This window comes from Streptomyces muensis, assembly GCF_021474425.1.
GTDB classification, from domain to species: Bacteria; Actinomycetota; Actinomycetes; order Streptomycetales; family Streptomycetaceae; genus Streptomyces; species Streptomyces muensis.
In genome coordinates, this window is sequence record NZ_JAKEIP010000030.1 from 1 (window position 1) to 57457 (window position 57457).

The following is a 57457-nucleotide window of genomic DNA, read 5'->3' on the forward strand; positions in this document are numbered from 1 at the left end:
CACTTCGGCGTGACCCTCGCCTTCCAGAACTGCCACCGCGTGGCGGCGTTCCGGCCGGAGGCACGGGGCGGGGAGACCCTCGACGTCTCCCCGAAGCTCCTCGCCGAAGCCGAACACGGTGACATCCGCGAGGAGGACTTCGTCGACACCGTCCGCACCTCGCTGCCGTACGCCTACGACCTGATCGCCTCCCTCGCCACCGAACTCCGCGAAGGCACAGCCGACTTCACGGACAACCAGCCCCCTCCCCCGTCCGAGCAGGAACGCGGCCAACTCCTGCGCGCCCTCGCCAGCGACGCGATCCGCGGCAGCCTGGAACGACACTTCGGCGTGACCCTCGCCTTCCAGAACTGCCACCGCGTGGCGGCGTTCCGGCCGGAGGCACGGGGCGGGGAGACGTATAGGCGGTTCACGTCCGTGCGGTCGCAGGTCTTGAATCAGTCGCCGGAGTTCCGGGACTGCTGAACGTCAGGCCGCGCGCTCGGCCCCTGCCCCATGCGCGCGGATGACCTCCGCATACCGGTACCCGGACCCCTTGATGGTGCGGGCCTGTGTCCCGTAGTCGACGTGGACGAGGCCGAACCGCTTCTCATAGCCGTACGCCCACTCGAAGTTGTCCAGCAACGACCAAGCGAAGTACCCCGCCAGCGGAGCCCCCTTGCGGGCAGCGGAAGCGCAGGCCGCGAGGTGCTGGATCAGGTACTCCTGGCGCTCGGGGTCGTCGACCGTCCCGTCGGGGCGTACGACGTCCGGGTAGGCGGAGCCGTTCTCGGTGACGTGGAGGCGGCGGGCGCCGTAGTCGTGGGTGAGGCGGAGCAGGAGGGTTTCCAGGCCGCTCGCGTCGATCTCCCAGTCCATGCCGGTGCGCGGGACGCCGGCGCGGTGGATCTGGCGGGCGTGGGGGGCCGGTCCGGTGGGGTCGTCGGTGACGGTCGCCGGGAAGTAGTAGTTGAGGCCGAGCCAGTCCAGGGGGGTGGCGATGGTGGCCAGGTCGGTTGCGCGTTCGGGGAGTTCGACGCCGTACACCTCCCGCATGTCCGACGGGAAACCGCGGCCGTGGATCGGGTCGAGCCACCAGCGGTTGGTGTGGCCGTCCATGCGGCGGGCCGCTGCCTCGTCCTCGGGGCGGTCGGTGGCGGCATGGACGGTGGAGAGGTTGTTGACGATGCCGACCTCGGCCGCGGGCGCGGCGGCGCGGATCGCCTGGGTGGCCAGGCCGTGGCCGAGGAGGAGGTGGTAGGAGGCGCGGACGGCGGCCGTCAGATCGGTCAGGCCGGGGGCCATGGTGCCTTCCAGGTGGCCGATCCACGCCGAGCACAGGGGCTCGTTGAGGGTGGCCCAGTGGGTGACGCGGTCGCCGAGGCGTTCGGCGACGACGGCCGCGTAGGCCGCGAAGTGCTCGGCGGTCTCCCGCTCGGGCCAGCCGCCGCGGTCCTGGAGCGCCTGTGGCAGATCCCAGTGGTAGAGGGTGACGGACGGGGTGATGCCCGCCGCCAGCAGGCCGTCGACCAGTTCGTCGTAGAACGCCAGACCCTTCTCGTTGACCTGGCCGTCCCCGCCGCCCGGCACGACCCGCGGCCATGCCACCGACAACCGGTAGGCGTTCGTGCCCAGTTGACGCATCAGTGCGATGTCCTCGCGCCAGCGGTGGTAGTGGTCGCAGGCCATGTCACCGTGGTCGTCGCCCGCGATCCTGCCCGGTGTGTGGGAGAAGGTGTCCCAGATCGACGGGGAACGGCCGTCCTCCGCCACGGCTCCCTCGATCTGGTACGCCGATGTGGCCGTGCCCCACAGGAAGTCGTGCGGGAGTGCGGCGAGGTCGATGATCACTGAAGTCCCTTCACGGACAGGAGAGTCGGTCACTTGACGGCGCCCGCCGTCAGGCCCGCGACCAGATAGCGCTGGAGCAGCAGGAACCCGGCCACCACCGGCACGCTGACGACCAGCGAGGCGGCCATGATCTGGTTCCAGTACACGTCGTTGAGCGTGGAGTAGCCCTGGAGGCCGACGGCGAGGGTGCGGGTGGTGTCGTTGGTCATGACGGAGGCGAACAGCACTTCTCCCCAGGCCGTCATGAAGGCGTAGACGGCGACCGCGACGATGCCGGGCACCGCCGCCGGTACGACCACCCGGAACAGCGCGCCGAGCGGTCCGCAGCCGTCGACCAGCGCCGCCTCGTCCAGATCGCGCGGCACCGAGTCGAAGTACCCGATCAGCATCCAGATCGAGAACGGCAGCGAGAACGTCAGATACGTCAGGATCAGGCCGCCGCGCGAGCCGAACAGGGCGATGCCGGTGGCGTTGCCGATGTTGACGTAGAGGAGGAAGAGCGGGAGGAGGAAGAGGATGCCGGGGAACATCTGCGTGGACAGGACGGTGACCGTGAAGACCCGTTTGCCACGGAAGGTGTAGCGGCTGACCGCGTACGCCGCGAAGACCGCGATCACCACCGAGCAGACCGTCGACGCACCCGCCACGATGAGCGAGTTCACGAAGTACTTCGCCAGCGGCACCGTCGACCAGATGTCGATGTACGGACGGATGGTCAGCTCGCTGGGCAGCCAGCGGAACTCGCCCGTGACGTCCGCGAGCGGTTTCAGCGAGCTGGAGACCATCACATAGACGGGTACCAGGACGAAGCCCGTGAGCAGGGTGAGGAAGATCCGCCGGGACCAGAGGAAGGAACCCGGGGGCGACATGGGCGAGTTACGCATCGGCGGTCCTCCGTCCGCGGCGTGAGGTGAGCCAGAGGTATCCGCCGGTCACCAGCAGCAGGAACAGCAGCAGGAGTACGGACATCGCCGAACCCGTGCCGAAGTTCCAGGTGACGAACGACGCCTGGTAGATGTGCACCGAGATGAGGTCCGCGGCTCCGGGCGCGGTCTTGCCGAACAGGACGTAGGGCGTGTTGAAGTCGTTGAACGTCCACAGGAACAGCACCAGGACCAGCACCTGGTTGACGGGGCGCAGGGACGGCAGGGTGATGCGGCGGAGCTGCTGCCACAGGCCCGCGCCGTCCAGGGCCGCCGCCTCGTACAGCTCCTTCGGGATGTTCTGCAGGCCGGCCATGACGATGAGGAAGGCGAACGGCCAGCCCTTCCAGACCGACACCGTCAGCAGGGCGATGAAGCTGTTGTCGCCGATCAGCCAGAAGGAGGGCTTGTCGGTGAGGCCGAGCTGGTCGTGCAGGACGTGGTTCACCAGGCCGTTGTCGTGCTGGAACATGAAGACCCAGGTGATGACGGCCGTGTAGACGGGCAGTGCGTACGGCACGAGGAACAGTGCCCGCAGCAGTCCGCGGCCGCGGAAGGTGTCCTGCATGCAGACCGCGGCGGCCGTGCCGACCAGCCAGCACAGGCCGACCGAGAGCAGCGTGAAGGTGACGGTGACCAGGAAGGAGTGGAGCAGCGCCGCGCCGACGGGGGCGTTGAAGTCCACCGACATCCGGTAGTTGTCGAGGCCGTTCCAGGGGGCCGTGGTCCAGTCGCGGATGTAGAACTGCGTGAGTTCCCTGAAGCTCATGACGATGCCGATGACCATCGGCACCAGGTGGACCAGGAGTTCGAGCAGCAGGGCGGGCAGGAGAAGCAGATACGGCAGGCCGATGCGGCGGATCCGCCCGGGACGGCGGCGGGGGCCGTCCGCCGTCCCGGGGGAGCTCCGAGGCACAGCGGCCTTTTCGGGGACCGTGGTCGTCATCGTGCTCACTTCGTCGGCATCTGCTGCTGGGCCTTCTCCAGGGCCGCCTTCACCGACGCCTCGGTCACCGGGCGTCCGGCGGCGGCGTCGGCCCACAGCTCCTTGATGGCCGTACCGACCGCCGTCTCGAACTGCGACTCGTCGGCGACCTGCGGTGCCGCTACGGCGCTCTTGGCGAGAGTGTCCTTGAGGACGGCGTTGGCCGGGGTGTTGAAGGCGGCGTCCGACTGGGCGCCCTTGACCGGCGGGATGGAGCTGTAGGCGGTGTTGAGGATCTTCTGTTCCTCGTCGCTCGTCATGAACTTCACGAACTTCGTGGCGCCGTCGATGTTGTCGGTGTTCTTGAAAACGGCCAGGTTGATGCCCATGACCATGGAGTTGACGCCGGTGCCCGAGCCGGGGGTGCCGGACTGGACGGGGACGGGGGCGACTCCGTAGGCGTCCTCGCTCATGCCCTGCGACTTGAGGTTGGCGGACGCGGACTGCCACAGGAGCATCGCGGTCCTGCCCTTGGCGAAGTCGCTGACGGACTGGTTCTGGGCGTACTCGGCGTTGCCCGGCGCGATGATCTTGTCCTTGGCCATCAGGTCGACGAACTGCTTGACGCCCGCGACGGCCTTGTCGGAGGTGAAGTCGGGCTTGCCGGCGGCCGTGAAGAAGTCGGCGCCGTGCTGCTTGGCGAAGACGACGGCGTGGTGGATGTTCTCCGAGGGGTTCGAGCCCTCGACGCCGATGCCCCACTTGCCGCCCTTGGCGAGCTTCTTGCCGTCGGCCGTGAACTCCTCCCAGGTGGCCGGCGGCTCCGAGATGCCCGTGTCGGCGAACATCTTCTTGTTGTAGTAGAGCGCGTACGCCATCGAGTACAGCGGCACCGCGGCCGGGTCCTGGCCGTCGGCGCCGGTCGAGCCGAGCGCGGAGTCGACGAACCGGTCCTTGCCGCCGATCGCGGCGAACTTCTTCGCGTCCCAGGGCAGCAGCGCCCCGGTGGCCTGGAGGCTGGCGCTCCAGGTGTTGCCGATGTTGAGGACGTCGGGGCCCTGGCCGGAGGTGGTCGCGGTCAGGATCCGGTTGAGCAGATCCGACCAGGGGACGACCTCCAGCTTCACCTCGATGCCGGTCTGCTTCTCGAACTTGTCGAGCTCGGGCTGGAGGACCTTCTTGTCGACCTCGATGCTCGCGCCCTGGTTGGAGGCCCAGTACGTGAGGGTCTTCGGCGAGTCGTTGGACCCGCCGCCGCCGGTCGACGAACCGCCTCCGCAGGCCGAGGCGGTCACGACGAGAGACATGGTGACGGCGGCTATGGCCGCGGCTCGCGTTGTGCGCATGGCTCCAGGTGTCCCTTCCGGGAGTACTGCTGCTTAATTTAGAGCGTGAGTTAAGCCTTGAGGGGAGTCCGCGTCAAGGCTTTTGACGCACTCACCGGAGTCCGGTCGAACCTCTTGACTCTTTCGTTTCGCGGTTGAACCATTCAGCGGCGAGAGAGCGCTCCCAGACCCCACGATGTTCATTTCCTGAACCAGGAGCCGCCCCATGTCTGACGCCTCCCCTGCCTTCCCCCTCTCCCCGCACTCCCGTACCTCCTCGCCCTCCCGGCCGCCCTCGATCGCCCGCCGCACGCTGCTCGGCGCCGCGGCGGCGGCCACGCCCGTCGTGCTCGGCGGGGCCACAGAGGCCTCCGCCGCACCGTCGGCCGCACGGTCGGCCGTACCATCCGCCCGCAAAAAGCCGCGTGCCCTCCCCGGCGGCGGCGACCTAGGCCCGAACGTCCTCGTCTTCGACCCGTCCACCCCCGGCATCCAGGCCCGCCTCGACGAGGTGTTCCGGCAGCAGGAGTCGGCGCAGTTCGGCACCGGCCGCTACGCGCTGCTGTTCAAGCCCGGCACCTACCACGGCCTCAACGCCCAGCTCGGCTTCTACACCTCGATCGCGGGCCTCGGCCTGTCCCCCGACGACACCACCATCAACGGCGACGTCACGGTCGACGCCGGCTGGTTCAACGGCAACGCCACGCAGAACTTCTGGCGTTCTGCGGAGAACCTGGCCCTGGTCCCGGTCAACGGCACCAACCGCTGGGCGGTCGCACAGGCGGCCCCGTTCCGCCGGATGCACGTCCGCGGCGGCCTCAACCTCTCCCCCACCGGCTACGGCTGGGCCAGCGGCGGCTACATCGCCGACAGCCGCATCGACGGCCAGGTCGGACCGTACTCGCAGCAGCAGTGGTACACCCGCGACAGCGCGATCGGCAGCTGGCTCAACGGCGTGTGGAACATGGTGTTCTCCGGCGTCGAGGGCGCGCCGGCGCAGAGCTTCCCGAACCCGCCGTACACCACGCTCGACACGACGCCGGTCTCCCGTGAGAAGCCGTTCCTGTACGTCGAGGGAGGCGGCTTCCGGGTCTTCCTGCCCGCGAAGCTGACGAACGCCCGCGGTGTGACGTGGGGCAACGGCACCCCGAGGGGCACCTCGCTGCCGCTGACGCGGTTCTACGTCGCCCGGCCCGGCGACTCGGCGGCCACGCTCAACCAGGCGCTGGCGCAGGGACTGCATCTCCTGCTCACCCCGGGGATCTACCACCTCGACCGGCCGATGCGGATCGACCGCCCGAACACCGTGATCCTGGGTCTGGGCTACGCCACCCTGATCCCGGACGGCGGCGCTACGGCCGTCCAGGTCGCCGACGTCGACGGGGTCCGGCTCGCCGGATTCCTGGTCGACGCCGGGCCGGTCAACTCCCCGACCCTGCTGGAGATCGGACCCCGCGGCGCGTCCAGGGACCACTCGGCGAACCCGATCACGGTCCAGGACGTGTTCGTCCGCATCGGCGGCGCGGGCCCCGGCAAGGCCACCACCAGCATGGTGATCAACAGCAGACACACGATCGTCGACCACACCTGGGTGTGGCGGGCCGACCACGGCGAGGGCGTCGGCTGGGAGACCAACCGTGCCGACCACGGTGTCGTCGTCAACGGCGACGACGTCCTGGCGACCGGCCTGTTCGTGGAGCACTTCAACAAGTACGACGTGCAGTGGTTCGGCCAGCGGGGCCGCACGATCTTCTTCCAGAACGAGAAGGCGTACGACGCCCCGGACCAGGCCGCCATCCAGAACGGGTCGATCAAGGGTTACGCCGCCTACAAGGTCGCGGACACCGTGACCTCGCACGAGGGCTGGGGACTGGGCAGTTACTGCTACTACAACGTCAACCCCTCGATCGTGCAGCACCACGGCTTCGCCGCCCCCGTCCGGCCCGGGGTGCGCTTCCACAACCTGCTCGTCGTCTCGCTCGGCGGGAACGGGCAGTACGAGTGCGTCATCAACGACGCCGGGGCGCCGACTTCGGGGACGTCCACGGTGCCGTCGACCGTGGTGGCGTATCCCTGAGCGCCGCGGCACGGGCAACACCGCGAGGGCGGCCCCACCCGCGCAGGAGTGAGGCCGCCCCGTCGGTCACCGGACCGGCGTCGTGACCGGACTCGTGACCGGACTCGTGACCGGACTCGTGACCGGAGTGACCGGAGTCTTGACCGGCGCCGGCGCGTAGCCGGTGGGCCGGGCCGTGAACGTGCCGCGGCCCTGCGTCCGGCTGCGCAACCGCGTCGCGTAGCCGAAGAGTTCGGCCAGCGGCACGGTCGCCGTGACGACCGCCGCGCCCGCCCGGGTGACCGAGCCCGAGACCCGGCCGCGCCGGGCCGCGAGGTCCCCGAGGACCGCGCCGACGGCGTCCTCCGGCACGGTGACCGTGACCTCGACGACCGGCTCCAGCAGGAGCATCGCGCAGGCGCGCAGGGCGTCGCGCAGACCGAGCCGGCCGGCGGTGCGGAACGCCGTGTCGGAGGAGTCCTTCACATGCGTCGCCCCGTCGGTGAGCGTGACGCGCAGCCCGGTCACCGGGTGGCCGTCGAGCGGGCCCTCGGCGAGGGCGTCGCGGCAGCCGGCCTCCACGGCACGGACGTACTCCTGCGGCACGCTTCCGCCGACGACGGCCGAGCGGAACTCGAAGCCGGACTCCGTGTCCAGCGCCTCGACATCGAGGACGACATGCGCGAACTGTCCGGCTCCGCCGTCCTGTTTGACGTGCCGGAACACGAAACCGGACACGCCTCGGCCGACTGTCTCGCGGTAGGACACCCGGGGGCGTCCGACGTTGACCTCCAGCCCGGTGTCGCGCCGGATCTTCTCCACCGCGACCTCCAGATGCAGTTCACCCATGCCGGACAGCACGGTCTGCCCGGTCTCGGCGTCGGTCCGTACGACGAGGGAGGGGTCCTCCTCCGCCAGCCGTGCCAGCGCCGAGGCCAGCCGGTCGGTCTCGGTGGACCTGCGGGCCTCCACCGCCACGGACACCACCGGGTCGGCGACACCGGGCGGTTCGAGGACGAGCGGGGCGGCCGGTGCGCACAGGGTGGAGCCCGCGCGGGCCGACTTCAGGCCGACCACGGCCACGATGTCCCCGGCGACGGCCCGGTCCACCTGCGCGTGCCGGTCGGCCTGGATCCGCAGGATGCGCCCGATCCGCTCGGTGCGCCCGGCGCCCGCGTCCAACACGGTGTCTCCCTTCTCGATCGTTCCCGAGTACACCCGCAGATAGGTGAACCGGCCCGTCGGCGTGGCGCTCACCTTGAACGCCAGCGCCGCGAGCGGAGCCTGCGGATCGGCGGGCCGCTCCTCGTCGGCGCCGTCGTGCAGACCGCGTACGGCCGGCACGTCCAGCGGCGACGGCAGATACGCCACCACCGCGTCCAGCAGCGGCTCGATCCCCCGGTTGCGGTAGGCCGAGCCGCACAGCACGACCACGCCGTCGCCACTGCGGGTCAGCTCGCGCAGGGCGAGCCGAAGGGTCGTCGGCAAGAGGGTCGACCGCGCGCAGAACTCCTCCAGCGCACCGGCGTGCAGCTCGGCCACGGCCTCCTCCAGCAGCCGCCGACGCCGGGCGGCCTCCTCCCGCAGCTCCTCCGGCACGGCCTGCTCCACAGCGGTGTCGGCGCCGTCGGCCCACACCAGCGCCCGCATCCGTACGAGGTCCACGACGCCGCGGAACCCGTCCTCCGCGCCGATGGGCAACTGCACGACGAGGGGCGCCGGATGCAGCCGTTCCCGGATCGACTCGACGGCCGTGTCGAGGTCGGCCCCGGCACGGTCCAGCTTGTTGACGAAGGCGATCCTCGGCACACCGTGCCGGTCGGCCTGCCGCCACACCGACTCGCTCTGTGGCTCCACGCCCGCTACGGCGTCGAACACCGCGACCGCGCCGTCGAGGACGCGCAGCGCGCGCTCCACCTCGTCGGCGAAGTCGACGTGACCGGGGGTGTCGATGAGGTTGATCCGGTGACCGTCCCAGGCGCAGCTCACCGCCGCGGCGAAGATGGTGATCCCCCGGTCGCGCTCCTGCGGGTCGAAGTCGGTGACGGTGGTGCCGTCGTGGACCTCACCGCGCTTGTACGTGGTCCCGGTGGTGTACAGGATCCGCTCGGTGACGGTGGTCTTTCCGGCGTCGACATGGGCGAGGATGCCGAGGTTGCGGACGACGGCGAGGGGGTTGGGTGTGGGGTTGAGGTTCTGGTTGGGGTTCGGGTTGGTGCGCACGGCCCGTGGCCTTTCGGGTGATCCGGGTGGTCCGGATGCGAAAAGGGGTCAGCGCAATTCCGGGACGGTACGTGGGCGCGGGACGCGAGCATGACCTGCCGCCCGGTCAGAGCCGGGTCAGGGCAGGGGTGTTGACGTACTCGGGCGCTCTCAGGCGTTCGTCACGGGCATCCGGTGCCGGCCGCGCAGCGGGCACCGGGCGGACGAGGACACGAGGATCACGTCGTAGCGGTCGTACCGGGACGGGGAGACGACGACAGCGGTGCGGTCACGCACGGCCCGGCTCCCCTCGACTGGTCACGACGACGCGCCGCCGGGTGGTGAGGCGGCGCGTACTGGTGTGGTGAGTCTAGGGAGCCGGGCGGTGGCGAAGCAGCTGATTTTTCAGTGGCCGTCGTCGGTGGTGTCGTCTGTGTCCGTGTCGGTGTCGATGTCGTCGGTGTCGTCGTCGATCGTGATGGCGGAGGCGGGGCAGACCGCGGCCGCCTCGCGTACCGCCGGGTGCAGGTCCGCTGCCGGGTTCGGTTCGAGGAGCGTGACGATTCCGTCCTCGTCGCCCTGGTCGAACACCTCAGGTGCGATCAGCGCGCACTGACCGGCACCGCAACAACGGCTCTGGTCCACATTGACTTTCATGCTTGTCGCAGCCTTTCCGGAACCGTCACCACCGCACGGGTACGGTGCTCAACCCACCCACCAGGAGCCCCTCCACGCGCTGCAACTCGTCGATGGACACGGCGAGTCGAAGAGTCGGCAGCTTGCGGAGCAGGACGTCGAGGGTGACGTGGAGTTCGGTGCGCGCGAGGCTCTGCCCCAGGCACGAGTGCGGTCCGGCGCCGAAGGTGAGATGGGGGTTCGGGGACCGGGACAGCACCATGTCGTCCGCGTCGGTGAAGACCCGCTCGTCCCGGTTGGCTGCGGGCATGCTGCATACGACGGTCGTGCCGCGCGGGAGCAGTTCGCCGTCGACCTCCACGTCCTCGGTGAGGTAGCGCCGGATGCCGAAGCCGAGGTTGGCGTCGAAGCGCAGCGCCTCGTCGACCGCGGTGCGCACGAGGGTGGGGTCGGCGAGGAGCCGCTCCCAGCGGGTGCGGTCGGCGAGCAGCATGGCGACCATCTTGCCGATCATGTTCGCGGTGGTCTCGTGCCCGGCGACCAGCAGGCCCATGGCGGTACCGAGCAGTTCGTCGTCGGTCAGCCCCTGTCCCTGCCCCTCTGCCTCGCTCTCCCTGATCACCATGCTGATCAGGTCCTCGCCGGGCTCGCCGCGCGTCGCGTCGATGTGCGCCGACATGTACTCGGCGAACTCGTCGTAGGCCGCCCGGACCTGCTCACCGGTGTAGCGGCTGACGTTGAGGAAGGCGTCGGACCAGTGCGAGAAGCGGTCCCGGTCGGTGGCCGGGACGCCCAGGATGTCGCAGATGACGTAGACGGGCAGTGGGAAGCCGAGGCCGGCCTTGAGGTCGGCGGGCTGTCCGTTGCGGACCATGTCGTCGACGAGGTCCTCGGCGGTCCGCACCATGCCGGGGCGCAGCGCGGTCATGCGCTTGGCGGTGAAGTACTTGCCCACCCGCCGTCGCCAACGCAGGTGCGGCTCACCACGGTCGGGCAGGGTCAGGGTCGAACTTCCGTCGGCTGCGGGGCCACCGGCTCCCTCGGGGGCGATCCGGGCGGCGCCCTCGTCCTCGGCGGTCGGGCGGACGAAACGGGGGTCGGCCAGCAGGGCTTTGACGTGGTCATAGCGGGTCAGATAGGTCGCCTTGTCGCCGCTGGGCAGTTCGACGGTGCTCACCGGGCACTGACGGCGCAACTGCTCCCATTCGGCCGGTGGCTCCAAGGGGTTGTCGCTGGGCAGTGGCAGCCGAAGAAGGTCGTTCTCGCGCATCGGGCATCACCTTGGGTGGGGGGAGGTGGGTGAGCGCGCGGAAGCGTTCACGGCACCGCACGTTACGCACGTTGTGCATCATGCATCAAGAGTGCATGATGCACTTTCCATGTATGGCGCAATCTCACCGTAGGGTGGGCACTCGGCCGGATCCGGGGGCTCGGCACCCAGAACCCGGGATCCAGGGACTTGGCTGGCCATACGGCCGGGAAGGAGATCGGCGTGGGCGCCCGAGAGGCCGCGGAACGCATCGAGCGAGAGCTGCTGATCCTCACCCGTCACAAGGAGATGAGGGCACCCAGGGGCCCGCGCGGCGGGGACCCGCTGGACCAGAGCGCCTACGTACTGCTCACCAGGCTCGAAACCCAGGGCCCCATGTCCATCCCGGACTTCGTCGAGGCCTTCGGACTGGCGGCGTCGACCTTCACCCGCCAGACCTCGGCCCTGCTGCGCAACGGCCTGGTGGAGCGCACCCTCGACCCGGCCGGAGGGGTTGCCCGCAAGTTCCGCATCACCGAGGAGGGCCTACGGCTCCTCACCGAACAGCGGGAGGGAATCGTCACCGGCCTGTCCACGGTCGTGGCCGACTGGACGCCGGAGCGGCTGGAACGGTTCATCGCCGATCTACGGCAGTTCAACACCGACATCGAACGCATCACGGGCCGCCCCTGGCCGAGGACCCCGGACGCCACGGACCCAGCCGGCCGCGGGACCTCCTCCGCGCTCAGCCCGGTGCCGACCGACCACGACTGACCCGCGACGGCCCGCCGTCCGCCGCCCGCCGCCCGCCGCCCGGTCAGGGTGTCAGCAGATCGAGCCGGGGCCGGCCGCGGTGGCTCGCAGCAGATCCCGCACCAGCTCGAAATCGATCTTCTCGGGCCGACGGAAGCGCAGGCAGCCCTTGCCCATGTCGTGTCCGGCCAGCCGCTCCTGGAACGCGTCCCGGACATCGGTACGCATCAGATAGAACGAGATGTACTGCCGCTGACTCGCGAACGCGATCTCGGCCTCACCGTCACGCCGGTACGTGGGCATGCCGTACGCCATGGCCTCACTGAAACCCCGGAGCTCCGCACGGCACAGTTCCCTGAGTCTCGTCAGGGCCTGCGCGCGCTCGGCCGGCACCTCCGCCAGGTAGGCGTCGACATCCTCCGCCGTGCTCTGCACCATGCGGCGAGGTTAAGCCCGGCAGCGACAGGGGGCAATCGGCCGCACGAACAGCTGATGCGGGCCGAGGAAACCCTCGACCCGCATCAACTGGTAACAGTGTCCGAGGGGGGACTTGAACCCCCACGCCCGATAAAGGGCACTAGCACCTCAAGCTAGCGCGTCTGCCATTCCGCCACCCGGACCAGGTGTCTGTCGCCTTGCCGGGGGTCTTCCCGGCGGCGACGTGGACAACAATACCAAGGTTTCGGAGTGCCTTTCACCTGCATATCCGCACGCCGGAAGGCCGCCGGGCACGTGTGACGAGACGGCCGGCGGGCCGTCCAGCGGGCCTTCACGGCAGGTGACGGCGGGGTCACAGAAGGGCAAGGGCGGCGGCCGTCGGCGTACCAGCTCCGCGCGGGCCGGTTCGCGGTGGCGCCCTCGCGGGCCGGGCGCCACCACGAACCCGTCACGGCATGAGGTGGTAGTCCGGGAAGTTCCCGGGCAGCCGCTCCCCGGCGGGCCCCTGCGTCACCGCCCGCACCAGCAGCTCTCCGCCGACGAACGCCCCGCGCCAGGAAGCGCCGAAGCCGCCGAACAACTCGTCCCGGTCCCCGCGGGAGCGCGGCTTGCCGTGACCGACCTTGAACGCACGGATCTGCGGGGCCAGGCGGTCGTACGTCGCCCGGTCGTCGGTGGACAGGGTGGCGACGAGCGCGCCGTTGGACGCGTTCATCGCCGCCAGCAGCTCCGCCTCCGTGTCGACCAGGACGATGGTGTCGACCGGGCCGAACGGTTCCGCGTGGTGGAGCGGAGAGGACGGCGGCGGGTTCAGCAGCGTGACCGGCTGGACGTACGCCGAGGTGTCCTGGCCGGGCAGGAAGCGGGCGTCCGACAGCCGGCCCCGGTGCAGCGGGACCGCGCCGCGGTCGATGGCCTCGGCGACCTGGTCCTGGAGTTCCTTCGCCTTGGCCGCGTTGATCACCGGCCCGAAGTCCAGCCGCGGGTAGGGGTCGCCCGGGTTCTCGACCGCCAGCGGGTGGCCGACCCTCAGCCCGTGCACCGCAGGGAGGTACGCCGCCAGGAACTCGTCGAACAGCTCACGCTGGACGACGAAGCGCGGGTACGCCGTGCAGCGCTGTTTGCCGTAGTCGAAGAGCTTGGGCACGACTGCCGTGAGCGTGTCCCAGTCCGTGTAGTTCCAGATGCCCCAGGTGTTGAGTCCCTCCTGTTCGAGTACATGTCGTTTGCCGAGGTCGGCGACGGCCGTGGCCACCGCGGCGCCGGTGTCGCGGCCGCCTACGAAGGAGACGCAGCCGATCTCGGGCGCCCGCACCAGCGCCTCCGACAGCTCGCCTCCGCTGCCGCTGACGAGGGTGACGGGTATCCCCTCACGGGCGGCCAGCGCACAGGCCAGGGTCAGACAGGCGACACCGCCGTCGGTCGGGGTCTTGGCGATGACCGCGTTGCCTGCAAGTGCTTGTACCAACACTGCGTGAACGAGCACGCTCATCGGGTAGTTCCAGCTCGCGACGTTGGAAACCGGGCCGTCCAGTGGGGCCCGGTCCGCGACCATCGGTTCGATCCCGTCGACGTACCAGCGCACGCCGTCGATGGCCCGGTCGACGTCCGCCCGGGCGAGCCGCCAGGGCTTGCCGATCTCCCAGACGAGGAGCAGGGCGAGCAGGTCGCGGTGCTGGGTCAGGGCGTCGAGGGTGGCCGCGACCCGGGCGCGGCGCTCGTCCAGGGGGATGTGCCGCCAGGCGCGGTGCTGGTCCAGCGATGCGCGTACGGCCTGGTGGGCGGTGTCCGCGTCCAGGCGCGGCGGGCCGGCGATCGGGCTGCCGTCGACGGGGCTGGTGGCGGGCAGCGGTCGGCCGTCCGCCTGCCAGGTGGAGTTCCAGAGGTTGAGGACACGGTCGTCCCGGAAGGCCTCCGGGGCGACGGTGAGGCAGCGCTGCCAGGCGTCGGTCCAGGAGGTGCCTGATTTGAGGGTGAGGGTGGTTGCCATCGGTTCTCCGCTCACGGTGCACAGTCGGGGCGGTCGTACATGGCTGCGGCGGACGCTGACGAGTCACGGGCCGCCTGAGTGGCCTCGCGTCACCTATGGGTGACGTCAGGCGTCGACGCCGAGACGGTCCAGCACGAGGCGGGCGGTCTCGGTCGGCGTCCGTCCGACCTGTACGCCCACCGCCTCCAGGGCCTCCTTCTTCGCGGACGCCGTGCCCGACGAACCGGACACGATCGCGCCCGCGTGCCCCATCGTCTTGCCCTCCGGCGCGGTGAACCCGGCGATGTAGCCGACGACCGGCTTGGTGACGTGGTCCCGGACGTACGCGGCCGCGCGCTCTTCCGCGTCCCCGCCGATCTCCCCGATGAGGACGATCAGCTCGGTGTCCGGGTCGTCCTGGAAGGCGGCCAGGCAGTCGATGTGGGTCGTGCCGACGACCGGGTCGCCACCGATGCCGACGCAGGTCGAGAAGCCGATGTCGCGGAGTTCGTACATCAGTTGGTAGGTGAGCGTGCCGGACTTGGAGACCAGACCGATCCGGCCGGGCTTGGTGATGTCGGCCGGGATGATGCCCGCGTTGGACTGGCCCGGGGTGATCAGGCCGGGGCAGTTGGGGCCGATGATGCGGGTGCCCTTGGACTTCGCGTACGTGGTGAAGGCGACGGAGTCGTGGACCGGGATGCCCTCCGTGATCACGACGGCGAGTCCGATGCCGGCGTCGGCGGCCTCCACGACGGCCGCCTTGGCGAAGGCCGGCGGGACGAAGACGACGGTCACGTCGGCGCCGGTGGCGCGGATGCCGTCGGCGACCGAACCGTAGACGGGGACGGCGCGGTCGTCGAAGTCGACGGTGCGGCCCGCCTTGCGCGGGTTGACGCCGCCGACGACGTTCGTGCCTGCGGCGAGCATGCGCCGGGTGTGCTTCATGCCCTCGCCGCCGGTCATGCCCTGGACGAGGACCTTGCTCTCCTTGGTGAGATAGATCGCCATGTCGTCATGTCTCCTCAGGCTGTGGCGGCGGCGAGGTGGGCGGCGCGCTGCGCGGCGCCGTCCATGGTGGTGGCCTGCTGGACCAGCGGGTGGGCTCGCTCGTCGAGGATGGCGCGGCCCCGGGCGGCGTTGTTGCCGTCGAGGCGTACGACGAGGGGCTTGGTCAACTGGATGCTGTCCAGGGCCCGCACGATGCCGTCGGCGACCGCGTCGCAAGCGGTGATCCCGCCGAAGACGTTGACGAAGACCGACTTCACGGCCGGGTCGGAGAGGATGACGGACAGCCCGTCGGCCATGATCTGCGCCGACGCGCCGCCGCCGATGTCGAGGAAGTTGGCGGGGCGGGCGCCGCAGCCGGCGACGACGTCGAGAGTCGACATGACGAGGCCGGCGCCGTTGCCGATGATGCCGACCTCGCCGTCGAGCTTGACGTAGTTGAGGCCCTTGGCGGCGGCCGTCGCCTCCAGCGCGTCATCGTGCTCCACTGCGTCGGCGCCCCAACGTGCCTGCCGGAAGCGGGCGTTGTCGTCGAGGGTGACCTTGCCGTCGAGGGCGAGGATCTGTCCCTGCGCGGTGCGCACGAGCGGGTTCACCTCGACGAGGAGGGCGTCCTCGCGGACCAGTACCTCCCAGAGTCGTACGAGGACGTCGACGGTCTGCGGCGGCAGCCCGGCCGCCTCGGCGATCTCACCCGCCTTCGCCGAGGTGACGCCCGCGGCGGGGTCGATGGGGATACGGGCCACGGCCTCGGGCCTGGTGGCTGCCACCTCCTCGATCTCCATGCCGCCCTCGGCGGAGGCGATGGCGAGGAAGCCGCCCGCCGCGCGGTCGAGCACATAGGACGCGTAGAACTCGGCCTCGATGTCGACCGGTTGGGCCAGCATCACCTTGCCGACGGTGTGGCCCTTGATGTCCATGCCGAGGATCTGGCGTGCCGTGATCTCGGCGGCAGCGGGGTCCGCGGCGAGCTTCACGCCGCCCGCCTTGCCGCGGCCACCGGTCTTCACCTGCGCCTTGACCACGACCCTGCCGCCGAGCCGACGTGCGATCTCGCGGGCTTCCTTGGGTGAGTCCGTCACCTCTGCCCGCGGCACCAAGATGCCGTGTTCCTCGAAGAGTTCCCTTGCCTGGTGTTCGTACAGGTCCATTCCGGCTCCTGACTCAAAAGTGCCGCACGCCCCCTGGACACCACCCACCGGATGCGGGATAACAAGGTTCATACAGTATTCGTCGACTGTATGCAATGTACCGCGAGAGCCGTTCCACCCCCCCCTACGAAGGGACAGGACTTCGCCATGCCCGACGACACCCAGGACGTCATTTCCGGTGGTCATCTCGTTGCCAAGGCGCTGAAGGCCGAGGGGGTCGACCGCATCTACACCCTGTGCGGCGGCCACATCATCGACATCTACGACGGCTGCGTCGACGAGGGCATCGAGGTCGTCGACGTCCGTCACGAGCAGGTCGCCGCACACGCCGCCGACGGTTACGCACGCATCACCGGCAAGCCCGGCTGCGCGGTCGTCACCGCGGGTCCCGGCACCACCGACGCCGTCACCGGCGTGGCCAACGCCTTCCGCGCCGAGTCCCCGATGCTGCTCATCGGCGGCCAGGGCGCCCTCACCCAGCACAAGATGGGGTCCCTCCAGGACCTGCCGCACGTCGACATGATGACGCCGATCACCAAGTTCGCGGCGGCCGTGCCGGACACGGCGCGCGCGGCGGACATGGTGTCCATGGCGTTCCGCGAGTGCTACCACGGAGCGCCCGGGCCCTCCTTCCTGGAGATCCCACGCGACGTCCTCGACGCCAAGGTGCCGGTGAGCAAGGCGCGTGTGCCGAAGGAGGGGGCCTACCGTGCCTCCACCCGCTCGGCCGGCGACCCCGAGGCCATCGAGAAGCTCGCCGACCTGCTGGTCCACGCCGAGAAGCCGGCCATCCTGCTGGGCAGCCAGGTGTGGACGACGCGCGGCACCGAGGCGGCCATCGAGCTCGTGCGCACCCTCAACATCCCCGCCTACATGAACGGCGCCGGCCGCGGCACCCTCCCGCCCGGCGACCCGCACCACTTCCAGCTGTCCCGCCGCTACGCCTTCTCCAACGCCGATGTCATCGTCATCGTCGGCACGCCCTTCGACTTCCGCATGGGCTACGGCAAGCGGCTCTCCCCGGACGCGACCGTCGTGCAGATCGACCTCGACTACCGCACCGTCGGCAAGAACCGCGACATCGACCTCGGGATCGTCGGCGACGCCGGCCTGGTGCTGAAGTCGGTGACCGAGGCCGCCTCCGGTCGCGTCAATGGCGGCGCGTCCAAGCGCAAGGAGTGGCTCGACGAGCTGCGCGCCGCCGAGCAGACCGCCATCGAGAAGCGGCTGCCGAACCTGAAGTCGGACGCCTCGCCGATCCATCCGTACCGGCTGGTCAGCGAGATCAACGACTTCCTCACCGAGGACTCGATCTACATCGGCGACGGCGGCGACATCGTCACCTTCTCCGGTCAGGTCGTGCAGCCCAAGTCACCCGGGCACTGGATGGACCCGGGACCGCTGGGCACGCTCGGCGTCGGGGTGCCGTTCGTGCTCGCGGCCAAGCAGGCGCGGCCCGACAAGGAGGTCGTCGCACTCTTCGGCGACGGAGCCTTCTCCCTCACCGGCTGGGACTTCGAGACGCTCGTCCGCTACAACCTCCCCTTCGTCGGCATCGTCGGCAACAACTCCTCGATGAACCAGATCCGTTACGGCCAGGCCCAGAAGTACGGCCTGGAGCGTGAGCGGGTCGGCAACACCCTCGGCGACGTCCACTACGACAAGTTCGCGCAGATGCTGGGCGGTTACGGCGAGGAGGTCCGTGACCCCGCCGACATCGGCCCCGCGCTGCGGCGCGCCCGCGAGTCCGGCAAGCCGTCGCTGATCAACGTCTGGGTCGACCCGGACGCGTACGCCCCCGGAACCATGAACCAGACCATGTACAAGTGAGGAGGCCTGCATGACCGGCACGACGGGCACTCCGCCCAAGGCTCTCGAAGGCATCCGCGTCCTGGACATGACCCACGTCCAGTCCGGTCCCTCCGCGACCCAGCTGCTCGCCTGGCTCGGCGCTGACGTCGTCAAGCTGGAGGCGCCGACCGGTGACATCACGCGCAAGCAGTTGCGCGACCTCCCGGACGTCGACTCCCTCTACTTCACGATGCTCAACTGCAACAAGCGGAGCATCACGCTCAACACCAAGACCGAGCGCGGCAAGGAGATCCTCACCGAGCTGATCCGGCGTTCCGACGTCATGGTCGAGAACTTCGGACCGGGCGCGGTCGACCGGATGGGCTTCACCTGGGACCGCATCCAGGAGATCAATCCGCGTATCGTCTATGCCTCCATCAAGGGGTTCGGGGACGGTCCGTACACCAACTTCAAGGCGTACGAGGTCGTCGCGCAGGCCATGGGCGGGTCGATGTCGACCACCGGTTTCGAGGACGGGCCGCCGCTGGCGACCGGAGCCCAGATCGGGGACTCGGGGACCGGAGTACACGCCGTGGCGGGGATTCTCGCGGCGCTGTTCCAGCGCGAGAACACCGGGCGTGGGCAGCGGGTCAACGTGGCCATGCAGCACGCTGTACTCAACCTGTGCCGGGTGAAGCTGAGGGACCAGCAACGCCTGGCACACGGGCCGCTTGCTGAATATCCGAACGACGACTTCGGCACGGAAGTTCCCCGCTCGGGAAACGCGTCCGGCGGCGGTCAGCCCGGCTGGGCGGTCAAGTGCGCGCCGGGCGGCCCGAACGACTACGTGTACGTCATCGTGCAGCCCGTCGGCTGGCAGCCCCTCAGCGAACTCATCGGCCGGCCCGAACTCGCGGGCGACCCCGAGTGGGCGACGCCGGAGGCCCGGCTGCCCAAGCTGAACAAGATGTTCCAGCTGATCGAGGAGTGGTCGTCGACCCTGCCGAAGTGGGAGGTGCTGGAGCGGCTCAACGCGCACAACATCCCGTGCGGGCCGATCCTGTCGACCAAGGAGATCATCGAGGACTCCTCGCTGGTCGCCAACGACATGGTCGTCACCGTGCCGCACCCCGAGCGGGGCGAGTTCGTGACGGTCGGCAGTCCGCTCAAGCTGTCCGACTCCCCTGTCGAGGTGTCCAGTTCACCGCTGCTCGGCCAGCACAACGAAGAGGTCTACATCGGCGAGCTCGGCCTCGGTGACGAGGAGCTGCGCCTGCTCAAGTCGAACGGAGTGATCTGACGTGATGGCCGAAGACCGCGTCCTCAGGGTGCGGACGCTCCTCGACTCCGTGCGGGCCGAAGGCCGTACGGCGCTGACCGCGCCCGAGGGCAAGGTGATCGCCGACGCGTACGGGATCGCCGTACCGGGCGAGGAGCTGGCGACCGACGTCGACGAGGCCGTGGCGTACGCGGCGCGTTTCGGCGGTCCGGTCGTCATGAAGATCGTCTCCCCCGACATCCTGCACAAGACAGACGCGGGTGGTGTGATCGTCGGCGTCGAAGGCGCGACGGACGTACGGGCCGCGTTCCACAAGATCATCGACAATGCGCGGGCGTACGACGCCAAGGCCCGCATCGGGGGCGTGCAGGTGCAGGAACTGCTCCCGCGGGGGCAGGAGGTCATCGTCGGCGCGGTCACCGACCCGACGTTCGGGAAGGTCGTGGCCTTCGGGCTCGGCGGGGTGCTCGTCGAGGTCCTCAAGGACGTCACCTTCCGGCTCGCCCCCGTGGACGCCGACGAGGCGCTGTCCATGCTGGACTCGATCCGCTCGGCGGAGATCCTGCGCGGGGTGCGCGGCCAGGCGGCCGTGGACCGGTGGGCGGTGGCCGAGCAGATCCGCCGGGTGTCGCAGCTGGTCACGGACTTCCCGGAGATCGCCGAGGTGGACCTGAACCCGGTGATCGCCACGGCCGAGGGGGCGGTCGCCGCGGACATCCGCGTGATCCTCTCCGAGGCGCAGGCGAAGCAGCGGCGCCGCTACTCGCGCGACGAGATCCTCACGTCCATGCGCCGGTTGATGCAGCCGTCGTCGGTGGCCGTCATCGGGGCGTCGAACGAACAGGGCAAGATCGGCAATTCGGTCATGCGCAACCTCATCGACGGCGGTTTCGCCGGGGACATCCACCCGGTGAACCCCAAGGCCGATGACATTCTGGGCCGCAAGGCGTACAAGAGTGTCACGGACGTTCCCGGTGAGGTGGATGTGGCGGTCTTCGCTATCCCCGCCAAGTTCGTGGCCTCGGCCCTGGAGGAGGTGGGACGCAAGAAGATCCCCAACGCCGTCCTGATCCCCTCCGGGTTCGCCGAGACCGGTGAGCACGAACTCCAGGCGGAGATCGTGGAGATCGCCGAGCGGCACGGCGTCCGGCTGCTCGGGCCGAACATCTACGGCTACTACTCGACGTGGCAGGACCTGTGCGCCACGTTCTGCACGCCGTACGACGTCAAGGGCGGGGTGGCGCTGACCTCGCAGTCCGGTGGCATCGGCATGGCCATCCTGGGCTTCGCCCGCACCACGAAGACGGGCGTGTCCGCGATCGTCGGCCTCGGCAACAAGTCGGACCTGGACGAGGACGACCTGCTGACCTGGTTCGGCGAGGACCCGCACACCGAGTGCATCGCGATGCACCTGGAGGACCTCAAGGACGGGCGCGCCTTCGTCGAGGCCGCGCGGGCGACCGTACCGAAGAAGCCGGTCGTCGTCCTCAAGGCGGGCCGTACCGCGGCGGGCGCGAAGGCCGCGGGCTCGCACACCGGAGCGCTCGCCGGCGACGACGCCGTGTACGACGACATCCTGAAGCAGGCCGGTGTCATCCGGGCGCCCGGGCTGAACGAGATGCTGGAGTACGCGCGCGCGTTGCCGGTGCTTCCCACGCCCAAGGGCGACAACGTCGTGATCATCACCGGGGCCGGCGGCAGCGGTGTGCTGCTGTCGGACGCCGTCACCGACAACGGGCTGTCCCTGATGGAGATCCCGCCGGACCTGGACGAGGCCTTCCGGAAGTTCATCCCGCCGTTCGGGGCCGCGGGCAACCCGGTGGACATCACCGGAGGCGAGCCACCGTCGACGTACGAGGCGACGATCCGGCTCGGCCTCGAGGACCCGCGGATCCACGCGCTGGTCCTGGGTTACTGGCACACGATCGTCACTCCCCCGATGGTCTTCGCGGAGCTCACCGCGCGCGTGGTGGCCGAGTTCCGTGAGCGCGGCATCGACAAGCCCGTCGTGGCGTCGCTCGCCGGTGACGTCGAGGTCGAGGAGGCCTGCCAGTACCTGTACGAGCGGGGGGTCGTGGCGTATCCGTACACGACCGAGAAGCCGGTGGCCGTGCTGGGCGCCAAGTACCGGTGGGCGCGGGCGGCGGGGTTGTTGGGGGGCGGTTCATGAGGTGAGAGGGGGTACGGGCCGGCCGACGGTGCGCGTCGGCCGGCCCCGGGACCCGTGCGCACACGAAAGGCATTGGACAGGGGGCGCTGGCCAGAACTTTCGACGCAAGGGGTGCAAGCAACGTGACAACCACCGACGTTCCACGGGTCGCCGGCTATCGCGAGGTGACCGACAAGAACGGACGCGTCTACCGCATCGGCGAGTCCGACATCGACATCATGGGCCGCAAGCGCAAGTGGATGGTGATCCTGCCCTGGATCGGCATGATGGGCATCTCCTCCGCCGAGTACGCGTTCGCGTCCGCCGAGGACACCCTCCACACCGCGCACCACTGGGCCAGTGCGCACATCTTCTGGATGATGACGGTCTGGGTGTTCTTCCAGGCCGCGGTGGCCTTCCCGGCCGGCAAGCTGCGTGAGTCCGGCAAGCTGCCGGCCCGTTTCGCGATGATGCTGGGCGCGACGGGCACCCTGCTGGGCTACCTGTCGCTGGCCTTCGCACCGCATGTCGTCGTCGCCTACATCGGCTTCAGCGTCTTCAGCGGCATGGGCGCGGGCATGGTGTACGCCACCTGCGTCAACATGGTCGGCAAGTGGTATCCGGAGCGCAAGGGCGGCAAGACCGGGTTCGTCAACGGCGGTTTCGCCTACGGCTCGGTGCCCTTCGTCTTCCTCTTCACCGGCTACATGGACCTGACCAACTTCCGCTGGGTACTGGTGTCGGTCGGTCTCTTCCTCGCCCTGATGGTCGGGGCTTCCGGCTTCTTCTTCAGGGACCCGCCGAAGAACTGGTGGCCGGCCGAGGTCGACCCGCTGAACCCGCCGAAGGACCCGCGCGCGGCCCGCTCGCTGCGCATGAACCCGCCGGCCGTGCACCAGTACTCCCCCAAGGAGGCCTGGAAGACGGGCCGCGTGGCCCTCATGTGGTTCTGTCTCGCGTGCACGTCCGGCGTGAACATCTTCGGCATCGCCTTCCAGGTGGACATCGGCGAGGAGGCCGGGTTCGCGGGCGGCATCGTGGCCACGGCCATGTCCCTGAAGGCGATCGTCAACGGCACCGGCCGAGGCGTCATCGGCTGGCTGTCCGACCTCTACGGCCGCAAGCGGTGCCTGATCGTCGTCTGCATCATCCTGGGGCTCTCCCAGTACGGCATCCTCTGGTCGGCCGAGGCCAAGAACCTTCCGCTGTTCCTGGTCTTCTCCTCGATCTCCGGCTTCGGCGGCGGCGCCATCTTCCCGATGTTCGCCGCGCTCACCGCCGACTACTTCGGCGAGAACAACAACGCGTCCAACTACGGCATGGTCTACAGCGCCAAGCTCGTCTCCGGTCTGGGCGCGGGCATGGGTGCCGTGGTCGTCGGTGCCTGGGGACACTCCGGTGCGTTCATCCTGGCCGGCTCCATCTCGCTCTTCGCCGGGTGCGTGGCGCTGTTCCTCAGCCCGCCGGGACGTGACAAGGAAACGCGCATCGCTCCCAACCCACGACCGCTCGGCGAGGACATGGCCTGACATGACGGCAGATCCGTACGCAGCAAGCAGTTCGTCCGCATCATCCGACGCCGCACATCGTCCCTACCGTGAGGTGACCGACGCGCGCGGGCGCGTCTATCGCATCGGCGAGACCGACCGCGACATCCTCGGCCACTCCCGCAGGATCATGGTGTATCTCCCGTGGATCGCCATGATGGCCATCAGCGTCTTCGAATACGCGTACGGCTCTGCCGAGGACACCCTGTCCCACGCGCACGGCTGGACGCAGAGCAACACCTTCTGGATCCTCAGCGTCTGGGTGTTCTTCCAGGCCGGCATCGCCTTCCCCGCGGGCTGGCTGCGCGAGAAGGGCGTCCTGACGGCCCGCAGGGCCATGTACCTGGGCTCGGGCATGTGCCTGCTGGGTTTCCTTGCCCTCTCACATCTGAACAACGTCCTGCTGGCGATCCTCGGCTTCGGCGTCGTCGGCGGCCTCGGGGCCGGCCTGGTCTACGCGACCTGCATCAACATGGTCGGCAAGTGGTTCCCCGAGCGGCGCGGCGCCCGGACCGGGTTCGTCAACGGCGGGTTCGCGTACGGATCACTGCCCTTCATCTTCATCTTCAACTACGGGTTCGACACCGCGAACTACCACCGGGTGCTGGACCTGATCGGCTGCTACGTCATGGTCGTCGTCGTCGGATGCGCGTTCTTCTTCAAGGACCCACCGAAGAACTGGTGGCCCGCGGACGTCGATCCGCTGACGCACACGGGCGACCGGAAGAACGCGGCGAGCCTCGCCAAGAACCCTCCGGCGGTGAAGCAGTACACGCCCCGGGAGGCCATCAGGACCGGCATGCTGCCCCTGATGTGGCTGTCCGTGGTCCTGACCGCCGGGGTGTCGATCTTCGGCATCTCCTTCCAGGTCGACTACGCCAAGGAGGTGGGCTTCGGCCCGCTGGTCGCGGCGTCGTCGATGGGCGTGATGGCGGTGATCAACGGCATCGGCCGCGGTGTGGTGGGCTGGCTCTCCGACCGGTGGGGCCGCAAGTCGACGCTGGTGTTCGTGATCGTCGTGCTGGGTCTCGCCCAGTTCGGCGTGATCTGGGCGGGTGACCTCAGGAACGAGTGGCTGTTCCTGTTCTTCGCCTTCCTCTCCGGTTTCGGCGGCGGCGCGTTCTACCCGCTGTTCGCGGCGCTCACCCCGGACTACTTCGGGGAGAACTACAACGCCACCAACTACGGGCTCGTCTACAGCGGCAAGCTGATCAGCGGCCTGTTCGGTGGCGGACTCGGCTCCATGGTGGTCGCGGCCTGGGGCTATGACGGCGCGTACGCGCTGGCCGGAGGCGTGTCGTTGGTGGCGGCGGCCATCGCGTTGCTGCTGCGTCAGCCGGGGCGCGGCGCGGCGGTGCCGCATCCCGCGCACTGACAGGTCGCACATATGAGGAGGCCCTCCCCCGCTTCGGGGAGGGCCTCCTCATGTCGGTTCGACGTCGGTCAGCACTTCTCCCGCAGGGAGTGCAGATGCGCGCTCGAACGGCGTGCGAAGGTCAGGGAATCGGTCGGGTTGTCGTGCTCCGCCTGCCAGTGGTGGGCGAACCGCTGTCCGCGCAGCCTGGTCACGGCGGAGATGAACCGCTTGTAGTCGATGTCGCCGTCACCGACGTCGACCATGTCGTAGCCGTACTGGTTCGTCGGGTCGCTCACGCCGTCCTTGACGTGGAAGAGCGGGTAACGGTGCGGCTGCTTCAGTACGTAGTCCAGGGGCTCGAAGGGGGCGGCCGACCCGTCGGGCCGCTTCGAGAAGCGGAACTGGCCCGAGTAGGCCCAGAAGATGTCCATCTCCAGGTACACGAGGTCGGGGTCGGTCTCGGCGAGCAGCACGTCGTAGAGGCGGACCTTGGGGTTGTCGGTGGCGAAGGAGAACTCCTCGGAGTGGTTGTGCTGGTAGAACTTCATGCCGCGCGCCCTCGCCGCGGCGCCGTAGGTGTTGAACTCCTCGGCGGCACGCTTCCAGGCGTCGACGGTGGAGCCGTAGCGGAACGGGCCGGAGGCGGTGCCTATGTGCTTCAGACCGAGGGCCTGGGCGTCGTCGAGGACCTTGGTGAGGTTCTGGGCGAAGGTGTAGGCGTTCGGGTCGTTGGAGTAGTAGCCGACGTGGCTGCCGATCGGGTTCAGGCCGTGGTTCCTCGCCAGCCGCTTGAGCTGGGCGAGGGTGATGGGTCCTGCCGAGCCTTGCGTGTATCCGGCGAACTCGACCTCGTCGTAGCCGTATTTCTCCAGCTCGGCGAAGACGGGGGCGAAACCGAGCGTGGAGACCTTGTCGCGCAGGCTGTAGAGCTGGATGCCGAGGCGGCCGGGCGGCAGGACGGGGCGGCCGCGGCCGGCGCCGCGGGAAGCCGGGTCGGTGGTGGCCTCGGCGCCCGGGGCCGCGGTCGCGGGGGCAGCGGAGGCACCCAACAGCGCGGCGGCCGTGGTGCCCGCGGCGACGCCGAGCATGCCTCGTCTGGTGAGGCGGTGGGTGAGTTCGGGATCCGTCTGGGAAAAGCGGCTCATGCCTGGAACTCCCTGTGATCGAGGGCCGTTGTCAGTGGTGAGTGCTTCACTTGTGATCAGTCGGAGCTGAGCGGGCTGACCACTCAGCCCAGACCGGCGAGTTGAAGCAGAAGCGACTTCACATCGGTGGCCGCGACGCGGTCGCCGACAGCGCGGGGGGTGGAGCAAATGAGGAGCGGACCGTCGTCGTCGCTCGCTGGTATGCGGCCATGGCTGCCGCGAATAGGTGAGGGATCCAGGGGCACCACCGCCATGCGGTAGCGCATGCCGAGTTTCTTGCGGGCGAGCGCGGTCGCCGCCTTGACCTTGACGTAGGGGTCGAGGGGGTCCATGAAGAGTTCGACCGGGTCGTAGCCGGGTTTGCGATGGATCTCGACGAGTCGCGCGAAGTCGGGCGCGTGGGCGTCGTCGAGCCAGTAGTAGTACGTGAACCAGGCGTCCGGCTCCGCGACGGCGACGAGTTCGCCGGAGCGCGGGTGGTCGAGATGGTGGGCCTTCTTGCCCTCGTCGTCGAGGAGTCGCTCGATGCCGGGCAGTCCGTCCAGGGCGGCCCGGGTCGCGTCGAGGTCTTCCGGCCGGCGTACGTAGACATGGGCGATCTGATGGTCTGCGACCGCGAAGGCACGTGACGCCATCGGATCCAGGTACTCCATGCCGTCCTGCGTGTGCACTTCGAGCAGGCCTGCCCGCCGCAGGGCGCGGTTGATGTCGACGGGGCGGCTCACGCGGGTGATGCCGTACTCCGACAGGGCGACGACGGTACGGCCCTCGGAGCGGGCGTCGTCCAGGAGCGGGGCCATGGCGGTGTCGAGGTCGGCGGCCGCCTTCAGGGAGCGCGGGTCGTCGGGGCCGAAGCGCTGCAGGTCGTAGTCGAGATGAGGGAGGTAGCACAGGGCCAGGTCGGGGCGGCGGGTGCGGACGATGTGGCGGGTCGCGTCGATGATCCAGCGGCTGGAGGTGAGGTCGGCGCCGGGGCCCCAGAAGTGGAAGAGGGGGAACGTGCCGAGTTTCTCGGTGAGTTCGTCGTGCAGGGCCGGGGGCCGGGTGTAGCAGTCGGGTTCCTTGCGGCCGTCGGAGTAGTAGATCGGACGGGGGGTGACGGTGATGTCGGTGTCGGCGCCCATGGCGTACCACCAGCAGATGTTGGCGACGGTGTAGCCGGGGTGGGCGCGACGGGCGGCGTCCCAGAGCTTGTCGCCGGCGACCAGGCCGTTGTGCTGGCGCCACAGCAGTACGTCGCCGAGGTCACGGAAGTACCAGCCGTTGCCGACGATGCCGTGCTCCGACGGGTGGGTGCCGGTGAGGAAGGTGGACTGGGCGGCGCAGGTGACCGCGGGCAGGACGGTGCCGAGCGGGGCGTGGGAGCCGGACCGGGCGAGGCGCTTGAGGTGGGGCATGTGGTCGAGGAGACGGGGGGTGAGGCCGACGACGTCGAGAACCAGGAGCGGAGTCGGGCCTGCGTCGGAGGGGTGGTCGCTCATGGCAGCTCCTTCAGGCCGAGGTCCGTCAACAGGTCGCGGGCGAGGGTGAGTTCGGCCGCGATGCCGTCGGCGAGCCGGCTGCGGGCTCGGGGCCGCAGTTCGGGTGGCAGGGCCTGCCAGGTGTAGGTCTCGACCTCGAGGTGGCGGGTGAGCGGGTGCGGGCCGCCGACGAGGCGGGTCAGTGCGGTCTTGAGGACGGGAAGTGTGGAGGTGAGCGGTGCGGCGGGGGCCGCGTGGAGTGGGACGTGGAAGTGGGCCCGCCATGGAGAGGCATCGGGCAGGGCGTCGCCTTGGAGGGCCTCGCCGAGGTCGTCGGTGCCGCGCAGGCCGGCGGCGGTGGCGGTGCGGGTCTGGTGCAGGAAGCGGGGTTCGTCGAAGGCGGCGAGGGCCTCGCGGACTTCGGGGAGGTGGGGGTGTTCGGCGTGCAGAGCGGCGGAGAGCTGGGACTTGACGACGGGGACGCGGGCTTTCGCGAGTGCGTCCAGGGCGGTGTGCGGATCTTCGAAGGAGGTGGCGAGGTGACAGGTGTCGACGCAGACGCCGATGCGGTCGTCGCCGATCGCGGTGAGTGGGGTGATGGCGTCGGCGGTGGTCTCGACGGTGCAGCCGGGTTCGGGTTCGAGGCCGACGCGGATGTCGCGGCCGGTCAGCTCCTGGAGGGCGTCGAGGCGTTCGGCGAGGGTGAGCAGGGCGGTGCGGGCGGTCTCGGCGCGATGCTCGTCGTAGGCGGTGCGCCAGGCGAGGGGCAGGGTGGAGATGCTGCCCTGGGTGACGTCGTCGGGGAGGAGTGCGGCGAGGACGCGGGCCAGGGCGGTGGTGTGGTCGAGGCGCTCGGGGTCGGCCCAGTCCGGTTTGTAGACGCGGTACTTGACCTCTTCGGCTCCGAAGCCCTCGTACGGGAAGCCGTTGAGGGTGACGACCTCCAGGCCACGCCGGTCGAGTTCGCCGCGCAGACCGCGCAGGGCGGACGGGTCTGCGACGAGGGCGCGGGCGGCGTCCTTGGCGAGCCAGAGTCCGATGCCGAGGCGGTCGCGGCCGAGCCGTCGGCGGACGGGTTCGCAGTGGTCACGGAGTTGGGCGAGGACGCCGTCGAGGGTCTCGGCCGGGTGTACGTTGGTGCAGTAGGCGAGGTGGACGGTGGAGCCGTCGGGGTGGCGGAAGCGCATGGCTCACGCCCCCGTGGCCGGGGCGCCGGCAGGGTCGTGCCGCTCTCTCGGGGTGCCTGCCGGCAGCCCGTCAGGGTCCTTCGGGGCGCCACGGAGGATGGAGTTGCCCTCGTGGGTCGCCTCCGGGGTCGTGATGGCGAGGTCGAGGCGGCCGCTGAGCCCGTAGAAGGTGACCGGGTTGCGCCACAGCACGAGATCGACGTCGTCCGCGTCGAAGCCCTCGGCCAGCATCAGGTCGGCGACCCGGCGGGTCTTCAGGGGGTCGCTCCTGCCCCAGTCGGCGGCCGAGTTCACCAGGACCTGTTCGGTCCCGTACTCGCGGAGGATCGCGACCATCCGTTCCTCGTCCATCTTGGTGTCGGGATAGACGGAGAAGCCGAGCCAGCAGCCGCTGTCCTTGGCCTCCTTGACGGTCGTCTCGTTGAGGTGGTCGACCAGGACGTGGTCCGGGGGCAGTGCGGACTCCCGGACGACATCGAGGGTGCGGCGCAGACCTGCGAGCTTGTCGCGGTGCGGGGTGTGGACGAGTGCGGGAAGTTCGTGGGCTGCGGCCAGCTGGAGCTGGGTGGCGAGGGCGGTGTCCTCGGCGGGGGTCATCGAGTCGTAGCCGATCTCGCCGACGGCGACGACGTGGTCCTTGACGAGGTAGCGGGGCAGTTCGTCGAGGACGGGGACACAGCGTGGGTCGTTCGCCTCCTTGGGGTTGAGGGCGAGCGTGCAGTGGTGGGCGATGCCGTGCTGGGCGGCCCGGAAGGGCTCCCAGCCGAGAAGGGAGTCGAAGTAGTCGAGGAAGGAGGCGACCGAGGTGCGGGGCTGGCCGAGCCAGAAGGAGGGTTCGACGACGGCGTGGATGCCGGCGGCGTGCATGGCCTCGTAGTCGTCGGTGGTGCGGGACGTCATGTGGATGTGGGGGTCGAACAGGCGCATCAGGACTCCTTGCCGTCGGTGCCGTCGGTGCCGCGGGTGCCGTCGGGGGCCGGCGGAGTGGCTGTGGGGTCGGTCAGGGTCAGGACGCGGTGCAGGTCTTCGGGGACGGGGCGGCCCGCGGCGGTGCGTTCGGCGGCGTAGTCGCCGAGCATGCGGGCGAGTTCGGCGTCTTGGTGGGCGCGGCGGTCCAGTTCGGCCACGGCGTCGACCGGCACACCGGTGAACAGGCACTTCAGTACGGCGTGGCGCCACTGGTGGGGGTCGAGGTACCGGGCGGCGTAGGGGCCGACGGCGGCGGAGAGGAGGTGGGTGTCGTTGGTCCGCAGGGCGTCCTCGACGAGCGGGAGGGCGTCGGGGCCTGGCACCAGATGGGGCAGCGCGTGCAGGACGGCGCGGCGTTCGGCGGCGGTGCCCTGGGAGTAGACGCGGGTGACGGCGTCGGCGTCGGCGCGGGCCGCGTGCAGGATGAGGACGCGGGCGGCGTCGGCGTACTCGGCCCCGCAGCGCCGGCCGGCCTCGGCGATGCGCAGCTCCCAAACGGAGATGGGGCCGTGGGTGCCGGGGTGGGCGGCGGCCTCGTCGAGGGCGCGGTGGAGCCAGGCGCGGGCGGCGTCGCCGAGCCGGGCCGTGAGATGGCGGCGCAGCTCGGCGGGCGGGGTGAGGGCGAGGCTCGTGCTCTGCGGGTCGGGTCGTTGAGGGCGGGCCCACTCGCGGTGCGCGGGAGTCCCTGCCGCCACCGGCACCGGACTGCCGGCCCTCGCCCCGCCGTCGGCGTCCGCCCGCCTGCTGGCACCGGCCCCGCCATCGGCACCCGCCCGACCATCAGCGTCCGCCCGGCCGTCGGCATCCGATCCGGACGCCGTCCCTGGAGCCTGGCCATCGGCGCCCGCACCGCCATCGGCACCCGCCCGGCCGTCAGCACCCGTCCCACCATCGGCCCCAGCCCGACCATCGGCATCCGCCCCGGGCGCCGTCCCCGGAACCTGGCCATCGGCGCCCGCCCTGCCATCGGCATCCGCCCCGGGCGCCGTCCCCGGGGCCTGGCCGTCAGCATCCGCCCCGCCATCGGCCCCCGCTCTGCCGCCGGCATCCACCCCGGACGCCATCCCCGGAGCCTGGCTGTCGGCGCCAGGCGCAGGCTCGGTGGTCGGGCGAGGCTTCGGGTCTGTCGGGGTGTCGGTGCGCACGGCGCCCTCGGTGTCCGCGCCCGGGGTGGCCGGGGTGATGCGGGGATGGGTCATGAGGTGCTCCCTTCACGGGTGGCGGAGGGATCGCCGGAGAGTGGGACGAGTACGGAGGATCGAGTGGCCGTGGCCTCGGCGCGGCGGAGGAACGGTCTCCACGGTGACGTCCAGGCCGAGCGCGTCGAGCCGTCGGGCCAGGCGGGCGGTGCGGGCGGCGAGGTCGGGGGCGTACGGGTCGAGGTGCATGTGGTCGAGCGTGAGGCCGACGCCGGCGTAGCCGAGGTCGGCGAGCAGGGCCAGGGCGTCGTCGAGGCGGAGGTCGGCGAGGCCGTTGGTGCCGTAGCCGAAGTGGAGCGGACCGGCGGAGGGCGCTTCGGCGGCGGGGGTGGCGTGCTCGGTGCTTGTGCCGTGCGGGCTGCCGACGGGCGGCCCAGGTGCGTCGGACGGTCGGGGTGGGACGGCGGTCGGGTGGCTCCGGTGGCGTTCGGCGGTGGGCGATGTGTGGGGTGCCCGGTGCCGGGTCACCGTGTCTCCTCGTCGGGGCCCGGGCGTGGCGCGGGGGCGTCGGGGTTCGCCGCGGCCAGTCGTTCGGCGAATCCGGTCAGGGCCGCGTACTGCTCTCCCAGTGCCGCCGGGCCTGCTCCCACCGGGTCCTTGAAGTAGAAGCCGAGTTCGCCGAGCGGGCCGGTCAGGCCGGCCTCGTGGGCGCGGGCGGTGAGGCGGGCCAGGTCCAGTACCAGGGGTGCCGCGAGGGCCGAGTCGCAGCCCTGCCAGATGGTCTGGAGGATCATGCGGGTACCCAGGAAGCCGTCGAAGGCGATGTGGTCCCAGGCGGTCTTCCAGTCGCCGAGGGCGGGGACCTCGTCGATGTGCACCTCGCCCTCGGGGACCGTGCCGAGGGTGTCGGAGAGGACGCGTTCCTTGCCGGCGTTCTTGGCCGCGGCGGCGGCCGGGTCGGCGAGGGCGGCGCCGTCGCCGCCGCCCAGCAGGTTCGTGCCGGACCAGGCGCGGACGGTCAGTGCCCGTTGCGCGAACATCGGGCCCAGCACGGCCCGGAGCAGCGTCTGGCCGGTCTTGCCGTCCCGGCCCGCGTACGGCAGGCCGCTGCGCTCGGCCTCGCGGGCGGCGACGGGGTGGTGCATGCCCTCGGAGGGGGTGAAGTTGACGTAGGGGCAGCCCGCGCGCAAGGCCGCCAGTGCGTACAAGGTGCTGACGGGAAGCGGGGCGCCGGGGCCCTGGGAGGCGGGTTCGGTGGAGGCGACGTTCACGACGACGGCCCGCTCCAGCTCGTGGCGGCGGATGAAGTCGGTCATGTCGTCGGCGAAGGCCGTGATCAGTTCGGCCTCGGTCCTGGTGTCCCCGGGGGTGGGGCCGCCCGGCCTGATCTCCCGGTCGGTGGCGGCGAGTTCGGCGGCGACGGCGGTGGCGATCCCCGGTGGGAGGACGCCGCTGGCGGTCAGCGTCTCGGCGCGTTTGGGCAGGGGGCAGTCGAGGGTGTCGTGGCCGCCGAAGACGAGGCCCGAGAGGGCCGGCAGGGCGCTGTCGGTGAACGCCGGGGTCTCGGTCACCATGCCGGTGGGCGGGTGCAGTCCCGCGGTGATGGCGGCGCATCCCGTGACGACGGTGGTGGCGACGGAGCCGCGGGCTCCGATCAGCCACACTCCGACACGCGGTCGGGCGAGGGACGCGGACATGGGCAGCCTCCTGGTCGTGCGCGAACCCGAAAAGAGGGAGGGAGACGGCGGGCGGGGGTCCGGCGTCCCCCGCCCGCCGCCGTTCAGTCGCCCTGGACGGGCAGTTCCTTCAACTGGATGTTGCGGAAGGAGACCTGGTCGTCGGCGCCATGGTTCTGCAGGCCGATGTAGCCGTCGGTCAGGCTCCGCTCGGGGTCCTTGTTGGTGAAGTCGTTGATCTTGACTCCGTTGAGGAACACCTGGAGGCGTTCGCCCTGGACCTTGATCTCGTAGGAGTTCCACTGGCCGGGCGGCCGCAGGACCTGGTCACGGACCTTGATGTTCGCCGACTTGAACGAGTAGACGGAGCCCGTGGTGCGTTCGGGCGCGTCCGTGGCGTCGATCTGGATCTCGTAGCCCTTGTTCACCGCGGACCAGGGGTCGTCGGAGGCCGGGAAGCCCACGAAGATCCCGGAGTTGTCGTCGCCCTGCATCTTCCAGTCGAGCTTGAGGGAGTACGACTTCAGCTCCTTGGCCTGGTACCAGAGCAGGCCCATGCCGCCCTCGGTCTCCAGGGTGCCGTCCTTGACGTTGAACTTGCCGGGTCCTGCCTGCTTCCAGCCGTCCAAGGTCTGGCCGTTGAAGATCTTCCGGTAGCCCTTGTTCGGCTTGCAGTCCGCCTTGACCTGGCCGGTGGCGTACTGGAGGCCGCCGAGCAGATGGGCGCGGAAGGCTTCCTCGGCGTAGGACTCCTTGGTGTGGCCGCCGCCGGTGTAGAAGGAGCGGCCGCCGCCGTAGCTCTGGCACCAGGCGATCGGGTGGTCGCCCTTCATGTTCCCGCCCTGATAGCTGGTCTCGTCCAGGGTGGCGAGGACCTTGGCCTGCTCGCGCGGGTTGGTGCGGTAGTTGTACCACTCGTCGGTGCGCTCCCAGGTGTCGCCGAGGTGCGCGGTGGACGGGTGGTCGTGGTCCTCGACGCGGACGGTGGCCTTCTGGATCGCCGGGTGCGAGTGGAAGTAGGCGCCGACGAGTCCGCCGTAGAACGCCCAGTCGTACTCGGTGTCGGCCGCCGCGTGGATGCCCATGTAACCGCCGCCGCCCGCCACGTAGTTCTCGAACGCCTTCTGCTGCTCGGCGTTGAGGACGTCGCCCGTGGTGGACAGGAACGCCACCGCGTCGTACTTGGCGAGGTTGGTCGTGGTGAACTGCTTGGCCTCCTCGGTCGCGTCGACCGAGATGCCGGCCGGGCCGCCGAGTTCCTTCAGCGCGGCGATGCCGGCCGGGATGGAGTCGTGGCGGAAGCCGGCGGTCTTGGAGAAGACCAGGACCTTCTTGCCGCCCCTGAACGGCTCCTTGGAGAACTCGAAGTCGTCCACGTCGTACAGCGCGCCCTCGCCGCCCTTGAAGACCAGATAGATCTGGGTGGTCTTCTTCGGCAGCGCCCGCAGCGGTACGTCGACGTTCTGGAAGGTCTCCCAGCCGCCGGTCGGCGGGATGTACGCCGAGCCGTGCAGCGGTCCGTCGGGCGAGCCGGTGCGCAGTTCGATGAAGCCGCCCGCGCCGCCGGAGGAGGCCCGTACGGTCATCTTCTTCTGCCCGTCGAACCGGTAGGGGGTGAAGGAGATCCAGTCGCCGTCGTTGATGTTGCCCACGGTCTTGCCGCCGTTGGCGCCTGTCTTGTCGATGACGGAGATGCCCGACTGGGTGGTGAAGTGCTCGCCCTGGCGGTGCAGCGGCTGCAGCACGGTGCGCGCGGTGCCGGTCAGGGCCTCCTGACCGTTGGCGCCGCCGTCGGTGTAACTGGCGCCGACGACGCCGTAGATGTTGGCGTTGGGGTCGTGGCCACCGTCGCCGGCGGGCGGGGTCAGGGTGCCCTCGCAGCCCATCTCGCTGGTCAGCTCGTGGGCGTGGGAGTCGTGGCCGAGGCTGTAGGCGACCTTGACCTTGGAGCAGTCGATGGTCTCCTCGGGGTCGGTGACGGTCACCTTGAACGGGACGGGCTTGCCGAACTCGGCCAGCGCGCCGTTGCCCGGGACGTCGATGCGCACCTTGGGCTCGGTGTTGCCGACGACGATCCGGGTGCTGGCGTTGCCGGTGTTGCCCTCGGGGTCCTTGGCGGTGAAGGTGGCGGTGTAGGTGCCGACCTTCTTGTACCGGTGGGTGGGGTTGAGGCCCTCGCCCTTGGTGCCGTCGCCGAAGTCCCAGCTGTAGGTGAGGTCGGTGGAGTCGGCGTCCTTGGCCGAGGCGGTGAACCTGACGTTCAGTCCTGCCGCGCCGGACGTCTTGTCGGCGCTCACCTCGGCGATCGGGGAGAAGCCGTCCTCGGCGTTCTCGATCCGGTACAGCGCGGAGTGCTCGTCGCCCTGGAACCAGGAGACGCCGTAGTCGAGGACGTAGAGCGCGCCGTCCGGGCCGAACTCCATGTCCATGATCTGGGTGCCGGTCCACGGGAAGTCGTTGATCTTCGCTACGGAGCCGTCCTCGTTCTGCTCGATCCGCTTGATCCAGCGGCGCCCGAACTCACCGGCGAAGAAGTCACCGTCGTAGGCCTCGGGGAACTTCACCTTGGAGTCGAGGTCGGGGTCGTAGCGGTAGACCGGGCCGGCCATCGGGGACTCGGAGCCGCTGCCGAACTCGGGTACGGAGCCGCCGTCGTACGGGATCCAGGCGGCCTGCGCGGGCGGCAGGTCGGTGAGGCCCGTGTTGTGCGGGGAGGTGTTCTTCGGGGCGTTGCAGTCGAACGTCTCGCCGGACTCCTTGGTGGCGAAGTCGTAGTCGACGTAGGCGTCGTTGTCGCCGGTGCAGAAGGGCCAGCCGAAGTTGGCGGCCTTGGTCACCTTGGCGAACTCGACCTGTCCGCCCGGGCCGCGCTTCGGGTCGGCGGCGCCCGCGTCGGGACCGTAGTCACCCACGTACACGATGCCGGTCTTGTCGTCGACGCTCATCCGGAACGGGTTGCGGAAGCCCATCGCGTAGATCTCGGGGCGGGTCTTCTCGGTGCCCGGGGCGAAGAGGTTGCCCTCGGGGACGGTGTACGAGCCGTCCTCGGCGACCTTGATACGGAGGATCTTGCCGCGCAGGTCGTTGGTGTTGGCGGAGCTGCGGCGGGCGTCGAAGGCCGGGTTGCGGTTCGGCCGGTCGTCGATCGGGGTGTAGCCGTCGGAGGAGAAGGGGTTGGTGTCGTCGCCGGTCGACAGATAGAGGTTGCCGGCCGCGTCGAAGTCGATGTCGCCGCCGACGTGGCAGCAGGTGCCGCGGGAGGCCGCGACGTCGATGACCTTCTTCTCGCTGGCGAGGTTGAGCGTGCCGTTGGCGTTCAGGGTGAAGCGGGAGAGGCGGTTGACGCCGTCGAACTTCTTGAAGTCGTCGGCGGTACCGCTCTCCGGGGCGTCGCCCGCGGGGGTGTCCAGCGGCGGGGCGTAGTAGAGGTAGATCGCCCGGTTGTTCTTGAAGTCCGGGTCGATGCCGACGCCCTGGAGGCCCTCCTCGTCGTGGCTGTAGACGTCGAGCCTGCCGGCGACCTTGGTGACGCCGCCCTGGTCGGTCAGGCGCAGCGTGCCGTCGCGCGAGGTGTGCAGGACGCTGCGGTCCGGGAGCACGGCGAGCGACATCGGCTCGCCCATCTCGGGTTCGCCCTTGGCGAGCGGCACCTGCTGGAACTGGCCTTCGGCTGCTGCCGGTTCGGCCTCATCCGGCTGGGCGCCGGCGACGGTGGCCGGGGCGCCCACGGTCAGGAGCAGGCCGGTGAACAAGGCGAGAGTGGCGCGCAGTCCGGGACGTCTGTGGGTGCGGGTGCCGCGGGATCTGGTTCTGTGCACGAAGTCCCTCCGGGAACGGGTGGGCCGTACAGGGTGGATGCGAAGACGTGCGGTGCGGGCGCCGGGGTGCGCCGTCACCCCGGAGGTGGCTGTGCCATGAACACTTCAGGGACGGTAACCCCCTCCGTCCGGGGCGAACACCCCTTGCGTCAGGATCGGTTGGGCTTTCTCCCATCGCAGGACAAAGCGGTATCGGGGCAGGTCGGAGGGGGGACCGGCGGTGCCTCCGGTCCCCGTACCCCGACCAGCGCCGGGTGTGTGGTTCAGCTGTTGAACGCCGCGTCGAAGGAGGCCGACGGCGGCTCGAAGTCGTACGCCTTCAGTCGCGTCAGCGCCTCGGGCGCGCCCTGGAGCCGGTCCATGCCGGCGTCCTCCCACTCCACGGAGATGGGCCCCTGATAGTCGATGGAGCGCAGCATCCGGAAGACGTCCTCCCAGGGGACGTCACCGTGCCCGGCCGAGACGAAGTCCCAGCCCCGGCGCGGGTCACCCCACGGCAGATGCGAGCCGAGGCGGCCGTTGCGGCCGTCGAGGCGTTTGCGGGCCTCCTTGCAGTCGACGTGGTAGATGCGGTCGCGGAAGTCCCACAGGAACCCGACCGGGTCGAGGTCCTGCCACACGAAGTGCGAGGGGTCGAAGTTGAGGCCGAAGGCGGGGCGGCCCCCGACGGCCTCAAGGGCGCGCCAGGTCGTCCAGTAGTCGTAGGCGATCTCGCTCGGGTGGACCTCGTGGGCGAACCGCACGCCCTCCTCGTCGAAGACGTCGAGGATCGGGTTCCAGCGCTCGGCGAAGTCCTCGTAGCCGCGCTCGATCATCGACTCGGGCGCGGGCGGGAACATGGCGACCAGATGCCAGATGGCGGAGCCGGTGAAGCCGATCACGGTGTCGACGCCGAAGGCGGCGGCAGCACGCGCGGTGTCCTTGACACGTTCCGCGGCCCGCCTGCGCACCCCCTCCGGCTCCCCGTCGCCCCACACCTCGCCCGGCAGAATGGCCTGGTGGCGCTCGTCGATGATGGCGTCGCAGACGGCCTGGCCGACCAGATGGTTGGAGATGGCCCAGCACTTGAGGCCGTACTTGTCGAGGAGCTGATGCCTCGACTCCACGTAGGACGGATCGCTCAGCGCCTTGTCGACCTCGAAGTGGTCGCCCCAGCAGGCGAGTTCGAGACCGTCATAGCCGAAGTCGCGGGCGAGTCGGCAGACCTCCTCCAACGGCAGATCGGCCCACTGGCCGGTGAACAGCGTGAACGTACGCGGCATTGCGTCAGCCTCCTCGGGGCTCAGACCGCGATCGGGGTGTAGACGGAGTTCTTCTCGGCGCTCTCCTCCACCGCCGCGAGCACGCGCTGCACTTGCAGCCCGTCGGCGAAGGAGGGTTCGGGCTGCCGGCCCTCGGCGACGGCGTGGACCAGGTCGCGGGCCTGGTGGACGAAGGTGTGCTCGTAACCGAGGCCGTGGCCCGGGGGCCACCAGGCGTCCAGGTAGGGGTGGTCGGGTTCGGTGACCAGGATGCGGCGGAAGCCGGCGTGCGCGCCCGGTTCGGTGCCGTCGTGGTAGGAGAGTTCGTTGAGGCGCTCCAGGTCGAAGGCCAACGAGCCGTGCTCACCGTTGAGTTCGATGCGCAGGGCGTTCTTGCGGCCGGTGGCGTAGCGGGTGGCCTCGAAGGAGGCGAGGGCGCCGGAGGGGAAGCGGCCGGTGAACACGGCGGCGTCGTCGACGGTGACCTGTCCCGTGGCGGTCTCGGCGGACACCGCGGACAGCCCCTTCACGGCTCCGCCGGGCAGCGGACGCTCCCGTACGAAGGTCTCCGTCAGCGCGGACACGCCGCTCAGCCGCTCTCCGGTCAGGTACTGCGCGAGGTCGATGATGTGCGCGCCCAGGTCGCCGAGTGAGCCCGAGCCGGCGATCTCCTTGCGCAGCCGCCAGGTCAGCGGAAACTGCGGGTCCACGAGCCAGTCCTGAAGGTATGTCACCCGTACGTGGCGCAGGCGGCCGAGGCGGCCTTCGGCGACCATGCTGCGGGCGAGGGCGGTGGCGGGCACCCTACGGTAGTTGAAGCCGACCATGGCCAACTGACCGCGCGCGTACGCCTGTTCGGCCGCCGCTGTCATGGCCTCGGCCTCCTCGACGCTGTTGGCGAGGGGCTTCTCGCACAGGACGTGCTTGCCGGCGGCCAGCGCGGCGAGCGCGATCTCGGCGTGGCTGTCGCCGGGGGTGCAGATGTCGACGAGGTCGATGTCGTCCCGCTCGACCAGGGCACGCCAGTCGGTCTCCGCCGACGCCCAGCCGTGCCGCTCGGCAGCCGCTCGTACGGCGGTGGCGTCCCGCCCGCAGATCGCGGTCAGGACCGGGGTGCGGGGCAGGTCGAAGACCCGGCCCGCGGTACGCCAGCCCTGTGAGTGCGCGGCGCCCATGAAGGCGTAGCCGACCATGCCGATGCGCAGCGACGGCTTCCCCGGGGTGTCAGGTGCCGGCGTTCCGGTGCCGCCGTCAGCTTCCGGCTGTCGCGGCTGTCCCATGAAGAGGTCCTCCTCGTCGTCGTGGCGCTGTGGGGGGTTTGCCGGTCGCTTCTCCGCGGGGGCGCGGGGTTCGGCGGAGCCGCGTGTCGATACAGCCCCGCGCCCCCGCGGGGGGTGATCGGACCGGCGTTCGGACGTGTCGGCCCCTACTTGAAGCCCGTGGGCATGTACTGGTCGACGTTGTCCTTGTCGACCACCGCCGAGTAGAGGGTGACCGAGGCCGGGATCTCGAACTCGGCCATGCCGCCGATGCCCTTGCTCTGGCCCAGCGCACGGGCCAGGTCGATCGCGGACGCCGCCATGGTCGGCGGGTACAGGACGGTGGCCTTGAGGACGCCGTCGTCCTTCTTGATCGCCTGGAAGGCGGACAGCGCGCCGGCGCCGCCGACCATGAGGAAGTCGTCGCGCCCGGCCTGCTCGATGGCCCGCAGCGCGCCCACGCCCTGGTCGTCGTCGTGGTTCCACAGGGCGTCGAACTTCGACTGGGCCTGCAGGAGCTGGGCCATCTTGGCCTGCCCGGACTCGACCGTGAACTCGGCCGCCTGCCGGGCCACCTTCTTGATGTTCGGGTAGTTCTTCAGCGCGTCGTCGAAGCCCTTGGTGCGCTGCTGGGTCAGCTCCAGGTTGTCCAGACCGGCCAGCTCGATGACCGTGGCGTTCGACTTCCCCTTGAGCTTCTCGCCGATGTAGTGGCCGGCGTTGAGGCCCATGCCGTAGTTGTCGCCGCCGATCCAGCAGCGGTAGGCCTGCGGGGTGTTGAAGATCCGGTCGAGGTTGATGACCGGGATGCCCGCGCGCATCGCCTTCAGGCCGACCTGGGTGAGTGCCTTGCCGTCGGCGGGCAGCACCACCAGCACGTCGACCTTCTTGTTGATCAGCGTCTCGATCTGGCCGATCTGCGCGGCGGTGTCGTTCGACCCCTCGGTGATCTCCAGGGTGACGTCCGAGTACTTCTTGGCCCTGCTCTTGGCGTTGTCGTTGATGGCGTTGAGCCAGCCGTGGTCGGCCTGCGGACCGGCGAAGCCAATGGTGACGGCCTTGCCGGGCTTGTCGTCGGCGGCCGGCTGGTCGTTGGCGGCCGGCTCGTCGTCGGATTCGTTGCTGGTGCACCCCACGAGGAGGGCACCGGCGCCTATCGCGGCGGTTCCGAACAGCAGCCCTCTGCGACTGGTGAGCTCTGGCATGACGGTGAACCCTTTCCTCAGGTCGTGCTCGCGGTACGGCGCTGGACCAGCACGGCGGCGACGATGATCGCGCCCTTGGCGATCTGCTGGACGTCGCTCTGCAGGTTGTTCAGGGCGAAGATGTTGGTGATCGTGGTGAAGATCAGGACGCCGAGCACCGAGCCGGTGATGGTGCCGCGGCCCCCGCTGAGCAGGGTGCCGCCGATGATCGCGGCGGCGATGGCGTCGAGTTCGTAGAGGTTGCCGTTGGTGTTCTGGCCGGAGCCGGACAGGATGACCAGCATGAAGGCCGCGATGCCGCAGCACAGGCCGGACAGCAGATAGAGGTAGAGCCGCTGGCGGCGCACGTCGATGCCGGCGAGCCGGGCCGCCTCCGCGTTGCCGCCGACGGCGACCGAGCGCCGTCCGAAGGTCGTGCGGTTCAGGACGAGCCAGCCGATGATCGTCACGACCGCGAACACCATGACCAGGGGCGGAATGCCGAGCACATACGCGTCGCGCTCGCCGAGGTCCAGCACCGAGGGCACGGTGACGATCTGCGTCTTGCCGTCGGTGATCTGGAGCGCCAGTCCGCGCGCCGAGGCCAGCATGGCGAGCGTGGCGATGAACGGGACCATCGCGCCGTACGCGATCAGCACCCCGTTCACCAGGCCGCATCCCACGCCTACGATCACCGCGGTGAAGAGGATGCCGGCGAAGCCGTACTCCTGGGTGGCCACCGTCGTCGCCCACACCGAGGCCAGCGCGACGATCGCGCCGACGGACAGGTCGATGCCGCCGGAGATGATGACGAAGGTCATGCCGACGGTGACGACGCCGATCACGGAGCCCTGGGTGAGGACGAGTTGCAGGTTGCGGGTGTCAAGGAACTCGTCCGGCTTGGTGATGCCGCCGATGACGATCAGCGCGGCGAGGACGCCGAGCAGGGAGAGGGTGCGCACGTCGGCGCGGGCCATCAGGCCCCGCCAGCCGGGCGCCGCTCCGGCCGACGGCACCTTGCCGGTGCTGTCCCGGGGCGGGGAGGCGTGCTGCGTCATGACGCCGGGCTTCCTTCCATGACGAGGTCGAGTACGCGGTGTTCGTCGAGTTCGCGCGCGGGAGCGGTGTGTACGACACGGCCCTCGCGCAGCACCAGGACGCGATCGGCGAGGCCCAGCACTTCGGGCACCTCGCTGGAGACCAGCAGGACGGCGAGGCCTTCGTCGGCCAGCCGGCGCACGACCGCGTACAGCTCGGCGCGGGCGCCGACGTCGACGCCCCGGGTGGGTTCGTCGAGCAGCAGGACGCGGCAGCCGCGCAGCAGCCAGCGGGCCAGGACGGCCTTTTGCTGGTTGCCGCCGGAGAGGGTGCGCACGGGCACCGACGGGTTGTCGGGCCGCAGCGACAGCTCACGGGTCGCGGCCCGCGCGGCCCCCAGTTCGGCGGCCCGGTCGATCCAGCCGCCGCGCGAGAACCGGGACATGGAGGAGACGGAGACGTTGCGGGTGACGGACTCCAGCATCAGCAGCGCCTGCGCCTTGCGTTCCTCGGGTGCGAGCCCGAGTCCGGCGCGCACGGCGGCCCGTACGCTGCCCGGCCTGAGCGCCCGCCCGTCCACGAGCACATGACCGGCGCTGGGCTTCCTGGCCCCGTAGATCGTCTCCAGGATCTCGGAGCGCCCCGAACCCACCAGTCCGGCGAGCCCGACGATCTCCCCGGGCCGCACGCTCAGGTCGAGGGGCTCGAACTCCCCGTGCCGGGCGAGTCCGCGCACCTCCAGCAGCGGTTTACCGGCCGTCGCGTCCGTGGTCGGCCGCTCGGGGAAGACGTACTCGACGTTGCGTCCCGTCATCATCGCCACGACGTCACGCGTCGGCGTCGTCTTCGCCGGGAGCCCGCCCGCCACGGCCCGGCCGTCCTTCAGCACGGTCACCCGGTCGCCGATCCGGCGGATCTCCTCCAGCCGGTGCGAGATGTAGACGACGGCGACTCCCGCGGAGGTGAGGTCGCCGACGATGCGGAAGAGGTTGTCGACCTCGTCCGGGTCGAGGGCGGCGGACGGCTCGTCCATCACGATCAGCCGTACGTCGTGGGAGAGCGCCCTGGCCATCGACACGATCTGCTGGTGGGCCGCCGACAGGTCTCCGACCAGGCGTGCCGGGTCGATCTCCGGGTGCCCGAGTCGCTCGAGAAGCTGGGCTGTCGAGGATCGAGCCGCCTTCCCCCTCACTACGAAGCCGGCGGCCGTCGGCTCATGGCCGAGGTGGACGTTCTCGGCCACCGACAGGTGCTCGACCAGGTCGAGTTCCTGGTAGATGGTGGCGATGCCGAGGCGCATGGCGGCGATCGGCGAGCGGAGGGTGACCTCCTCGCCGCGCCAGCGGATGGTGCCGGTGTCGGGCTGGTGGGCGCCGGCCAGGACCTTGATCAGGGTGGACTTGCCGGCGCCGTTCTGGCCGAGCAGACAGTGCACTTCACCGGCCTGGACGTCGAGGTCGACGCCGTCGAGGGCGCGGACTCCGGGGAACGACTTGGTGATGCCGGACATGCTGAGCAGGGGTGGTTCTGGTGCCATGAGGTCCCCTTGGCGGGCGTGCGGGCCGGATTCAGGGCAGGGCAGAGCAGGGCAGGACAGAGCGCGGTGCGGTACAGCCGTACTGAACTGGGTGCTTACGCGGGTGAGAACAGGTGGTCGCTGATGAGCCGGGCCGCGCCGATGACTCCGGCGGTGGGGCCCAACTCACCCAGGACGATGGGGAGGTTGCCGGTCGCCAGCGGCAGCGACTGGCGGTAGACCTGGGTGCGGATCGCGGCGAGCAGGTTGTGGCCGAGACCGGTCACCCCGCCGCCGATCACCACCAGGCCGGGATTGAAGAAGCTGACGAGTCCGGCGATGACCTGCCCGACGTGGTTGCCGCCCTCGCGGATCAGGTCGAGCGCGGTGGCGTCTCCGGCGGCGGCCGCGGCGGCGACGTCGACGGCGGTGAGCGTTCCGTTCGCCGCCAGCCGCGAGGCGAGTTCCTCCGACAGCCCCTGCTGGGCCGCCTCCACGGCGTCCCGGGCGAGGGCCGCGCCGCTGAAGTGGGCCTCCAGACAGCCCCGGTTGCCGCAGGCGCAGGGCCGGCCGTCGGGCACGGCCTGGATGTGCCCGATGTCGCCCGCGCTGCCGGTGACACCACGGTGGACGTCACCGCCCGCGACGATGCCGCAGCCGATGCCGGTGCCGATCTTGACGCAGAGGAAGTCGCCCACGGAGCGTGCGACGCCCGCGTGCTGCTCCCCCATCGCCATGAGGTTCACGTCGTTGTCGACCATGACCGGGCAGCCGAGTTCCTGGCTGAGCGCCTCCCGTACGGGGAAGCCGTCCCAGCCCGGCATGATCGGCGGGGCCACGGGGACGCCCTCGGGGAAGCGGACCGGGCCGGGGACGCCGATGCCGGCGCCGTCGAACCCTTCCGTGAGCCCGGAGGCCCTCAACTTCGCGGCCATGGACAGGACTTGCTCGAAGACCGCGACGGGGCCCTCGCGGACGTCCATGGGCTGGTTGAGGTGACCGAGGATCTCCAGTTCGGCGTTGGTGACGGCGACGTCGACCGAGGTCGCGCCGATGTCGACGCCGAGAAAGCGCAGCCCGGGGTTGAGCCGGACGTTGTGGGACCGGCGACCACCGCGAGAGGCGGCGAGCCCGTCGGCCACGACCAGGCCCGTCTCCAGCAGCCGGTCCACCTCCACGGCCAGCTTGGACCGCGAGAGGTCGATCTCATCGCCGAGTTGGGCCCGGGAGTTGGGTCCGCCGTCGCGGAGCAGCTTGAGCAGCTTGGCCTGATGGGCGTTCGCGGGTCGCGCGGTCATACGTCTCACGAGCCCCTCCCCGCCTCATTCGGCCTGTGCGCGCCGGGTTTCGGCCACCTCGGTGGCCTGCTTTCGAGGGGAACGTAGCAGCGGCTGCCAGGACTGGGAAGAACTTGCGCACAGATTGCCGTCAACTTTCTCCACTCTCAGGACAAAGGCGAGGACGTGCCGGCTCGCATGCGGCACCGGCCGCTGATCGTCCTTGTGCGCGAAGGGGGCGCCACGGGGCCCGGTTGGCTACCCTTTCCCTGCTGACAGCAGTGCTTTGGGGGGAGCGCTGATGGCTCAGGGATCCTCGTCCGACGAACCGGTTCCGACGCAGGACCCGGCTATGCGATGCGCGTCGCGAACGGGTCGTACGACTGGTATCGCGACGCCGCCTTCAGGGCCCGCCGCTACTTCCGGCTCACCGAGACGCTACTGCTCGTCTCGGCCGTCCTCTCGCCCAGGAACGCCGAGGTGCCCGCCGTCCTGGGCGGCATCGTCGTGGTGATCACCGGTCTGCGCTCCGTCTTCCCCTGGCAGGACGACTACCTGCGGTTCAGCGAGGCCGTCGAGGCGGAGCGCCGCCTGTACTACACGGCGGCGGAGCCCTACGCCGACCCCGCGACCCGGGACCGCGTGCTCGCCGCGAACGTCACCCACATCGAACAGCGGGAGATGGGCACGTGGGTGCAGATCTCCAGTCCCCGCACGGACGCCACCGGGAACAACCTGCTGCCATGAGCGCCGGGCGACCCTCAGGACTTCGCGCGTGCGTGGTACGAGCGCCGCGTGTGCTCGGTGTGCTCCCGCATCAGCTCGGTGGCGCGCCGCTCGTCCCGGTCGGTGATCGCGGCGATCATGCCCCGGTGCTCGATCCAGGACTGCTCTCCGCGCTGGCGGGCGACCGGCGTGTAGTACCAGCGGACCCGGCGGTCGACCTGGGCGGCCAGCTCGGCGAGCACGGTGTTGCCCGCGAGGTCCATGATCTTGGCGTGGAAACGGGCGTTGAGGGCGACGGCGGCGTCCACGTCATCGGCGGCGACGGCCTTCTCGCCCTCCGCGCACAGCTCCTCCAGGGCCGCGATGCCGGCCTTGTCGGCGTGGGCGGCGGCGAGCCGGGCGGCCTCGGCCTCCAACAGCGTACGGACGGTGAGGAGCTGGTCGGCCTCCTCCTCCGTCGGCTCGTGCACGAACGCGCCCTGCGCGGGGCGCAGATCGACCCAGCCCTCGGTGTTCAGCCGCTGCAGCGCCTCGCGCACCGGCTGCCGGGACACGCCGAGGTGACCGGCCAGTTCGCTCTCGACCAGGTGCTGGCCGGGCTGGAGGGCGCGGGTGGTGATGAGTTCGAGCAGCGCCTCGTAGACACGGTCGCGCAGCGGGCCGGGCCGTTCGAGCTTGGGCACCGCACCCTGCGGCAGTCCTGTCGACAACATCGGTCCCCCTCCTGGGCGAACGCCGGGCGACTGCGTCCGGTAGCCGGCCGTCACGGAAAGCCAGTATTGATTGTCTTTCGTCTACAGTCTACGGCGCACAAAGGCCAGGGAACCGAGGAGTTGGCCACGTCACACCCGCGTCAGGGACTGCCGAAGGCCCACGGCAGCACCGTCAGGGGCAGCGCACGACCTGCCCGGCGTACGACAGGTTCCCGCCGAACCCGAACAGCAGCACCGGGTCCCCGGTCGAGATCCGGCCCTGCTCCACGAGCTTGGAGAAGGCCAGCGGGATGCTCGCCGCCGAGGTGTTCCCGGACTCGGAGACATCGCGCGCGACGACGGCGTTGACCGCGCCGAGCTTGAGCGCGAGGGGCTCGATGATGCGCAGGTTGGCCTGGTGCAGGACGACGCCGGCGAGGTCCTCGGGTGCGAGACCGGCCCGTTCGCAGGCCCGGCGGGCGATGGCCGGCAGCTGTGTGGTCGCCCAGCGGTAGACGCTCTGCCCCTCCTGCGCGAACCGCGCGGGCTGCCCCTCGATGCGCACCGCGTGCCCCATCTCGGGCACCGAACCCCACAGCACCGGCCCGACGCCGGCCTCGTCGGAGGCCTCCACGACGGCCGCGCCGGCTCCGTCGCCGACCAGCACACAGGTCGTACGGTCGCTCCAGTCGGTCACGTCAGACATCTTGTCCGCGCCGATCACCAGCGCCCGGGACGCGGCGCCCGCCCGGACGGCGTGGTCGGCTGTGGCCAGCGCGTGGGTGAATCCGGCGCAGACCACGTTGACGTCCATCGCGGCCGGCGAGGGGATGCCGATACGGGCCGCGACCCGGGCGGCCATGTTCGGGGAGCGGTCGATCGCGGTGGAGGTGGCGACCAGGACCAGGTCGATGTCGCCGGGTGCGAGACCGGCGCCGGCGAGCGCCTTCGCGGCGGCGTGGGCGGCCAGCTCGTCGACCGGCTCGTCGGGCCCGGCGATGTGGCGCGTACGGATGCCCACCCGGGATGTGATCCACTCGTCACTGGTGTCGACCATGCCCGCCAGGTCCTCGTTGGTGAGTACCTTGGCGGGCTGATAGTGGCCGACTGCGGCGATGCGCGAGCCGTTCATCGTTGGTGATCCCCTCGGGCCTCGGGTAGCGGGATTCACCAGTCTGATCAGTGACTCACGGGTACGGGTGCAAGTGATGCCACAGGAATCGGGCGCCCGTCTTGTCAGCTTCCATCAGGCCCTCGGACGCCCGAACAACTCTCGAACACCTACCCCGCGCCTACCCGGTGAACAGCTGCGTCGCCTTCTGTACGAGTTCGTAGAGCCCGTACGCGAGCGGTACTCCCACCCACACCCAGGCGAAGGCGATCAGCCCGCGGCGGCTCGGCGGGCCGCTACTGCTGCTGCTGGACATCCGCGGCCTCCTTCGCCTTGGACTGCTTCTCCGGCTGCTTCTCCGGACGATCCTCCGGCTGCTCCTCCGACGCCGGAACGGGGACGTGATGGCGCGGGTGGACGGGCCGGACGAGTTCGTTGGCGACGAAGCCGACGGCGAGCAGTCCGATCATGATGAACAGGGACAGGGTGTACAGGGACGAGCCGTCCTTGCCCGCCGCCTCCTGCCGGTCGGCGATCCAGTTCACGATCAGCGGTCCGAGGACGCCGGCCGTGGACCAGGCGGTGAGCAGCCGCCCGTGGATGGCGCCGACCTGGTAGGTGCCGAAGAGGTCCTTCAGATAGGCGGGGATCGTCGCGAAGCCGCCGCCGTAGAAGGACAGGATCACCAGTGCGCACAGGATGAACAGCGGCTTCGAGGAGTCGCCGGCCAGCGCGATCAGGCCGTACATCAGCGCGCCCGCGCCCAGGTACAGCCGGTAGATGTTCTTCCGTCCGACCAGGTCGGAGGTCGACGACCAGCCGATCCGGCCCGCCATGTTGGCGGCCGACAGCAGGGCGACGAAGCCGGCGGCGGCCGAGACCGACACCGGGGTGGAGGTGTTCGCGAAGAAGTCCGTGATCATCGGCGCGGCCTTCTCCAGGATGCCGATGCCGGCGGTCACGTTCATGCAGAGCACGATCCACAGGCACCAGAACTGGGGTGTGCGGATGGCCTGGTTCGCCGATACCTGCGGGCCGGCGGGGAGTTGTCGCGCCCCCGCTGCGGCAGCCGAGGATTCAACACCGCCCCGCGCCTCAGGGGCGGCTCCCGGCACCCTGACCAGGAGCACGCCGAGCAGCATGAAGACGGCGTACGAGAGTCCGTGCACCAGGAAGGCCAGCGCGATCCCGGAGCTGTCGCTGCCGAACGACTCCAGCATCTGGGCCGACCATGGCGAGGCGATGAGCGCGCCGCCGCCGAAGCCCATGATGGCGATGCCGGTGGCCATGCCGGGCCGGTCCGGGAACCACTTGATCAACGTCGACACGGGCGAGATGTAGCCGATGCCGAGGCCGATGCCGCCGACGAAGCCGTAGCCGAGGACGATCAGCCAGTACTGCTCGGTCGCGGCGCCCAGCGCGGAGAGCAGGAAGCCGGACGAGAAGCAGATCAGGGCGACCGTCATGGCCCAGCGCGGTCCGTTGCGCTCCACCAGCGTGCCGCCGAACGCGGCCGACAGACCGAGCATGACGATGCCGAGCTGGAACGGCAGCGCGCTCTGGGTGCCGGTGAGGCCGAGGGCTTCTTCGAGCGGGGGCTTGAACACGCTCCAGGCGTAGGCCTGGCCGATGGAGAGATGTACGGCGAGAGCGGCGGGGGGAACCAGCCAGCGGCTCCAGCCCGGGGGTGCGACCGGTGGACTCATGATCCCGAACGGTAGGGACGAAGCCGGGAGTTGAGAAGTCGGCGCGTCGACCGTATGCGGTGAGCGGTATGCAGGGCGCGACGAACGGTCGAACGCTGTCCGGAAAGCCTTGCCGAACGCCGTGCGCGAACCCTTGCTGACCCCCCATCCATACTGTAGACAATATTCAGTCGACGAGATTCGACCTGATCGGACGTTACTTCCCAGCCACCTCCGCGGTACTCCCTCGACCGAACGGAGCGTTCCGAAGTGAAAGTTGCAGTCCTCGGCGCCGGTGCGATCGGCGCCTACGTCGGAGCGGCGCTGCATCGCGCCGGCGCCGACGTGCACCTCATCGCCCGTGGACCGCATCTCGCGGCCATGAGGCGGCACGGGGTGCGGGTGCTCAGTCCGCGCGGCGACTTCACCGCCCGCGCCCACGCCACCGACGACCCGGCCGAAGTCGGCCCGGTCGACTATGTCTTCCTCGGTCTGAAGGCCAACTCGTACGCGGCGTGCGGGCCGCTCGTCGAGCCCCTTCTGCACGACGGCACGGCGGTCGTGGCCGCCCAGAACGGCATCCCCTGGTGGTACTTCCACCGGCACGGCGGCCCCCACGACGGCCACCGCGTCGAGAGCGTGGACCCCGGCGGCGCGGTCAGTGCGGTGCTCGCGCCCGAACGGGCCGTCGGCTGCGTCGTCTACGCCGCGACCGAACTCGAAGGCCCAGGAGTCGTACGGCACTTGGAAGGCACCCGGTTCTCCATCGGCGAACCCGACCGCAGCGTCTCCCGGCGCTGTCTCGCGCTCAGCGAGGCCATGGTGGCCGGCGGCCTGAAGTGCCCGGTGGAGCCCGACCTGCGCAACGACATCTGGCTCAAACTGCTCGGCAACATCTCCTTCAACCCGATCAGCGCGCTGGCCCGCGCCACCATGCGGCAGATGTGTCTGCACGGCGGCACCCGCAAGGTCATCGAGATCATGATGACCGAGACGCTCGCGGTCGCCGAGGCCCTCGGCTGCGAGGTCGGCGTCTCCATCGAGCGCCGTCTCGCGGGCGCCGAGCGGGTCGGCGACCACCGCACCTCCACGCTCCAGGACCTGGAGCGCGGCAAGCCGCTCGAACTCGACGTACTCCTCGCGGCGGTCGTCGAACTGGCGGAGATCACCGGCGTCCAGGTGCCCACCCTGCGCACCGTGCACGCCATCTCGGACCTGCTCGCGCTGAGGAGCGCCGCATGAGGAAACGGCAACCGAAGAACTACACACGGCTGACGCACCCGCTCGTACGCGACTCCCGCGACGAGCCGTTCCGGCAGGCGACCTGGGAGGAGGCGCTGACCCGCGCAGCCGAGGGCCTGGCCCGCAACCGGGGCGCCTTCGGCATGTTCTCCTGCGCCCGGGCCACGAACGAGATGAACTACGTGGCGCAGAAGTTCGCCCGGGTCGTCATGGGCACCAACAACGTCGACTCCTGCAACCGGACGTGTCACGCCCCGAGCGTCGCCGGCCTCTCCGCCGCCTTCGGATCTGGCGGCGGGACGTCGTCGTACGAGGAGATCGAGCACACCGACGTCATCGTGATGTGGGGCTCCAACGCCCGCTTCGCACACCCGATCTTCTTCCAGCACGTGCTGAAGGGGATCCGGGGCGGCGCCCGGATGTACGCCGTCGACCCGCGCCGCACCTCCACCGCCGAGTGGGCGGAGAGCTGGATGGGGCTGAACGTCGGCACCGACATCCCGATGGCGCACGCGATCGGCCGCGAGATCATCCACGCGGGCCTGGCGAACGAGGCGTTCATCGAGCGGGCGACCAGCGGCTTCGAGGAGTACAAGGCGCTGGTCGAGCCCTGGACGCTGTCGCTGGCCGAGAAGGTCACGGGCGTTCCGGCCGCCGCGATACGCGAGCTGGCGCACGCCTACGCCCGCGCCGAGCGCGCCCAGCTGTGCTGGACCCTCGGCATCACCGAGCACCACAACGGCACCGACAACGTCCGCGCGCTGATCAACCTCTCCCTGCTGACGGGGCATGTGGGCCGCTACGGCAGCGGGCTCCAGCCCTTGCGCGGGCAGAACAACGTGCAGGGCGGCGGCGACATGGGCGCGATCCCCAACCGGCTGCCGGGCTTCCAGGACATCCTCGACCCCGACACCCGGCTGAAGTTCGAGTCGGCCTGGGACACCGTCATCCAGCCGCACTACGGGCTCAACCTCACCGAGATGTTCGAGGCGATGGAGGAGGGCACGCTCAAGGCCGTGTACTGCATCGGCGAGAACCCGGCGCAGTCGGAGGCGGACAGCGAACAGGCCGTACGGCGGATGCGGCAGCTGGACTTCCTCGTCGTCCAGGACATCTTCCTGACCAGGACGGCCGAGCTGGCGGACGTCATCCTTCCGGCGACCGCCGGGTGGGCCGAGACCGACGGCACAACTACCAATAGTGAGCGGCGAGTTCAGCGCGTACGCCGGGCCGTCACCCCGCCCGGCGAGGCGCGCGAGGACATCGACATCATCTGCGAGCTGGCGGCACGGCTCGGCCACGACTGGAAGTACGCCGACGCCGAGGCCGTCTGGAACGAGCTCAGGTCGGTCTCGCCGGACCACTACGGGATGACGTACGACCGGCTGGAGGAGCACCAGGGCATCCAGTGGCCGTGCCCGAGCACCGACGAGCTCGAACCGACCTACCTCCACGGCCGGTTGTGGGAGAAGGACCCGGCCGCACGCGGCATGCCGGCGCCGTTCGGGCTCGTCCAGCACGACCCGCCGGTCGACCTCACCGACGAGGAGTACCCGATCCGGCTCACCACCGGCAGGCGGCTCGACTCCTACAACACCGGTGTGCAGAGCGGCAGTTTCGCCTCCCCGCTGCGTCGCGGCGAGTACGTCGAGCTGTGCCCGGAGGACGCCGAGCGGTACGGGGTCGTGGTCGGCGAGGAGGTCCAGGTGACCTCGCGGCGCGGCTCGGTCGTCGCGCCGGTCTGGGTCGACACCGCGCTGCGGCCCGGGCTCGCCTTCATGACCATGCACTTTCCCGACGAGGTGGACACCAACCAGCTGACGATCGAGGCGAACTGCCCGATCGCGGGCACGGCGGAGTTCAAGGCGTCGGCGATCCGGATCGAGAAGCTCCCCGTCGCGACCATCGTGAGGTGACGTAAGTGGACCTGCACTTCGGCGACAGCAAACCGACGGACGACGAACGGGCCGCCGTCGACGCCCTGCTCGGCCCGCCCGAGTCGTCCTGGGAGGGCGCCGACCGCTCCGACGCGGACCTCAGGTGGGCGCGCGGCGGCCGCGAGGCCCGGGACCGCCGCGACCTGCTGTTGCCGGGGCTGCACGCCATCAACGACCGGATCGGCTGGATCAGCGAGGGCGCCCTGGACTACCTCTGCCGACGGCTGACCGTGCCGCCGTCGGAGGCGTACGGGGTGGCCACCTTCTACGCCATGTTCTCGGTCAAGCCCCGCCCGGCGACCGTGCTCCACGTGTGCACGGACCTCGCGTGCGCGGCGGCCGGGGCGAGCGAACTGTGCGCCGGGATCGAGGCCCGGCTGGGGCTCGGGAGCGGGGTGAGCGTGGAGCGCAGCCCCTGCCTCGGACTGTGCGAACGGGCACCTGCCGCGCTCGCGATCAAGGCCGGGGACCCGGTGCGTACGGCGGTGTCGGCGCCGGCGACCGTGCACGACGCCGTCCTCGCCGCGAGCGCACCGGACTCGGCGCCGGAGGAGCCGGCGGCGGCGATGGCGGTACCCCAGGCCGGCGACCCGTCGCTGGTGCTGCTGCGCCGTGTCGGTCTCGTGGACCCATCGAGTCTCGACGACTACCGCGCCCACGGCGGCTACACCGCCCTGCGCCGGGCCTTCGAGCTCGGTCCCGCCGGAGTCATCCGCGAGGTCACCGACTCCGGCCTGGTCGGGCGCGGCGGCGCCGCCTTCCCCACCGGCCGCAAATGGCAGGCCACGGCGTCGCAGCCCGACCACCCGCACTACGTCGTCTGCAACGCCGACGAATCCGAGCCGGGCACCTTCAAGGACCGGGTGCTCATGGAGGGCGACCCGTACGCGCTGGTCGAGGCGATGACGATCGCGGCGTACGCGACCGGCGCGCACAAGGGCTACCTGTACCTGCGGGGCGAGTACCCGCGGGCACTGGGGCGGCTGGAGCACGCCCTCGCGCAGGCACGGGCGCGTGGGTTCCTCCGTGACGACATCCTCGGGCAGGGCTACGCCTTCGACATCGAGATCCGGCGAGGCGCGGGGGCGTACATCTGCGGTGAGGAGACGGCCCTGTTCAACTCCATCGAGGGCTACCGGGGCGAGCCCCGCTCGAAGCCGCCGTTCCCGGTGGAGAAGGGGCTGTTCGGCAAGCCGACAGTGGAGAACAACGTCGAGACGCTGGTCAACGTGCTGCCCATCCTGACGATGGGCGCCCCGGCGTACGCCGCGATCGGCACGGACCGGTCCACCGGGCCGAAGCTGTTCTGCGTGTCCGGGAGCGTGGAGCGGCCCGGCATCTACGAGCTGCCCTTCGGCGCGACGCTCGGTGAGCTGCTGGAGCTCGCCGGGGTCCGGGACGGGCTGCGGGCGGTGCTGCTGGGCGGTGCGGCGGGCGGCTTCGTACGGCCCGACGAACTGGACATCCCGCTCACCTTCGAAGGCACGCGGGAGGCGGGCACGACGCTCGGCTCGGGTGTGGTCATGGCCTTCGACGACACCGTTCCGCTGCCGCGGCTGCTGCTGCGGATCGCCGAGTTCTTCCGGGACGAGTCGTGCGGGCAGTGCGTGCCGTGCCGGGTCGGGACCGTACGGCAGGAGGAGGCGCTGCACCGGATCGTTCAGCGCACGGGTGCGGCGGCCGCCGATGACATCGCCCTGCTCAGGGAGGTCGGCCGCGCGATGCGGGACGCCTCGATCTGCGGTCTGGGGCAGACCGCGTGGAACGCCGTGGAATCCGCCATCGACCGTCTGGGGGCGTACGAATGACCGTGGTACCGCTGGGGATCCCGCGCCGGCTGCTGGAGTTCACCATCGACGGAGAGCCCGTGCGCACGACGGAGGGCTCGACCATCCTCGACGCCTGCCGGGCGGCCGGGAAGGACATCCCGACCCTGTGCGAGGGCGACACGCTGCGGCCCAAGAACGCCTGCCGCGTGTGCGTCGTCGAGGTCGAGGGGTCGCGGACGCTCGTCCCGTCCTGCTCGCGCAAGGCCGAGGCCGGGATGGAGGTGAAGACCGACACCGAGCGCGCCCGGCACAGCCGCAAGATCGTCCTTGAGCTGCTCGCCTCCTCGGTCGACCTGTCGACCACACCGCACGTCGCCGGGTGGATCAAGGAGTACGAGGCGAAACCGGACCGGTTCGGCCCGGACGCGGCGCGGCTCAACGAGGAGCCGAGGATCGACAACGAGCTGTACGTGCGTGACTACGACAAGTGCATCCTCTGCTACAAGTGCGTGGACGCCTGCGGTGACCAGTGGCAGAACAGCTTCGCGATCTCCGTCGCCGGACGGGGGTTCGACGCCCGGATCGCCGTGGAGCACGACGCCCCGCTGACCGACTCGGCATGCGTGTACTGCGGGAACTGCATCGAGGTGTGCCCGACCGGGGCGCTGTCCTTCAAGTCCGAGTTCGACATGCGGGCGGCGGGTACGTGGGACGAGTCGGCACAGACCGAGACCACCACCGTGTGCGCGTACTGCGGTGTGGGCTGCAACCTCACACTCCACGTGCAGGACAATGAAATCGTGAAGGTCACCTCGCCGCACGACAATCCGGTGACCCACGGCAACCTGTGCATCAAGGGCCGCTTCGGCTACCAGCACGTACAGAACCGGGACTGACGGGACTGATCGGGACATGGGACGAGTCACGGAACGACGCAAGGTGATCCGGATCCGCGACGGGGCGGTCTCCACCCGTCCGGACACGCTCGTCGCCGAGGAACCACTGGAGATCCGGCTGAACGGCAAGCCGCTCGCGATCACCATGCGCACCCCGGGCGACGACTTCGCGCTGGCCGCCGGGTTCCTGGTCAGCGAGGGCGTGCTGGGCGGGCAGGCGGACCTGCAGAACATCGTGTACTGCGCGGGCGCCACGGTGGACGGCTCCAACACGTACAACGTGGTGGACGTGAAGACCGCGCCCGGAGTGGCCATCCCCGACATCACCCTCGAACGGAACGTCTACACGACCTCGTCCTGCGGCCTGTGCGGCAAGGCGAGCCTCGACGCGGTACGGACGACGGCCCGCTGGCCGATAGCCGACACTCCCCCGGTCCGGCTCGACCCCGACCTGCTCGCGAGCCTCCCCGACCGGCTCCGCGCGGCCCAGCGGGTCTTCGACCGGACCGGGGGTCTGCACGCGGCGGCCCTGTTCACCGAGGACGGCGAACTGCTCGACATACGGGAGGACGTCGGCCGGCACAACGCGGTCGACAAACTGGTCGGCCGTGCCCTGCAGAACGGCGACCTGCCGCTGTCCCGCACCGTCCTGCTGGTCTCGGGGCGCGCCAGCTTCGAGCTCGCCCAGAAGGCCGTGATGGCGGGCATCCCCGTCCTGGCGGCCGTCTCCGCGCCCTCGTCACTCGCGGTGGACCTGGCCGCGGAGACGGGGCTGACACTGGTGGGCTTCCTGCGGGGCAGCTCCATGAACGTGTACGCGGGTGAGGACCGCATCGCCCTGCGGACCGCGGCCGCCCAGGGCTGAACCCGGTCCCCCCGCGGCACGCCGGCGGGGCCCCTGAACGGCGGGGAGCGCCCCCTGCGCCTGTAGGGGCCCCGCTGTATTGATGGCTCGGTACTCCATCCGTGATGTGACACGTGCACGGTTCTTGTGATGCGTGCGATAGCCCAACTAACGTCTGTGATGCGCACTTTGGACGTGGGATGTCCGAATGTTCAGATGCCTGGACCATTGCCAGACGATGAAGGGCGGGCCCGCACCATGCCGTCAAGAGTTCGCGCACGTCTCAGAGCCGTCCTTGTCGCGGTCGTCGCCCTCACGGCGACGGCCGCGACATTAGGTTCGGCCGAGTCCCGACCGAGCACTGCGACAACGCCGTTCGAGCAGCAGGTTCTGTTCCGGGCCGACCAGGATCCCGGGTACGCCTGCTTCCGTATTCCGGCGATCGTGAAGACCAAGGCCGGCACGCTGCTGGCGTTCGCGGAGGGGCGGGTGCTCAACTGCGGGGACGCCGCCGACATCGATCTCGTCCTCAAGCGGTCGACGGACGGTGGCCGCACCTGGGGGCCGCTCCAGGTCGTCAACGAGGGCGACGGCGACACGCACGGCAACCCGGCGCCCATCGTGGACCGGGAGACCGGGCGCGTCCTGCTGGCGGAGACGTACAACACGGGCCGTACGGACAGCGGGAGTTGCTCCGTACCGTGTGACCGCACCCCGCATCTGCAGTACAGCGACGACGACGGTCTGACGTGGTCCGAGCCGCGCGATCTGAGCGCGGAGATACTGCCCGCGGAGTGGAACTCCTGGTACGCCACCGGGCCCGTGCACGGCATCCAGCTCACCAAGGGCAGGCACGCCGGGCGGCTGGTCTTCGGTGTCAACACCGAGACCTGGGACGGCAGTCGGGTCACCGCCAACCATGCCGCCCTCATCGTCAGCGACGACGGCGGCGACAGTTGGCGGATCGGCGCCACCGACTCGTGGGCCATCTCGGCCGCCGACCGCACCTTCCGGCAGAAGCCTTCCGAGGTGACCCTGACCGAGCGGGCGGACGGCACGATCCTCATCAGCGGCCGGGAGCAGGACGGCACCGATCTCGGGCATCGCTCCCAGACGTACAGCCGGGACGGCGGCGACAGCTTCACCGGGCCGTTCCGGGACATCCCGGACCTCTACACGCCCCAGGTGCAGGGCGCCACGCTCCGTCTGGGCGATCGGCTGTTGCTGTCCGCACCCGGCGATCCCGACCGCCGGCGGACCATGATGATCCGGTCCTCCTGGAACGGCGGCACGACCTGGGACAGCGTGGACCGCGGCAGGGTCGTCACCACGGACTGGTCGGGCTACTCCGACATGGTGGGCGTCGACGCGTCCACGGTCGGCCTGCTGTACGAGGGCGGCGCCGTCGACGCGCGGGACGAGATCCGCTTCGCCCGCTTCACCGAGGACTGGCTCGGGCCGCGTCGTGGCCCCGACCCGACCACCGCCGACCTCGCCCCGGGCGCACCCCGGGCGACCGTTCTCGGGGGCGCGGGGGTGACGGACGGCGTGCTGGGCCGGGCCATGGAGTTCGACGGCGTGGACGACGCCGTACGGCTGCCGTACCGGTCCCGACTGCCGCTGGGGACGGGCGAGTTCACGGTCTCGTTGTTCTTCCGGTACTCCGCCACCTCCGGTGAGCAGCCGTTCCTGTGGATGGGCGGGATCGGCTCCACCCAGCCCCAGGTGTGGCTGCGCGGTGAGCCCGACAACGACCGGGTGCGTGCCCTGATCACCACTCGGGAGGGGTTCGGGACGGTGCGTACGTCGTCCGTCTGGGCCGGGGGTGCCCACAACGACGGCGAGTGGCATCATCTCGCGCTGCGGCGCGGGGGCGGGAAGTTGACGCTCGTCCTTGACGGCCGGGCGATCAGCACCACGGACGTGGCCGGTTCGGTCAGCCGGAACTCGCCGTTCGGCGTGCACGTCGGGCAGCGCATGGACAGCCGGGCCTTCCTCACCGGCGCGATCGACGAGGTCCGGGTGTGGAACCGGGCGCTCGGCGACAGCGAGCTCGACGCGGCGGCGCGGGCCGGCGCACGTAAGGGTTCGGCCACGTCCGACACCGTCCTGTGGCTGCCCATGGACCGGGTGGGCCGAGGCCACTAACGTCCCAGGCGTGCCCGACGACGCACGCGTACGCCAGCGCACGGGAACCGGGGTCGGCCTGCTGCTGGCCCTGGTTCTCGCGGCCGTACTGCTCACCGCCCTCCCGGACGACGGCGAACGGGAGGGCGGTGCCGCGTGCCGGCCACACTCGGTGGCGTCCTGGTCGGCGAACGGCGACCTGACGGGTGAGTTCGCCCGGTACGGCGACGACCCGTCCCGTACCGACGACTGGACCGGCGGCGACGGCACGCACTCGGTGCGGCTGCCGGACGGCCGGCTGCTGTGGCTGTTCTCGGACACCTACCTCGGCCAGGTGTACGCCCCGCCCAACCCCTACGGCGAGTCCTCGACCTGGCGGGACACGACCGCTCCCCTGGTGCGCAACTCGGCGGTCGTCATGCGCGAGGGACGCCTGGAGCGCACGCTCGCCGCTCCCCTGTTCCCCGACCCCGCTCCGAACCAGTGGCGCTGGCCGGTCGCCGCGCGTGTCGAGCCCCGCTCCCCCGGCTCGGACGAGCGGGTCGTACGGGTGCTGCTGTGGGTGCGTACGGCCGGGCAGGCCCCGTGGATCTACGGGGTGCCCACCGCCACCGAGGTCGCCACGCTCTCGCTGCCCGATCTGCGGGTGGAGTCGGTCGTCAAGGTGCTCGACCAGCAGCTGGTGCCGGATCCGTCGCGGCGGGTGCTGTTCGGGACGACGTTGGTGGAGGAGGACGGCTGGACGTACGTCTTCGGGGGCGACGACGGTCAGGCGGCGTCCCGGCCGGTCTCGCAGGCGTACGTCGCGCGTGTGCCGGAGGGCAGGCTCGCCGAGCCGGGGGCCTGGCGGTACTGGAACGGCTCGGAGTGGGCGGGGCCGGGTGCCGAGCCGCGTGCGGTGCTCGGGGACGGGCGGCGCAAGGGGGTGGGC

General features: G+C 70.2%; 44 protein-coding genes, 1 tRNA gene and 3 pseudogenes. 17 read left to right on the plus strand and 31 right to left on the minus strand.

The features are described 5' to 3' along the window. Positions 1-9: 9 nt before the first annotated feature. Positions 10-63: pseudogene (locus tag L0P92_RS45665) on the plus strand (SCO5389 family protein); the annotation flags it as partial. After that, positions 40-465 (plus strand): SCO5389 family protein, encoded by a 426-nt coding sequence (locus L0P92_RS11040; protein WP_234762411.1) that lies wholly within the window; start codon positions 40-42, stop codon positions 463-465. The pseudogene L0P92_RS45665 and the gene L0P92_RS11040, both read left to right, overlap by 24 nt. Positions 466-468: 3 nt before the next feature. On the opposite strand, the gene L0P92_RS11045 is transcribed toward L0P92_RS11040, so the two are convergent. From L0P92_RS11045 to L0P92_RS11060, 4 genes are read right to left on the minus strand one after another with little or no spacing between them, the layout of a single operon-like run. Further along, the gene (locus tag L0P92_RS11045; RefSeq protein ID WP_234762372.1) at positions 469-1830 is read right to left on the minus strand and encodes a GH1 family beta-glucosidase; all 1362 of its coding nucleotides are present in this window, start codon (positions 1828-1830) and stop codon (positions 469-471) included. Between the two features lie 29 nt (positions 1831-1859). Further along, the gene (locus L0P92_RS11050; protein ID WP_234762412.1) at positions 1860-2699 is read right to left on the minus strand and encodes a carbohydrate ABC transporter permease; all 840 of its coding nucleotides are present in this window, start codon (positions 2697-2699) and stop codon (positions 1860-1862) included. Positions 2700-2706: 7 nt separating this feature from the next. Beyond that, entirely contained in the window at positions 2707-3699 is a 993-nt protein-coding gene (locus tag L0P92_RS11055) for a carbohydrate ABC transporter permease (RefSeq protein WP_234762373.1), read from the minus strand. A 5-nt stretch (positions 3700-3704) separates the two neighbouring features. Next, the gene (locus L0P92_RS11060) at positions 3705-5024 is read right to left on the minus strand and encodes an ABC transporter substrate-binding protein (RefSeq protein ID WP_234762374.1); all 1320 of its coding nucleotides are present in this window, start codon (positions 5022-5024) and stop codon (positions 3705-3707) included. Positions 5025-5229: 205 nt separating this feature from the next. Between L0P92_RS11060 and L0P92_RS11065 the strand changes: the two genes are divergently transcribed. Continuing rightward, the gene (locus L0P92_RS11065; RefSeq protein ID WP_234762375.1) at positions 5230-7080 is read left to right on the plus strand and encodes a pectate lyase-like domain-containing protein; all 1851 of its coding nucleotides are present in this window, start codon (positions 5230-5232) and stop codon (positions 7078-7080) included. Between the two features lie 66 nt (positions 7081-7146). Here L0P92_RS11065 and fusA read toward each other — a convergent pair whose 3' ends face one another. The 4 genes and pseudogenes from fusA to L0P92_RS11080 form a co-directional block, all read right to left on the minus strand. After that, complete coding sequence (fusA, locus tag L0P92_RS11070) at positions 7147-9282, minus strand: elongation factor G (RefSeq protein WP_234762376.1); 2136 nt, start codon at positions 9280-9282, stop codon at positions 7147-7149. A gap of 150 nt (positions 9283-9432) precedes the next feature. Further along, positions 9433-9558 (minus strand): hypothetical protein, encoded by a 126-nt coding sequence (locus tag L0P92_RS45205; RefSeq protein WP_273634023.1) that lies wholly within the window; start codon positions 9556-9558, stop codon positions 9433-9435. A 168-nt stretch (positions 9559-9726) separates the two neighbouring features. Next, positions 9727-9918: pseudogene (locus L0P92_RS11075) on the minus strand (ferredoxin); the annotation flags it as partial. A gap of 25 nt (positions 9919-9943) precedes the next feature. Then, entirely contained in the window at positions 9944-11167 is a 1224-nt protein-coding gene (locus tag L0P92_RS11080; protein ID WP_234762377.1) for a cytochrome P450, read from the minus strand. A 222-nt stretch (positions 11168-11389) separates the two neighbouring features. On the opposite strand from L0P92_RS11080, the gene L0P92_RS11085 reads away from it, so the two are divergent. Then, entirely contained in the window at positions 11390-11920 is a 531-nt protein-coding gene (locus L0P92_RS11085; RefSeq protein ID WP_234762378.1) for a MarR family winged helix-turn-helix transcriptional regulator, read from the plus strand. A gap of 51 nt (positions 11921-11971) precedes the next feature. Here L0P92_RS11085 and L0P92_RS11090 read toward each other — a convergent pair whose 3' ends face one another. The 5 genes from L0P92_RS11090 to sucC all read right to left on the minus strand — a co-directional run bounded on the left by L0P92_RS11090 (position 11972) and on the right by sucC (position 16465). Continuing rightward, a complete protein-coding gene (locus tag L0P92_RS11090) occupies positions 11972-12337 on the minus strand; it encodes an iron chaperone (RefSeq protein WP_234762379.1) in 366 nt (121 codons plus the stop codon). A 97-nt stretch (positions 12338-12434) separates the two neighbouring features. Continuing rightward, positions 12435-12519 (minus strand) — tRNA-Leu (locus tag L0P92_RS11095). 266 nt (positions 12520-12785) lie between these two features. After that, positions 12786-14327 carry an aldehyde dehydrogenase family protein gene (locus L0P92_RS11100; protein WP_234762380.1) on the minus strand — a complete coding sequence of 514 codons (1542 nt, stop codon included), beginning with the start codon at positions 14325-14327 and terminating at the stop codon, positions 12786-12788. 105 nt (positions 14328-14432) lie between these two features. Further along, positions 14433-15317, minus strand: a complete 885-nt coding sequence (gene sucD, locus L0P92_RS11105; protein ID WP_234762381.1) for a succinate--CoA ligase subunit alpha — start codon at positions 15315-15317, stop codon at positions 14433-14435. Between the two features lie 14 nt (positions 15318-15331). Next, complete coding sequence (gene sucC, locus L0P92_RS11110; protein ID WP_234762382.1) at positions 15332-16465, minus strand: ADP-forming succinate--CoA ligase subunit beta; 1134 nt, start codon at positions 16463-16465, stop codon at positions 15332-15334. Between the two features lie 147 nt (positions 16466-16612). Between sucC and L0P92_RS11115 the strand changes: the two genes are divergently transcribed. The 5 genes from L0P92_RS11115 (at position 16613) to L0P92_RS11135 (ending at position 24606) form a co-directional block, all read left to right on the plus strand. Continuing rightward, positions 16613-18295, plus strand: coding sequence for a thiamine pyrophosphate-binding protein (locus L0P92_RS11115; RefSeq protein WP_234762383.1), 1683 nt, complete (start codon positions 16613-16615; stop codon positions 18293-18295). Positions 18296-18305: 10 nt separating this feature from the next. After that, complete coding sequence (frc, locus tag L0P92_RS11120) at positions 18306-19556, plus strand: formyl-CoA transferase (RefSeq protein ID WP_234762384.1); 1251 nt, start codon at positions 18306-18308, stop codon at positions 19554-19556. A gap of 4 nt (positions 19557-19560) precedes the next feature. Further along, positions 19561-21705, plus strand: a complete 2145-nt coding sequence (locus L0P92_RS11125) for an acetate--CoA ligase family protein (RefSeq protein WP_234762385.1) — start codon at positions 19561-19563, stop codon at positions 21703-21705. A gap of 122 nt (positions 21706-21827) precedes the next feature. Beyond that, a complete protein-coding gene (locus L0P92_RS11130; protein ID WP_234762386.1) occupies positions 21828-23213 on the plus strand; it encodes an OFA family MFS transporter in 1386 nt (461 codons plus the stop codon). A gap of 1 nt (position 23214) precedes the next feature. Then, entirely contained in the window at positions 23215-24606 is a 1392-nt protein-coding gene (locus L0P92_RS11135) for an OFA family MFS transporter (RefSeq protein WP_234762387.1), read from the plus strand. A 68-nt stretch (positions 24607-24674) separates the two neighbouring features. Here L0P92_RS11135 and L0P92_RS11140 read toward each other — a convergent pair whose 3' ends face one another. The 14 genes and pseudogenes from L0P92_RS11140 to L0P92_RS11210 all read right to left on the minus strand — a co-directional run bounded on the left by L0P92_RS11140 (position 24675) and on the right by L0P92_RS11210 (position 43518). Further along, positions 24675-25733: a sugar phosphate isomerase/epimerase family protein gene (locus L0P92_RS11140; RefSeq protein ID WP_234762388.1), complete on the minus strand. Its 1059-nt coding sequence runs from the start codon at positions 25731-25733 to the stop codon at positions 24675-24677. Between the two features lie 83 nt (positions 25734-25816). Then, positions 25817-27214, minus strand: coding sequence for an alkaline phosphatase family protein (locus L0P92_RS11145; protein WP_234762389.1), 1398 nt, complete (start codon positions 27212-27214; stop codon positions 25817-25819). Then, the gene (gene eboE, locus L0P92_RS11150) at positions 27211-28380 is read right to left on the minus strand and encodes a metabolite traffic protein EboE (RefSeq protein WP_234762390.1); all 1170 of its coding nucleotides are present in this window, start codon (positions 28378-28380) and stop codon (positions 27211-27213) included. Before eboE ends, L0P92_RS11145 begins: the two co-directional genes overlap by 4 nt. 3 nt (positions 28381-28383) lie before the next feature. Further along, a complete protein-coding gene (locus L0P92_RS11155) occupies positions 28384-29307 on the minus strand; it encodes a TatD family hydrolase (protein ID WP_234762391.1) in 924 nt (307 codons plus the stop codon). Further along, on the minus strand, positions 29307-30044 hold the full coding sequence (locus L0P92_RS11160; RefSeq protein ID WP_234762392.1) for an EboA domain-containing protein: 738 nt from the start codon (positions 30042-30044) through the stop codon (positions 29307-29309). The genes L0P92_RS11155 and L0P92_RS11160 overlap by 1 nt, the downstream gene beginning before the upstream one ends. A gap of 546 nt (positions 30045-30590) precedes the next feature. Beyond that, a pseudogene (locus L0P92_RS45445) lies at positions 30591-31016 on the minus strand (sugar phosphate isomerase/epimerase); the annotation flags it as partial. Beyond that, on the minus strand, positions 31013-32185 hold the full coding sequence (locus L0P92_RS11175) for an inositol-3-phosphate synthase (RefSeq protein WP_234762393.1): 1173 nt from the start codon (positions 32183-32185) through the stop codon (positions 31013-31015). The pseudogene L0P92_RS45445 and the gene L0P92_RS11175, both read right to left, overlap by 4 nt. A gap of 83 nt (positions 32186-32268) precedes the next feature. Beyond that, positions 32269-35982: a ThuA domain-containing protein gene (locus L0P92_RS11180; protein ID WP_234762394.1), complete on the minus strand. Its 3714-nt coding sequence runs from the start codon at positions 35980-35982 to the stop codon at positions 32269-32271. 263 nt (positions 35983-36245) lie between these two features. Further along, complete coding sequence (locus tag L0P92_RS11185) at positions 36246-37244, minus strand: sugar phosphate isomerase/epimerase family protein (RefSeq protein WP_234762395.1); 999 nt, start codon at positions 37242-37244, stop codon at positions 36246-36248. 20 nt (positions 37245-37264) lie between these two features. After that, positions 37265-38503, minus strand: a complete 1239-nt coding sequence (locus tag L0P92_RS11190; RefSeq protein WP_372497237.1) for a Gfo/Idh/MocA family protein — start codon at positions 38501-38503, stop codon at positions 37265-37267. Positions 38504-38649: 146 nt separating this feature from the next. Continuing rightward, positions 38650-39687 carry a substrate-binding domain-containing protein gene (locus tag L0P92_RS11195; protein WP_234762396.1) on the minus strand — a complete coding sequence of 346 codons (1038 nt, stop codon included), beginning with the start codon at positions 39685-39687 and terminating at the stop codon, positions 38650-38652. 17 nt (positions 39688-39704) lie between these two features. Continuing rightward, complete coding sequence (locus tag L0P92_RS11200) at positions 39705-40724, minus strand: ABC transporter permease (protein ID WP_234762397.1); 1020 nt, start codon at positions 40722-40724, stop codon at positions 39705-39707. Continuing rightward, positions 40721-42241 (minus strand): sugar ABC transporter ATP-binding protein, encoded by a 1521-nt coding sequence (locus L0P92_RS11205; RefSeq protein ID WP_234762398.1) that lies wholly within the window; start codon positions 42239-42241, stop codon positions 40721-40723. The genes L0P92_RS11200 and L0P92_RS11205 overlap by 4 nt, the downstream gene beginning before the upstream one ends. Positions 42242-42336: 95 nt before the next feature. Continuing rightward, positions 42337-43518: an ROK family transcriptional regulator gene (locus tag L0P92_RS11210; RefSeq protein WP_234762399.1), complete on the minus strand. Its 1182-nt coding sequence runs from the start codon at positions 43516-43518 to the stop codon at positions 42337-42339. A 336-nt stretch (positions 43519-43854) separates the two neighbouring features. On the opposite strand from L0P92_RS11210, the gene L0P92_RS11215 reads away from it, so the two are divergent. After that, positions 43855-44244 carry a DUF4231 domain-containing protein gene (locus L0P92_RS11215; protein WP_234762400.1) on the plus strand — a complete coding sequence of 130 codons (390 nt, stop codon included), beginning with the start codon at positions 43855-43857 and terminating at the stop codon, positions 44242-44244. Positions 44245-44258: 14 nt separating this feature from the next. Here the strand turns inward: L0P92_RS11215 and L0P92_RS11220 are convergent, their stop codons facing one another. From L0P92_RS11220 to L0P92_RS11230, 4 genes are all read right to left on the minus strand, one after another. Next, positions 44259-44936, minus strand: a complete 678-nt coding sequence (locus L0P92_RS11220) for a GntR family transcriptional regulator (RefSeq protein WP_234762401.1) — start codon at positions 44934-44936, stop codon at positions 44259-44261. Between the two features lie 172 nt (positions 44937-45108). Further along, positions 45109-46047 carry a beta-ketoacyl-ACP synthase III gene (locus L0P92_RS11225; protein ID WP_234762402.1) on the minus strand — a complete coding sequence of 313 codons (939 nt, stop codon included), beginning with the start codon at positions 46045-46047 and terminating at the stop codon, positions 45109-45111. Between the two features lie 160 nt (positions 46048-46207). After that, a complete protein-coding gene (locus L0P92_RS45210) occupies positions 46208-46342 on the minus strand; it encodes an MFS transporter small subunit (RefSeq protein ID WP_273634024.1) in 135 nt (44 codons plus the stop codon). Further along, positions 46323-47732: an OFA family MFS transporter gene (locus tag L0P92_RS11230; RefSeq protein ID WP_234762403.1), complete on the minus strand. Its 1410-nt coding sequence runs from the start codon at positions 47730-47732 to the stop codon at positions 46323-46325. Before L0P92_RS11230 ends, L0P92_RS45210 begins: the two co-directional genes overlap by 20 nt. A 249-nt stretch (positions 47733-47981) precedes the next feature. On the opposite strand from L0P92_RS11230, the gene L0P92_RS11235 reads away from it, so the two are divergent. From L0P92_RS11235 to L0P92_RS11265, 7 genes are all read left to right on the plus strand, one after another. Beyond that, positions 47982-48953, plus strand: coding sequence for a 2-dehydropantoate 2-reductase (locus L0P92_RS11235; RefSeq protein WP_234762404.1), 972 nt, complete (start codon positions 47982-47984; stop codon positions 48951-48953). Next, entirely contained in the window at positions 48950-50869 is a 1920-nt protein-coding gene (locus L0P92_RS11240; protein ID WP_234762405.1) for a molybdopterin oxidoreductase family protein, read from the plus strand. Before L0P92_RS11235 ends, L0P92_RS11240 begins: the two co-directional genes overlap by 4 nt. A gap of 5 nt (positions 50870-50874) precedes the next feature. Further along, complete coding sequence (locus tag L0P92_RS11245) at positions 50875-52698, plus strand: NAD(P)H-dependent oxidoreductase subunit E (RefSeq protein ID WP_234762406.1); 1824 nt, start codon at positions 50875-50877, stop codon at positions 52696-52698. Then, a complete protein-coding gene (locus tag L0P92_RS11250) occupies positions 52695-53555 on the plus strand; it encodes a 2Fe-2S iron-sulfur cluster-binding protein (RefSeq protein ID WP_234762407.1) in 861 nt (286 codons plus the stop codon). The genes L0P92_RS11245 and L0P92_RS11250 overlap by 4 nt, the downstream gene beginning before the upstream one ends. Positions 53556-53571: 16 nt before the next feature. After that, entirely contained in the window at positions 53572-54420 is an 849-nt protein-coding gene (gene fdhD / locus L0P92_RS11255) for a formate dehydrogenase accessory sulfurtransferase FdhD (protein WP_234762408.1), read from the plus strand. A 237-nt stretch (positions 54421-54657) separates the two neighbouring features. Then, a complete protein-coding gene (locus L0P92_RS11260; RefSeq protein WP_234762409.1) occupies positions 54658-56547 on the plus strand; it encodes a sialidase family protein in 1890 nt (629 codons plus the stop codon). A 10-nt stretch (positions 56548-56557) separates the two neighbouring features. Beyond that, on the plus strand, positions 56558-57457 hold a 900-nt coding region (locus L0P92_RS11265; protein ID WP_234762410.1), incomplete at its 3' end, for a DUF5005 domain-containing protein.

Bases quoted from the DNA above. Each gene is read 5' to 3' on its own strand.
- L0P92_RS11050 (WP_234762412.1), bottom strand. From the start codon at position 2,699: ATGTCGCCCCCGGGTTCCTTCCTCTGGTCCCGGCGGATCTTCCTCACC.
- L0P92_RS11055 (WP_234762373.1), bottom strand. From the start codon at position 3,699: ATGACGACCACGGTCCCCGAAAAGGCCGCTGTGCCTCGGAGCTCCCCC.
- L0P92_RS11060 (WP_234762374.1), bottom strand. From the start codon at position 5,024: ATGCGCACAACGCGAGCCGCGGCCATAGCCGCCGTCACCATGTCTCTC.
- L0P92_RS11065 (WP_234762375.1), top strand. From the start codon at position 5,230: ATGTCTGACGCCTCCCCTGCCTTCCCCCTCTCCCCGCACTCCCGTACC.
- L0P92_RS11080 (WP_234762377.1), bottom strand. From the start codon at position 11,167: ATGCGCGAGAACGACCTTCTTCGGCTGCCACTGCCCAGCGACAACCCC.
- L0P92_RS11090 (WP_234762379.1), bottom strand. From the start codon at position 12,337: ATGGTGCAGAGCACGGCGGAGGATGTCGACGCCTACCTGGCGGAGGTG.
- L0P92_RS11100 (WP_234762380.1), bottom strand. From the start codon at position 14,327: ATGGCAACCACCCTCACCCTCAAATCAGGCACCTCCTGGACCGACGCC.
- sucD (WP_234762381.1), bottom strand. From the start codon at position 15,317: ATGGCGATCTATCTCACCAAGGAGAGCAAGGTCCTCGTCCAGGGCATG.
- sucC (WP_234762382.1), bottom strand. From the start codon at position 16,465: ATGGACCTGTACGAACACCAGGCAAGGGAACTCTTCGAGGAACACGGC.
- L0P92_RS11115 (WP_234762383.1), top strand. From the start codon at position 16,613: ATGCCCGACGACACCCAGGACGTCATTTCCGGTGGTCATCTCGTTGCC.
- frc (WP_234762384.1), top strand. From the start codon at position 18,306: ATGACCGGCACGACGGGCACTCCGCCCAAGGCTCTCGAAGGCATCCGC.
- L0P92_RS11125 (WP_234762385.1), top strand. From the start codon at position 19,561: ATGGCCGAAGACCGCGTCCTCAGGGTGCGGACGCTCCTCGACTCCGTG.
- L0P92_RS11135 (WP_234762387.1), top strand. From the start codon at position 23,215: ATGACGGCAGATCCGTACGCAGCAAGCAGTTCGTCCGCATCATCCGAC.
- L0P92_RS11140 (WP_234762388.1), bottom strand. From the start codon at position 25,733: ATGAGCCGCTTTTCCCAGACGGATCCCGAACTCACCCACCGCCTCACC.
- L0P92_RS11145 (WP_234762389.1), bottom strand. From the start codon at position 27,214: ATGAGCGACCACCCCTCCGACGCAGGCCCGACTCCGCTCCTGGTTCTC.
- eboE (WP_234762390.1), bottom strand. From the start codon at position 28,380: ATGCGCTTCCGCCACCCCGACGGCTCCACCGTCCACCTCGCCTACTGC.
- L0P92_RS11155 (WP_234762391.1), bottom strand. From the start codon at position 29,307: ATGCGCCTGTTCGACCCCCACATCCACATGACGTCCCGCACCACCGAC.
- L0P92_RS11175 (WP_234762393.1), bottom strand. From the start codon at position 32,185: ATGTCCGCGTCCCTCGCCCGACCGCGTGTCGGAGTGTGGCTGATCGGA.
- L0P92_RS11185 (WP_234762395.1), bottom strand. From the start codon at position 37,244: ATGCCGCGTACGTTCACGCTGTTCACCGGCCAGTGGGCCGATCTGCCG.
- L0P92_RS11190 (WP_372497237.1), bottom strand. From the start codon at position 38,503: ATGGGACAGCCGCGACAGCCGGAAGCTGACGGCGGCACCGGAACGCCG.
- L0P92_RS11195 (WP_234762396.1), bottom strand. From the start codon at position 39,687: ATGCCAGAGCTCACCAGTCGCAGAGGGCTGCTGTTCGGAACCGCCGCG.
- L0P92_RS11200 (WP_234762397.1), bottom strand. From the start codon at position 40,724: ATGACGCAGCACGCCTCCCCGCCCCGGGACAGCACCGGCAAGGTGCCG.
- L0P92_RS11205 (WP_234762398.1), bottom strand. From the start codon at position 42,241: ATGGCACCAGAACCACCCCTGCTCAGCATGTCCGGCATCACCAAGTCG.
- L0P92_RS11210 (WP_234762399.1), bottom strand. From the start codon at position 43,518: ATGACCGCGCGACCCGCGAACGCCCATCAGGCCAAGCTGCTCAAGCTG.
- L0P92_RS11215 (WP_234762400.1), top strand. From the start codon at position 43,855: ATGCGCGTCGCGAACGGGTCGTACGACTGGTATCGCGACGCCGCCTTC.
- L0P92_RS11220 (WP_234762401.1), bottom strand. From the start codon at position 44,936: ATGTTGTCGACAGGACTGCCGCAGGGTGCGGTGCCCAAGCTCGAACGG.
- L0P92_RS11225 (WP_234762402.1), bottom strand. From the start codon at position 46,047: ATGAACGGCTCGCGCATCGCCGCAGTCGGCCACTATCAGCCCGCCAAG.
- L0P92_RS45210 (WP_273634024.1), bottom strand. From the start codon at position 46,342: ATGTCCAGCAGCAGCAGTAGCGGCCCGCCGAGCCGCCGCGGGCTGATC.
- L0P92_RS11230 (WP_234762403.1), bottom strand. From the start codon at position 47,732: ATGAGTCCACCGGTCGCACCCCCGGGCTGGAGCCGCTGGCTGGTTCCC.
- L0P92_RS11240 (WP_234762405.1), top strand. From the start codon at position 48,950: ATGAGGAAACGGCAACCGAAGAACTACACACGGCTGACGCACCCGCTC.
- L0P92_RS11250 (WP_234762407.1), top strand. From the start codon at position 52,695: ATGACCGTGGTACCGCTGGGGATCCCGCGCCGGCTGCTGGAGTTCACC.
- fdhD (WP_234762408.1), top strand. From the start codon at position 53,572: ATGGGACGAGTCACGGAACGACGCAAGGTGATCCGGATCCGCGACGGG.
- L0P92_RS11260 (WP_234762409.1), top strand. From the start codon at position 54,658: ATGCCGTCAAGAGTTCGCGCACGTCTCAGAGCCGTCCTTGTCGCGGTC.